Genomic DNA, 55,543 nt, shown 5'->3' with positions numbered 1-55,543 from the left:
GAACCCGGTCGAGGCGGTCGTCCGTTATCCGGTTGACCTGTGCTCCTGTCTCACGGCCGTCCCGGGTCTCCCCGTTTCGACCCTCCGACCGGAGCGCGTGAGAGATTTCTAATGGCCCCATCCATTGTGCCGCAATAGGTTTCGCGAAACTTTTTTCGTCCACCGGTTTCCCACACCGTTGTCCACACCCGGCCGTGCTCGCCACGGATGTTGTGCACACCCCTGTGCACAACATCCGTGGACAGATCGCTGTCACATCCCTGACAGATCCGCCGAGAGGGACGCCTGGCGAGGCGGGGCGGCGATGGTCACGGCCCGGGCCCCGGTGGCGGGTACGCTGAGGCCCATGTCGTTGTCTCTGTCGCCTGTGTCCCTGCCGAACCTGGTCGTCGTCGCCGAGGAGCACACTCGCGAGCTGCCGATGTCTCCCTATGCGTTCGGGGTCATCGCGTTCGTCTCGTTCCTCGCCCTCCTGGCCGTCCTGTGGGCCTTCCGCGGCACCGCCCAGAAGCACGCTCTCGGCCACGCCTCGCACGGCAGCGGCCAGCAGCACGACAGCCACGGCGCGCACACCGACCACCAGGGCAGCCACCACTGACCATGCGCCTCGGAGTGATGGGCGGGACGTTCGACCCGATCCATCACGGCCACCTGGTGGCCGCCTCCGAAGTCCAGACCCGGTTCGGGCTCGATGAGGTCGTCTTCGTACCCACGGGCCAGCCCTGGCAGAAGGACGAGCGCGAGGTCAGCGCGCCGGAGCACCGCTACCTCATGACGGTGGTGGCGACGGCCTCCAACCCCCGCTTCACGGTGAGCCGGGTCGACATCGACCGCCCCGGCCCCACCTACACGATCGACACCCTGCGCGACCTGCACCGCGAACGGCCCGATGCCGAGCTGTTCTTCATCACCGGCGCCGACGCGCTGGCCCAGATCCTGTCCTGGAAGGACGCCGACGAGCTGTTCGACCTCGCCCACTTCGTCGGTGTCACCCGGCCGGGCTACGTCCTGTCGGAGTCCGGCCTCCCCGCCGACCGGGTCACCTTGCAAGAGGTGCCCGCGATGGCGATCAGCTCCACCGACTGTCGAGCGCGCGTCGAGCGCGCCGAACCCGTCTGGTACCTCGTGCCCGACGGCGTCGTCCAGTACGTCAACAAATACCGCCTGTATGCCGCCGGCACACCCGCCGGCGCACCGGCACGAACGTAGGAGAGCAGTGCCCGCCACCGAACGATCCCTTGACCTGGCCATGACGGCCGCCAAAGCTGCCGACGACAAGCTGGCCACCACCGTGGCCGGCATCGACGTCAGCGAACAGCTCGCCCTGACCGACGTGTTCGTCATCGTCTCGGCGAGCACCGACCGACAGGTCGGCGCCATCGTCGACGAGGTCGAGGACCAGCTCCGCGAGAAGGGCGCCAAGCCGATCCGCCGCGAGGGCGAGCGGGACGGCCGCTGGGTGCTCCTGGACTTCGGCGACATCGTCGTCCACGTCCAGCACGACGAGGAGCGCGAGTTCTACGAGCTCGAGCGGCTCTGGAAGGACTGCCCCGAGATCGACCTCGGCGTGCCCAAGCGCCGGGACGCATGAGCGGCGAGGCCTCGGCCTCGACCGCCCCGACGACCTCTGGTCGGCGCCGCATCATCGTGCTGCGGCACGGCCAGACCGACGACAACGCGCGGGGCGTGTGGCAGGGACAGGTCGACAGCGACCTGTCCTCGCTCGGCCACCAACAGGCACGGGCAGCGGCCGGCGCGCTCGCGGCATACGCGCCCTCGGTGGTGGTGGCCTCCGACCTGAAACGGGCGGCGGAGACCGGCGCGGAGGTCGCGCAGGCGTGTGGCCTGCCGATCAGCTATGACGCGCGGTGGCGTGAGATCCACGTGGGTCAGTGGGCGGGGATGACCAGTGAACAGGTGAGCAGCGAGTTCCCGGAGGAGCGGCTGCGACACCTGCGTGGCGAGGACTTCGTGCGCGGGGTCGACGGGGAGTCGCTCTCGGATGTGGCGCAGCGGGTGCGCGCCGCGCTGGACGACCTGCTCGACGGGCTGCCGGCGGGGGAGACGGCCGTGGTGGCGACGCACGGGGTGACCGGCCGCGTGGTCATCGCCGAGCTGGTCGACCTCGATCGGCTGACCGCCTGGCGAGTCCTGGGCGGTTTCGGAAACTGTCACTGGGCCGAGGTCGTCGAGGCCGAGAACGGCTGGCGGATCCAGGCCTGGAACGCATCGGCCTGAGGTCTGCACGCCAGCGCCGTCCCGATTTGGAGATTGGGTGGGGGTACTGGGTAAACTTCCGCAGTCCCCCTCGGGGGATGTCCCACTCGGGAGACCGGGGCTGTGGCGCAGTTGGTAGCGCACTTCCATGGCATGGAAGGGGTCAGGGGTTCGAATCCCCTCAGCTCCACAATTACGGAACGGCGCCTGATCTGCGGAATCGCAGGTCAGGCGCCGTTTTCGTTTTGCCGCCGCCAGTCACGAGTGTGCGTTGCGTCAGAGCGCCTTCCTGATGCGGCGGGCGCGGTGCCGCAGCGACTGGGATCGAGCAGCCTCCCGGTGGCCAGCGGACTAGGTTGGTCCTGTCACGGCAGGTTTGGTAGCCATCGCGGACGATGCCCGCGGGCGTCTGCGGTCTGTGACCCCGGCCACCGGGTCAGGCGCCCGGCACCCCCGCGTGGCTCGGCAGAGGAGGCACGGATGCCGGTGAGACTCAACCACACGATCGTCTACTGCAGCGACCAGCGAGCCTCGGCCTCGTTCCTGTCCGAGGTCCTGGGGCTTGCGGCCCCGACGCGGTTTGGGCCGTTCTCCGTGGTCGAGGTGGCCAACGACGTCTCCTTGGACTTCCTCGAGGAAGGCCCGGTGCACCCCCAGCACTACGCGTTCCTGGTTGACGAGGACGAGTTCGACGAGATCCACCGACGAATCCTCGACCGAGGGATCGCGTACTGGGCCGACCCTGAACGGACCCGAGCACAGCAACTGAACACCAAAGACGGCGGCCGCGGACTGTACTGGTTGGACCCGGACGGTCATGTCCTGGAGATCCTCACCGTGCCCTACGGCGGCTGGCCGGTGCCGGCAGGCCCATAACTGCGTGCAGCCGGCTCGCTACCTCACGCGAACGTCACTTCTCCCTTCGGCGGGCGCCAGAGCCTCGCCAGCGGCCGGGCCAGGGGAGAGGTCCAAACGGCTGCTTGACCAACTGCTTGCGGCCCGTTGGCGGCGGTCGGTGGCGGGGGACTACCCGGCGGGGGTGACGCGGGTGAAGCGGAACCGCAGCTCGGGACGCTTGAGGTCTCCGTCATCGACGACGATGCACGATTCTCGCAGCGCGAACGTGCCGTCGAAGGTGACCGTCTCGCCGACGTCGAGGCCGGTGATGCTGCTGTACACCGGGTCGGCCGGCTCGATGGTCGTGGTTCCGCTCAGGTCGGTGAAGCGGCTGCTGGCGGTGCCTAGCTTGACGTGGTTGCCGATGTCCAGGGTCAGGGTGCGGTGGCCGATCGTGGTGCCGACCTCGGTGACCCTGCCGACCCAGCCGGTCACGTCGCCGGACGGGCCGAGCATGGTGCAGATCTCGTCGTCGCGCTCTGCTTCCAGGGCCTTGGCTCGCACCTCGTTGTCGGTGACCAGGCGCTGCGCTGTCGTCAGGGACCGCATCACGTTCTGCTGGCTGGTCGGCATCGAGCGGGTGCTTGGCCCGGCGTCCTTGGCGAGGCCGATCGCGAGGGCCGTGATGACGAGGGCGGCCGCGGTCACGGACAGTGCCCAGGCGACGATGGTTCCGGTGTGCGACGTGCGACCGGCGGGGCCACCCGCCCGGTAGGCCCCGGCGGTACCGGTAGGGGCAGGGGACTGGTGGCGGGTCCACGCGGTTCCGTCCCAGTAGCGCAGCATGCCGGGCTGGTCCGGGTCGGGGTACCAGCCGGCCGGGGTGGGGCCTTGGGCCATCGAACGTCTCCTGGGAACGGGCGCGGGGAAGCGTCGCGCCCACGCAGTGTCACTCACCGCTGTCATTGCGCATGGTCGAATCGGGACAAGACTCCGGTGGCCACGCTCCCCGCGTTGTCCTTCTTCGGTTTCTGGATGTGTGGGGGGATTCGGGAGGTCTGCCGGTGCGCTCGTAGGGTGGCTGCGCCCCACCGTTCGCACAGAGAGACGACATGGACGCTTCTGACCGCTTGGTCATGCCTGCCCGGGTGCCGAGCCCCGCCACCCGCACGGAGTCCACCAGGCCCGGCGCCAGGTGGCTGCTCGAGCACCGCGTGCAACCAGTGGGGCCCGAGTCGGGGGAGGAGCACGCGAAGCCGCACGCGTGGTGGAAGGTGATGACCCTGACCGGGGTCGACTACTTCTCCACCCTGGCGTACCTGCCCGGCATCGCGGCGCTGGCCGCCGGGGCGTTGTCACCGTTGGCGACGTTGCTCATCGTGCTGCTGACCCTGCTGGGGATGCTGCCGATGTACTCCCGCATCGCGCGCGAGAGCCCGCACGGGCAGGGGTCCGTGGCCATGCTGGAGGACCTGCTGCCGTTCTGGCGGGGCAAGGTGTTCGTGCTGGTCCTGCTCGGGTTCGTGGCCACGTCGTGGATCATCACCATCACCCTGTCCGCGGCCGACGCGTCGGTGCACGTGCTGGAGTCCCCGTTCTTCCCCGACGCCCTGCACGGGCACGCGGTGGCCATCACGGTGTTCCTGCTGCTGGTCCTCGGCGGGGTGTTCCTGCTCGGGTTCAGCGAAGCCGTCAGCGTCGCGATCCCGCTCGTGGCCGTGTTCCTGGCCCTGAACGCGGTCGTCGTCGTCAAGGGCCTGGTCGAGGTCTTCACCACTGACGGCGCGCTGTCCGCGTGGACGTCGGCACTGTCGGACGGGGGCGGTCTGGGGGGCGCCATCGGGCCTGCCGTCATCGCGTTCCCGCTGCTGGTGCTGGGTCTGTCCGGGTTCGAGACCGGGGTGTCGATGATGCCGCTGGTCGCCGCGGAGGGTGAGAACGCCAAGGAGAAGCTGGCCTCCCGGATCCGCAACACCCGCAAGCTGCTGGCCGGGGCGGCGCTCATCATGTCCGTGTACCTGCTGTCCACGAGCTTCGTCACCACCGTGCTCATCCCGGCGGAGGCGTTCAAGGAGGGCGGGGAGGCCAACGGCCGCGCCCTGGCCTTCCTTGCGCACGACATGTTCGGCGACGGGTTCGGCACCGTCTACGACATCAGCACGATCCTCATCCTGTGGTTCGCGGGTGCCTCCGCGATGGCCGGCCTGATCAACATCGTGCCCCGCTACCTGCCCGCCTACGGCATGGCCCCCGAGTGGGGCCGGGCCGTCCGCCCGGTCGTGCTGGTCTACACGGTGATCTGCATCATCATCACCATCGCGTTCGGCGCCGACGTCAACGCCCAGGCCGGCGCCTACGCCACCGGCATCCTCGCGATGATGGTCTCCGGGGCGGTCGCCGTGACCATCTCCGCATACCGGCACAGGCAGAAGGTCGCCGCCGCCGGGTTCGCCGTCCTGACCCTCATCCTGCTGTACGCCCTGGTGGAGAACATCCGCGAGAAGCCGGACGGCATCGCGATCTCGGGCTTGTTCATCCTCGGCATCGTCGTGGTCTCGCTCATCTCGCGCATCAGCCGGACCACGGAGCTGCGGGTCGAGCACATCGAGTTCGACGATGACGCCCGGCGCTTCATCGAGGAGTCGGTGGCGCACGACGGGCTGCTGAACATCATCGCCAACAAGCGCCAGGCCGGCGACGAGGCCGAGTACGTGGCCAAGGAGGCCGAACAGCGGTCCATGAACCCGGTCCCCGGCCGCTCGGACGTGCTGTTCCTCGAGGTCGACATCGACGACCCCTCCGACTTCAGCGACGTCCTGCGCGTTCGCGGCGTCGAGGTGGCTGGGTACCGCATCCTGCGGGTGGCCAGCCCCGCTGCACCGAACGCGATCGCCGCGGTCCTGCTCGCGCTTCGGGATGCGACCGGACTGCACCCGCACTGCCACTTCGAGTGGGCCGAGGGCTCTCCGGTGGCGCACCTGCTGCGCTACCTGCTCCTCGGCCGCGGCGACACCCCACCCGTCGTCCGCGAGATCATCCGCAAGGTCGAACCGGACCCGGCCCAGCGGCCCAGCATCCACGTCAGCTGACGCGCAGGGTTGCCTGAACCGGGTGTCCTTGATCTCTGGTCATCAGGGTGGTGTGGGGTCACGATGGGGTCATGGCAGCGCAGGCGGCAGTTGAGCGGGAGCAGGCAGAGCGCCCGTCCTGCTGGTGCTGCGGGAACGCGTTCGACGAGCACGACCTGACCCGGCTCGGGACGCACCCCGAGGTCGGGGTCTGCGCAGGCTGCGCCCACTGGCTGAACCGGCGTGCGCGCTCCGCCGCTGACAGCGGACACCGGACGCCCGGCGTCATGGTGCGACGCGCCCTCGGCGTGGTTCGCGGTCGGGTGATGCGGGCGGGTGCGCAGGACTGGCCGGTGGTCGGGTCGTTGCTGCGCCGCCTCGACCGGCACCTGCCCTGATGGGTCGACACTCAGGATGACCGCCCGGGAGGGTGCTGGGGTCGTGGACCGGGGTGCCATCGTGGCCGACCTGACCGCCTGCCGGGACGACCTGCACCAGCTGCTCGCGACTGCGGCCTCGACCCCGGCCCGGCTGCGGGCGCGGACCAACGGGACCAGGTGGAGCAATGAGCAGCTGCTGTTCCACATGGTGTTCGGGTTCCTCGTCGTGCGGCGGCTGCTGCCCTTGGTGCGCCTGATGTCGGTGCTGCCACCGTGGGTCGGGCGCGGGTTCGCCCGGCTGCTGGATGCAGGACGGGTGCCGTTCCACTGGGTCAACTACGCCGGTTCGTGCGGTGGGGCGCTCGTGTTCAACCACTCCCGGATGGGGTGGTTGTGCGACCGCATCATCGACAGCCTGGTCGCCAGCCTCGACCGGGAGCCGGAGCAGCGGCTGGGTCGGGGGATGCCGTTCCCGACCAGCTGGGACCCCTACTTCGAGACCACCATGTCGTTGGCCGACGTGTTCGCCTACCCGGTGCTGCACTACAGGCACCACCGCGCCCAGCTCACCCTGTCCACGACCTGAGAGGGCAGTGCGGCGCCGCCCCTGGACGTGGTCACTCAGGGGTTGAGCCGGGACCAGAGGGCGGCGGCCTGGGCTCGACTGTGCGCACCGACGCGCTCCCGTGCCGTCGCCACGCGTTTGCGGACCCCCCGTTCGGTGATGCCGAGGCGGTGGGCGATGCGCCGATCGGTCCAGCCCTGCGCGACCAGGGCCAGGACTTCGGCCTCCCGGTCGGTGAAGGTCATCGTCGGCGGCAGCATCGTCTGGAGCCGGCGGGCGGCGCTCTCGAGCTGGTGACGGAAGACCAGCGCGCCCGCCAAGGGCTGACGGACCAGGTCGAGGCGGCGCATGTCGTCGTCGCTGAAGTCGTGGCGGCTGCGATGGAGGCCGAGGAACACCAGCGTGGTCGGGGTCGCCAGCAGGGTGAGGGCAGCGGGGAAGCGCCCGCCGCAGAAGCCGTGCATCGCCTCGTACGCCTCGGAGTCCCAGAACGGCCCCATGGCCGTGAGGTCGCTGACCCGGTGCGTCTCTCGCTCCGGAATGCCCTGGCTGAACGACGGGTGCTGCGACACCGCAGCCTTGGCGCGCTCCAGGTAGGTCGCGTCCACTGGGTCGTGCCCTGCCACGTCGACCGAGACGCGGTCAGCCCCGTCCGCCCCCACCGTCCACGTCGTCAGACCCACTCCGGCGTCGGCCCGCAGCTGACGGTGCACGCCCTCTGCGACAAGGCCGCCGTACGGCTGGCCGATGACAGCCAGGTGGGCAGCTTCAACACTGAGCCGCACCAGCTCCTGATCCCCCACAGCCGCCCCCGCAATGACGCGCCAAAGTTCCGCTTTTGACACTACTCGCGCCCCTGCCGCCCGTGGAACCCTTCGTGGTGCGGCGACTCACGAGCAGTGGGGGGCCGGCTGGGTCGGGTGAGGTGGTCGCCGCCGGCAGGGCAACAGGGGATGCCTGGGCTGCGGCTACGACGGGAACGCCACCCCACGATGAACGACCGGGCGCGCTCGGCGTCCGGTCGTTCATCCCTCGTCGGCGGCGGTGGGCACAGGGAACGGGGCGCTGCGACGTAGCATGCGGACGTGGCGATCGCCTTCGAGTACGACAACAGCAGTGGGTCACGGTGAGGGCCGAGGGGGTGGACCTCGACGGCTACCTCACCAAGGTCGGGGTGCGGGTCGAGACGCCCGACCTGGCGGGGCTGCAGGCCCTGCACGAGGCGCACGTGCGCACCTTCACGTTCGACAACATCGACGTCCTGCTGGAGCAGCACCGCGGTGTGGAGCTGCCCGACGTCCAGGCCAAGTTCGTCGGACGTGGTCGAGGCGGCTACTGCTTCGAGCACGCCACCCTTTTCGGCGGAGTCCTCGCCGCCCTGGGCTACGACGTGCAGCGCCGCCTCGCACGGGTCGGCGACGTGACCGCGTCCGCCCGGACCCACTGCGTGCTCGTGATCCAGGTCGAGGGCACCTCCTGGCTCGCCGACCCGGGGTTCGGCCTGAGCCTGCTGCACCCGATCCGCCTCGAGGACGGCGCCCAGGACGACCACGGGGGCTGGGCCTACCGCCTCCAGCGTCGCGAGACGAGGGGAGGTGGCCCGACGTGGGAGCTGCAACGCCGGCGTGACGGTGCCTGGGAGCTCATGCACACCACCGACGAGCTGCCGGTCCAGCAGGTCGACCTCCGGGCGGGGCACCACTTCACCAGCACCTATCCGACGTCGCACTTCCGACATGGGCTCATCCTCACCAGGCACCTGTCCGACCGGCACGTGACCGTCACCCACGAGGCGATGACGGTCCGCCGACCCGGCCAGCCCACGGAGCACCACGACCTGGCCGAGGGCGAGCTGCGGACCCTGCTGCGCGACCTGTCCGTCGGGCTGACCGACGACGAGACAGCGCGGCTCCTGACCCGCGTGGCGGAACTGCGCGCATCCACGTAGCCGCCGCGGGTGGAAGGGCAGGTGGATGCAGGCGGTGGCGATGACTGGAATATACCCATGGGGGGTATGGTTGGCGACATCATGACGCACCCCCACCACACCCATGACGACACCCATGACCTGCCCGCCTCGCTGTGGCAGCAGGCCATCAGCGCCACGCTCCACTGCCTCACCGGCTGCGCCATCGGCGAGGTGCTGGGGATGGTGATCGGCTCCACGCTCGGCTGGAGCAACGTCGCCACCGTCGCCCTGTCGGTCGCCCTGGCGTTCGTCTTCGGCTACTCGCTGGCTCTGCGGCCCGTACTGGCGGCCGGACTGCCGCTCGCGACCGCCATCGGGGTCGCGTTCGCCTCTGACACCATCTCCATCTCGGTGATGGAGCTGGTCGACAACGCGTTCGTCCTCGCCATCCCCGGCGCGATGGAGGCCGGGCTCGCCAGCGCGCTGTTCTGGGGGACTCTGCTCGCCTCCCTGGTCATTGCCTTCGTCGTCACCGTGCCGGTGAACCGCTGGCTCATCGCCCGTGGGCGAGGTCACGCGGTGATGCACCAGTACCACCACTGAGCGTCTGCCACGCTGGGCCCATGCCCGGACTCGCGATGACCAGCCTGGCGGCCGTCGCGGTCGCGGCGCCCCTGGACTGGTGGTCCGTCGCGGTGCGTGGCCGCCGACGCGAGTGGGTCCTGAAGCCGCTCGTCCTGGCGTTGCTCATCGTGGCGGCGTGGTCGATGGGAGCCTCCGAGTCCACGGCGGGGTGGTGGCTCCTCGCGGCGCTCGGACTCAGCCTGGCCGGCGACGTCGCCCTCCTCTCCGAGAGCGACCCGCGATTCATCGTGGGGCTCGCCGGCTTCCTGGCAGCCCACCTGGCATTCGTGGTCGCCTTCGCGCACCTGGGTATGCCGCGTGCCGACCTCGGCCTCGTGGGCCTGGCCCTCGTCGTGGGCATGGTCGCGGTGGTGGGTCGCCGAGTGGTCCCGGCCGCGCGCGCCGAAGGGGGGACGGTGCTGGCAGGCGCCGTCGCGGCATACATGGGGGTCATCGGCGCAATGGTCGTCGCGGCCTGGGCGACGGGGCACCTGCTCGTGGCCCTGGGGGCCACGGTCTTCATGGTGAGCGACGCGGTCCTGGCGCTGGACCGGTTCGTCCGGGCCCGCCGGTTCGGGTCGCTGGCGGTGATGGTGACCTACCACCTCGGCCAGGTCCTCATCGTGCTCGGCGTCCTGCGATGACACAGTGGGCGGACCAGCATTCTCGAGCGAGAGGGAACCCGGGCCCGTGAGCACAGCGGATGCCGTCGTCATCGGGGCGGGACCGAACGGCCTGGTGGCCGCCATCGCGCTGGCTGACGCGGGGTGGGACGTCGTGCTCGTCGAAGCCAACGACGAGGTGGGTGGAGCGGTCCGCAGCGCGGAGGTGACGGCGCCCGGCTACGTCACCGACCTGTTCAGCGCGTTCTACCCGCTGGCGGCGGCGAGCCCGATCATCCGCGACCTGCACCTCGACGAGCACGGCCTGGTCTGGCGCCGCGCACCGCACGTGCTCGCCCATGCCCTCGACGACGGCACCGCAGCCCTCCTCTGCTCACGCGCCGAGGACACCGCCGCCGGCCTCGAGGCGGAGGCCGCCGGCGACGGGGAGGCCTGGCTGGAGCTCGTGCGCGGCTGGGACCGGATTCGCGATCCGTTGCTGGACGCCCTCTTCACGCCCTTTCCTCCGGTGGCCTCGGCCACCCGCATGCTGCGCAAGCTCGGCGTGGCCGACACGCTCGACTTCGCGCGCCTTGCAGTGACTCCCAGTCGTCGGCTCGGGCAGGAGAGGTTCTCAGGGCAGGGAGCCGGGTTGCTGCTCACCGGCAACGCCCTGCACAGCGACCTGGCTCCGGACGCCGCGGGGAGCGGGATGTTCGGCTGGCTGCTGTGCATGCTCGGCCAGGATGTCGGCTTTCCCGTGCCCCGGGGTGGGGCCGGCGAGCTCGCGCAGGCGCTGCGTCGTCGCGCCGAGAGCGGGGGAGTGCGCGTGCTGACCGGCACTCCGGTCAGCGCCGTGACCACCGCTGGTGGCCGCGCCACGGGTGTCCGGCTCGCCGACGGCACGCTCCTGCGGGCCGGCCGCGCGGTCCTCGCCGACGTGGCGGCCACCACTCTCTACCGTGACCTGCTGGCCGACCATCCGCTCCCGGCACGGCTCCAGCGAGACCTGGGCAGGTTCCAGTGGGACCACGCCACCGTCAAGGTGAACTGGGCGCTCGACCGGCCGGTGCCGTGGACGGCCGAGGCCGCAAGGGGTGCAGGCACCGTGCACCTCGGCGTCGACAACGACGGGTTCGTCGACTTCGCCGCAGACCTGACGGTGGGGCGCACGCCCGAGCGGCCGTTCCTCCTCTTCGGGCAGATGACCACCTCGGATGCCACGCGCTCCCCGGAGGGCACGGAGTCGGCCTGGGCCTACACCCACGTCCCGCAGGGCGCGGACTGGTCAGGTCAGCGCCTGGCCGACCACGTCGAGCGGATCGAGGCTGCGGTCGAGCGCGTGGCACCCGGGTTCCGCGAGAGCCAGGTGGCGCGACACGTGCAGGGGCCGGGCGACCTCCAGGCGCAGAACCAGAACCTGGTCGGCGGCGCCATCAACGCAGGGACCGCGGGACTGCACCAGCAGCTCGTGTTCCGTCCCACCCCGGGTCTGGGGCGCCCCGAGACGCCGGTGCCGGGGCTCTACCTCGCCGGCGCCTCCGCGCACCCCGGGGGCGGAGTCCACGGCGCCTGCGGCTGGAACGCGGCTCGTGCAGCCCTGGGGGCGAATGCGCGCCTGACCGGTGGGCTGCGCCGCGCCCTCAGCCGGACCGCGTGGGACCGGCTGCTCAGGTCGTAGCGACCCGCTGACGACGACAGTCAGGCTCGGCTCTCGGGTGGCAGGCCCTCGGGTGGCAGGCCCTCGCGGTGGCTCGCGTTGATCTGCGCCGCCAGCGCGGCGATCTTGGTGTTGGTGCGGGTGGAGGCGGCGCGCAGAAGGTGGAAGGCCTCCTCGTCGCTCACCGAGTGGGCGGCCATGAGCAGTCCGACGGCCTTCCCGATCTCGCGGTTGCTCTCGAGGCCGTGCCGGAGGTTCTCGGCGGTGGCTCTGTTCTCGGTGGCCGCGAGGGCGACGGAGGTGAAGGCGGCGAGCACGGCGCCCACGTCGGCGGCCTCGTCGGTCAACGCCCCGGGGGTGTCCGAGAACACGTTGAACGCAGCCCGGGCACCGAGGCCTTCCAGCAGCTGGTAGCCCACCATTCCCCGGACCGGGGTGCGGGCCAGCGTCAGCTCGGCGAGTCGAGGCCACTTGGTCGCGTTGGTGATGTCGGCATCGTGCTGGACCGAGTCCTCCAGGATGCTGTCGAGGCAGGGGCCCTCGCCCGCCTCGGACTCGAGCCGGTCCATCAGACTCGCGACGTCGTCCGTGGAGGCCTGGGTCTGGAGCTGCTGGTTCCTGTCGAGCGTCGAGATGCAGGCGTGGTCGGCTCCGGGGATGACGTCGACGGCAGCCCGGCAGATCGCGTCGAGGATGTCACTCGACCCGGTTCCTGCGTAGACGAGCTTGGCGAGGGAGGCAAACGCCTCGGTCGCCTCGCGTGGAATGGGCGTCGGCATGACGCCAGTATCACCCGCTGTTGGATCACAGGGCCACGTCGTCCGTCACGAGGTACTCGATCGGTTTGCACACCCCACCGTTGGACTTCTCGGCGGAGCACGCGGTCAGGCCGAGGTGGAGGTCCATCTCCGCCCGGACGGAGAACCGGTCGCCCGCGACCGAGGTCGGGGGGTCGATGTGCAGCTCCCCGCCGGGCTCGGGCCACACGTTCATGAAGATGTTGAGGGTCGTCCCGATCTGGTCGGGCTGGATCCCGAAGGGGGCGAGGCCGGAGCTGAGGTTCTCCAGGCAGCTGGGGTGGTAGGCCCCGTCGAACTCGGGATACAGCAGGTCGAAGGTGTCCTGGCTGCAGGGGGTCAGCAGGAAGTCATGGCGCCCGCAGGTGTCCTCGACGATCGTCATCATCGGGGTGCTGCGGTTGCTGTAGAGCACATGACGGGTCGTGAGGTAGATCGTGTTGGCGTAGTCGATGGTGCGACCGCTCGAGAGCTTCTCGTCGTGGTCGTGGGCGCTGAAGCAGAACAGGTCGCTCACCTGTCCGCCCTCAGGGTCGATGACGGTCAGCACCTGCCCTGCCAGGAGGAGGAACCCCGTCCCGGTCTGCGGTGGCAGGGTGGTGCTCACGGCGTCTCCTCGTCGTCGTCGAAATTGGCCGGCGCCACCCAGGTCGGGGGTACTGCCCGACCGGAGTACTGCCGGGCCTCAGAGCTGCGTCCATGGTCGGCGACCATCGGATTCAGGGTCCCCTGCAGCTCCCGGTCGCGGCGTCTGATGGTGTCACGCATGCGGTCGAAGCGGTCCGACCCCCGGAGCTCCTCGAACTGCTCGTGCAGATTGAAGACCAGAGTGGGCAGGGGAGTTCGGCGGGCGATCCGGGAGGACTGAGGGTGCAGGCCGACGACGAAGAACGCGGTCCCACCGACACTGAAGGCAAAGTGCGGGTTGTCCGGGTCGTCAGACACACGTGGGTCCCAGGGCTGGTGGTCGGCCTCGTGCAGCAGCTCCAGCTGCTCCCACAGCAGCTTCTCGAACTCGGCTTCGCCCGCGACCTCGGTCGCGCGGAAGACGGCGACCAGAGAGGCAAAGCCGGCCGCCCGATCCGTCTCCCGACCGAAGGTCGTCAGGGCGCTGAGCAGGCGTCGGGTGCTGACGCTCGTGCCCAGCTCCTCGAGCACGACGACGGTGGCTCGGTCGCGGTTGAACACCGATCGAGCCCCCAAGCAGGGGTAGTCCGGGTGGAGCACCATTGCCTCCAGCCCCTCCGTGATCTCGTCGGAGGGGCTGGTGGCGTCGTGGGCGCCGGCCAGGTCGTCCAGGAGCGCAGGCAGCTCCCGTTCGTCATCGAGGGGTTGGGCCACGCTCAGGAGACGACCGCGTCGACGGCCTTCTTGAGGGCGCTCGGCTGGGCAGGGGAGCGGGGTGCACGCTTCTTCGCTTCGAGAAGTTTGTCGCCGAGCTCGCGAAGCTGCGTCCGGCTGAGGCCCTCACGCACCTTGGGGAACCAGTCCTGCTCCTCTTCCTCCATGTGGTGGCGGACGTTCTCCATCAGCACAGTCGTCTTGGCCTCGAATCGCTCGTCGCCAGGCTTCAGCGCGGCGAGCTCCATCACGAGGACGTCGGCCACGTGGTGCTCCTCGTAGGACTCCAGGATGTCGTCCTCGAGGTCGGGCAGCATCCGGCGCACCTCTGGGTACATGACCTCGTTCTCGATGTACGTGTGAACGGTGAGGAGCTCGATGACCTTCTTCACGATCGTGCCCTTGCGGGGCTTCGTGGTGCTCGGCTTCTCGAACTCGCGGAAGAGGGCGCGGACCTCTTTGTGGTCCGCGCGGAGGATGACGATGGCGTCGTTGGACACTGGTGCTCCTGACGATGGGAAGCCCGGCGTAGGTCGATCACGTCCCGGCCCAGTGACTCTACCCACGGGCTGACCTGCGCAAACCTTGGTGCGGGCCTCGGGCACGGACGCTCGCGCCATGAACTCGATTGATTCCACGGGACAGGTTTGAACCCTGTCGCAACGGGCACAGCAGACGATGACGGAGGTGGTCACCCATGACCCACAGTTCACACCTACAGCCCGACGGGACGATCTTTCCACCCGTGACGCCGGACCCGCCGAACCCACCCGGGTACGAAGAGCCGGTGCTCCTCGACAGCGACGCACTCCTTGACGACGAAGAGCTCAACGACAGCGAGGTGGGCAGCGACACGGAGGCGGCCGGACCGGCCGGCGCAGGGGGGACCCCCAAGGAACCGCCGGACTGATCCAGGGGTCGCGGGGTGTCAGGCCTGCGGGTGTGTCAGGCGCGGGTGTCAGGCTCGCGCGTGCTGCTCGGCCCCGCGCTCGAGCACCAGGAGGTCGGCGAGCGACGCAGCCACGCCGATGAGCGCCAGCCCCATCACGCCCTTGGCGAGCAGCCCGACCTCGGCGTACCCGCGACCGAAACCCGAGGACGTGAAGTACGTCAGGAAGAGCGCCATCCCGCTGGTCGCCATGATGATCCCCGGGACGCGCGGGTGGACGCCGCAGCGAGCGATCGACACTCCGAGCAGGAAGAGGCCCAGGCACACCGATGCGGGCGAGGAGACCAGGCCCTCGAGGACGGCGGCCACGCCGGCCCACCCGATCCACGCGCCGGGCGCCAGCCCCTGGGCCAGCTGGTAGCCGAGCACCGCGGTGCCGAGCAGCAGGACCGTCGAGATGTCCAGGAGGGGGCCGACCAGCGGCGGCAGGGACACCTCACGCGCGCGCACGAACCAGTAGGCGAAGAACAGGAGCCCGCCGACCAGCCCCATGTACGGCGTCGTCCGCCGCACCAGCGCCACCACCCGGTCCGTCGTCCGCATGGCCCAAACGTACGACCCCCACCTCGTCCTGTCATCGTCAGATCTACGTAGCCGAAGGTGACGACTGCGCCCGCCGCCGACCGGGAGGGGACCTGCCCGCGCCGGAGCACGCTGCGGTAGCCTTTCCCCATGGCACGGTCGCTGCTTCTTCCTGAGCCGCGTYGACGGTCCGGACCACCCGGTCCACGTCACCGCGGCCAACCCCTCCTGCGTGAGGGGTTCTTCTGTGTAATGGCTCAGTTGTGTAATGGCTCAGTTGTTTGAGGGCCCAGTTGTTTGAGGGCCCAGTGGTGCAGGGCCCAGCGACCAGCAGACGTGAGGATGAGATGAGCGAGACGCCGTACCGCTACACCGCCGACCTGGCCCAGACGATCGAGCTGGCCTGGCAGGACCGCTGGCAGGAGGAGGGCACCTTCCACGCGCCCAACCCCGCAGGTCCCTGGGCCGAGCCCGACAAGGTCGCCGGTCGCGAGAAGCTGCTCGTCCTCGACATGTTCCCCTACCCCAGCGGCGCGGGCCTGCACGTCGGGCACCCCTTGGGCTACATCGCGACCGACGTCTTCGCGCGCTACCACCGGATGACCGGCAAGAACGTCCTGCACTGCCTGGGCTACGACGCGTTCGGCCTGCCCGCGGAGCAGTTCGCCGTGCAGACCGGTCAGCACCCACGCAAGACGACCGAGGAGAACATGGTCGTCATGAAGCGCCAGCTGCGCCGGCTGGGGCTCGGCCACGACGACCGCCGCACCATCGCGACGATCGACCCCGGCTACTACAAGTGGACGCAGTGGATCTTCACCCAGATCTACAACTCCTGGTACGACCCCGAAGCCGTGCGCCCCGACGGTGGGAAGGGTCGCGCCCGGCCGATCTCCGAGCTCGTCGCCGAGTTCGAGCAGGAGGGTGGCAGCCGTTGGGCCATGAACCACGAGGGCCACTCGTGGGCCGAGATGGACGAGGCCGAGCGGGCCGCGATCCTCGACATGTTCCGCCTCGCCTACACCTCCGAGGCGCCGGTCAACTGGGCTCCCGGCCTGGGAACCGTGCTGTCCAACGAGGAGGTCACCAACGACGGGCGCTCCGAGCGCGGCAACTACCCCGTCTTCAAGACAAACCTGCGCCAGTGGATGATGCGGATCACGGCGTATGCCGACCGGCTGGCTGACGACCTCGACCGCGTCGACTGGCCGGACAAGGTCAAGGCCATGCAGCGCAACTGGATCGGTCGCAGCCAAGGTGCGCGGGTCGCCTTCCCGGTCGTCGGCCAGGACGCGTCGATCGAGGTCTTCACGACCCGACCGGACACGTTGTTCGGTGCCACCTTCATGGTGTTGGCACCGGAGCACCCTCTGGTCGACTCCGTGGTGCCGCAGGGCGACTGGGCGCCAGACACCAGTCCGGTGTGGACCGGAGGCGAGGCGTCGCCGTCAGCTGCCGTCGCGGCATACCGGCTGGCGGCGTCGCGCAAGAGCGACGTGGAGCGCCAGACCGAGGGGAAGGACAAGACCGGCGTCTTCACCGGTGCATTCGCGACGAATCCCGTGACCGGACAACGGATTCCGGTGTTCATCGCCGACTACGTCCTGATGGGCTACGGCACCGGCGCGATCATGGCAGTGCCCGGCCAGGACCAGCGCGACTGGGACTTCGCCGGGCAGTTCGGGCTGCCCCGGGTGCGCACCGTGCAGCCGTCGGAGGGCCACCCGGAGGACGAGCCGTTCACGGGTGAGGGGCCTGCGATCAACTCCTCCAACGACGAGGTGTCGCTGGACGGCATGGGTGTCGCCGAAGCCAAGAGCACGATCATCGAGTGGTTGGCGCACAAGGGTTTCGGCCAGCCCACGGTCAACTACAAGCTGCGCGACTGGCTGTTCAGCCGGCAGCGCTACTGGGGTGAGCCGTTCCCGATCGTGTTCGACGAGGATGGTGTCAGCCACGCCGTGCCGGACTCCATGCTGCCGGTGGAGCTGCCGGACGTCCCGGACTACTCGCCCAAGACGTTCGAGCCCGAGGACGCCAGCAGCCAGCCCGAACCGCCTCTCGGCAGGGTCGAGGACTGGGTCAACGTCGAGCTGGACCTGGGTGACGGCCGCGGCCTGCGCAAGTTCCGGCGGGAGACCAACACGATGCCCAACTGGGCTGGATCCTGTTGGTACTACTTGCGATACCTCGATCCCGCGAACGACGAGGCCTTCGTCGACCCCGAGAACGAGGCCTACTGGATGGGCCCGAGGGAGACCGCCGTCGTGGGTTCGCCCGAGGGGGTTGTCGACCCGGGCGGGGTGGACCTCTACATCGGTGGCGTCGAGCACGCCGTGCTCCACCTGCTCTATGCGCGCTTCTGGCACAAGGTGCTCCACGACCTGGGTCACGTGAGCAGTGACGAGCCGTTCCGCAAGTACTTCTCGCAGGGTTACATCCAGGCGCCTGCCTACCGCGACGACCGAGGCCAGCCCGTCGAGGCGTCCGAGGTCGTCGAGGTGCCTGACCACGCGAGTGGCGAGACGTCCTACACGTGGCAGGGCCAACCCGTCACGCGGGAGTTCGGCAAGATCGGCAAGTCGCTCAAGAACGTCGTCAGCCCCGACGTGATGTTCGAGCAGTACGGCGCCGACACCCTGCGGGTCTACGAGATGTCGATGGGTCCGCTGGAGCTCAGCAAGCCGTGGGAGACGCGCGCCGTCGTCGGCGCTCAGCGGTTCCTGCAGCGCTTGTGGCGCAACGTGATCGACGAGGAGACCGGCGCCGTGCGGGTGGCCGACGTGCCGCTGGACGACGCGACGGCCAGGGCCCTGCACCGGACGATCGACGCGGTGTCCAAGGACTTCCCGACACTGGGGTTCAACACGGCCATCGCGCGGCTCATCGAGCTGAACAACGCGCTGACCAAGCTGGACGCGGTGCCACGCGAGGCGGCCGAGAAGCTGGTCGTCATGGTGGCGCCGCTCGCCCCGCACATCGCGGAGGAGCTGTGGCAGCGCCTGGGGCACGCCGAGTCGATCACCTTCGAGCCGTTCCCGGTGGCCGACCCGGCCCTGCTCGTCGAGGACACCGTCACCTGCGTGGTGCAGATCAAGGGCAAGGTCCGCGACCGCCTCGACGTGCCCGCCGACATCAGTGAGGACGCCCTGCGCGAGCAGGTGCTGGCCCTGCCGAAGGTCCTCGCCGCGACCGAGGCCGGCATCCGCACGGTGATCGTGCGAGCCCCCAAGCTCGTCAACGTCGTCCCGATGTGAGCTTGCGCCGCACCGGTGGCCCGCACCGATAGCCTGCGCACGTGAGCATCGCGATCGTCACCGACTCCACGGCATACCTGCCCGGGGCGGAGCTCGCCGCGCACTCGATCCAGGTGGTGCCGCTGCACGTCATCGTCGGCGGCACCGAGTTCAGCGAGGGCGTGGACATCACGACCGCGGAGGTGGCGGCGGCTCTGCGCGCCTTCAAGCCCGTGTCCACGTCGCGGCCGTCTCCGCAGTCCTTCCTCGACGCCTACGAGAAGGCTGCCGCCGGCGGGGCAGACGGGATCGTCTCGGTGCACATCTCGGCCGACATGTCCTCGACGATCGAGTCCGCGCACCTCGCCGCACAGCAGTCGCCGGTGCCCGTGACGGTGGTGGACTCGCGGTCGCTCGGCATGGCGATGGGGTATGCCGTGCTGTCGGCGGCGGAGCTCGCCGAGCGGGGCGGGTCGTTGGAAGACGTTGCAGCACAGGCGCGTTCGCGAGCCGAAGCATCGACCGTGGTGTTCTACGTCGACACGCTCGAGCACCTGCGACGGGGTGGCCGGATCGGTTCGGCCTCCGCGTTCCTGGGCTCGGCGCTGGCGATCAAGCCGATCCTCGGGCTCGTCGACGGAAGCATCCGGCCGCTGGAGAAGGTGCGCACCTCGTCGCGCGCCCTCGCTCGCCTCGAGGAGCTTGCCGTGTCGGCCGCGGCATCCGCCGAGCAGGCCGGGTTGCTCGTCGACATCGCGGTGCACCACCTCGACTCCCAGAGCCGGGCGGACGACCTCGCCGGACGCCTGCGTCAGCGGGTGGCCGACGTCGCGGCTGCAGCCGACGGGGGAGAGGCCGGCCAGGGCGCGGTCCAGGTCGTCGAGCTGGGCGCCGTCGTCGGCGCCCACGTCGGCCCCGGCACCATCGCCGTCGCCGTGTCGCCCCGGCCGAGCCCATGACCGCAGTGGCGGACGTGTCGACGGGGGAGTTGCTGGAGGTCGTGGCGGCCTCCGTGGCCGCGTTCGTCGTCGGGGCCGTGAACCCTGCGACGATCCTGGCCAGGATCCTCGGCAAGGACCTGCGCCACACAGGTTCGGGCAACCCCGGGGCAACCAACGCCGGACGTGTCCTGGGGACCCGGTGGGGGGTGGTCGTCGGCGTCCTCGACGTGCTCAAGGGTCTGCTGCCGGTCCTGGTCGCCCAACACTTCCTCGGGCCGGTCACCGGGCTGTGGGTCGGCCTCGCCGTCGTGCTGGGCCACATCTGGTCGCCGTTCCTCCGCGGCCAGGGAGGCAAGGGTGTGGCCACCTCGCTGGGGGCGATCCTTGCGGTGCAGCCGTGGTTCGGGGTGGGGATGCTCGTCGTCTTCGGCCTGCTGGTCTGGCGGATGCGTTGGGTGGCGGGGGCCTCCGTGTCGGCCTGCCTGCTGCTGCTGGCGCTGGGCGTGCTGACCTGGCTCCGGTGGGTGCCGGTGGGCACGCGGGCGACCGGAGCCTGGTGCGTGGTCCTCGCACTGCTCGTCATCTACCGGCACCGGCGCAACATCGAGTTGTGGATCTCGGCGCGACGGGACGCTTCGTCCACAGGCTGAGCCGATTCGGGACGCTGTCCACAGGGCCGCCGCGATGTCGTGTCGCGCACGTGGTCGCCTTCCTAGCGTGCCCGTATGCCGTCTCGTCGCCGACCGTCGGAAACCTCAGCCCGCGCACGGGCCCTGTTGGAGGCCGCAGACCGTACGCGTGAGCGTTCTCTGCCTGCTGGGTCGCCACGGTCGCACGGGTCGCCGGGGTCGCCACGGTCGGAGGTCGTTCCGTGGCTGCCCGACCGCACCTGGATCGAGACGGGCTCAGTGGCCCAGCCAGCGAGCCGCCCGTCGCGACCTCCGGCCGCTGTGCGGGGTGGTCGCCACCGCCGTCCGGTACCACCCGGTCCGCGCTTCCTGACCATCCCTGCGTCCCTGCGGGGCGCCCGGCTCAGCGGGCCGCGTGCGGCGGCAGCAGGTCTCCTGCTGGTGGTGCTCGTGGCCGCGGTGGGCTTCGGAGCCAGGGTGGCCTGGGCCAGGGCGGCGAGCACGCCACAGGTGGTGGCGCCGTCGCAGTCGGGTTCGGCGCTCGGGAACAGGAGCCAGACGAGCAGTGTGTTCGCCTCGTCGAGCACGGCCTCCGGAGGTGGTGGACCGCCGGCCGGCACGGTGACGGTGCACGTGGTCGGCCAGGTGGAGCGCCCGGGTGTGTTCACCCTGCCCGCGGGGTCGCGGGTCTCGGACGTCGTGGCCAAGGCGGGTGCCCGCAAGGGGGCAGATCTGGCCGCCATCAACCTGGCGCRCCCGTTGGTCGACGGCGAACAGCTGCGCGTGCCCAAGCCGGGCGAGGTCGTGGCCGCAGGGGCAGCGGGCGCGAGGGCTGGGGCAGCAGGCGCTGGCGTCGGCCCGGGCGCGGGCTCGGTGGCGGGCTCCGTGGCGGGCTCGGCTGGTGGCGTCGGCAGCGCGGGCGCGGGCGGTGTCCCCGGAGCAGTCGGGCGGGTCAACCTCAACTCCGCGACGGCTGCGCAGCTCGAGGAGCTGCCGGGCGTCGGCCCGGTCCTGGCCGGGCGGATCATCGACTGGCGCACCGAACACGGGCGCTTCGCCTCGGTCGACGAACTCGGGGAGGTCAGCGGGATCGGGGAGAAGATCTTCGCCGCCCTGCAACCCAAGGTGACGGTGTGAGCGGGCCCCCCGGACAGGTTCGGCGCGGCGGCGACCAGCCGCGGTGGCTGGACCTGCGCATGCTGGACCTGCGCCTGCTCGTCCCGGCGCTGGCGGCGTGGGCAGTCAGCGCCGCCACGCTCGGCGTCCGGCCCCCGGTCCTGGTCGTCTCTGCAGTGGGCTGCGCGGGCGTCGCCGCAGTCCTGGTCTGGGGGCTGCCCTGGCCTCGTTCCCAGGGGCGCAACCGGCAGTGGGTGCTTCGGGCGACCCGCCCCGCGGCGCCGCTGGCCGCCCTGGTCCTGGGTGCGGTGGCCTTGGTGCTCACAGCGACAGCCGCCCACGTGTCCTCGCGTGAGGCTGGGCCGGTGCGGGCCCTGGCCGCCGAACGCGCCACCGTCACCGTGTCCGGTCTCGTGACCAGGGATCCCGTGGTCGTGGGTGGCCGCCGACCGGACGGCGCGAGCGTCCGGTTCACGCTCCGCGTCGACGAGGTCACCGGACGGGGGCGGGTTGCGCGGGTGTCGACGCCGGTGCTCGTCGTGGCCGATGAGCGCTGGGAGGCCGTTCGCTGGCACGAGCGGGTGCGGGTCCAGGGCACCCTGGTCGGGGCCGAACCCGGAGACGACGTGGTGGCCGTCCTGCGACCTCGCGGCACCCCTCGTTCGCTGGCCGCCCCGGGCCCGGTCGCCAGGGCGGCCGAACACCTCCGGTCTGGGCTGCGTGACGCGGCAGCCCCCTTGCCGGCTGATGCGCGCGGTCTGCTGCCGGCGCTGGTCATCGGGGACACCAGCCGGACGCCGCAGGACCTGACCGACGCCATGCTGGCGACCGGCATGACCCATCTGTCCGCGGTGTCAGGAAGCAACGTCGCGATCGTCCTGGCGTTCGCGCTCGGAGGCGCCTCGCTGGCCGGTGTGCGCCGTCGCTGGCGGCCGCTCGTGGCGGTTCTCGTGCTGGCCGGCTTCGTCGTGCTTGCCCGCCCCGAGCCCAGCGTCGTGCGCGCCGCGACGATGGGGACCATCGGGTTGATCGGGCTCAGCCGCTCGAGGCGCGCAGCCGGCATACCCGTCCTGTCGGCCGCGGTGGTCGTCCTGCTCGTCGTCGACCCCTGGCTCAGCCGGTCCTACGGTTTCGCCCTCTCGTCGCTCGCGACGCTGGGCCTGCTGCTGTTCACCCGCAGCTGGGGAGAGGCGATCGGGCGCCGACTTCCGGGCCGCATCCGAGGGTGGGGGCCTGCGATGGCCATTCCCGTTGCGGCACAAGCGATGTGCGCACCGGTGGTCGTGCTGCTCCAAGGCTCGGTGTCACTCGTCGGGGTGCTGGCCAACCTCCTTGCCGCTCCGCTGGTCGCACCCGCGACCGTGACGGGAGTGGCCGCCGCGGCCGTGGCCCCGATCTGGCTGTTCGGGGCGAGGCTCCTGTGCTGGGTCGGGGCCGTGCCCGCCCTGGGGATCGCGTGGGTCGCCCGCACCTGCGCCACCATTCCGGGTGGGACGCTGCCATGGCTGGTTGGTGCGCCAGGGGCGGTCCTGCTCACCGTCGTGACCGGCTTCGTGCTCCTCAGCGGCAGGTGGTGGGCCCACCGCGCCCGGCTGCACCCAATCGTCGCCGCAAGTGCGTGCCTGCTCGTCCTCGCGGCAGCGGCCCCGACCTCCGCGGTCACGTGGCCTCCTCCGGGCTGGCGCTTCGTGGCCTGTGACGTCGGGCAGGGGGACGGTCTGGTCCTCGCCACGACACCCGGTCACGCGGTGCTGGTGGACGCCGGGCCGGACCCCGTCGCGATCAACAGCTGCCTGCGCCGACTGGATGTCTCGGTGCTGGATTCCGTTGTCCTGAGCCACTTTCACGCCGACCACGTCGACGGGCTCCCCGGTGCGTTGGCGGGCCGCGAGGTGCGCGAGATCCTCGCGAGTCCGGTTCGCGAACCGCCCTACCAGTGGACGGAAGTGAAGGAATGGGCCGCGGCGCGCGGCATACCCATCCGTGACCTGTCTGTCGGTGACCGCCTGACCTGGCCCGGAGTCACTGCGGACGTGTGGTGGCCGGCGCGACGGATCGCGTCGGGGTCGGTGCCCAACAACGCCAGCGTGGTGATGGCGGTGCGGTCCGGCCCTGTCGACCTGTTGCTGCTCGGCGACGTCGAGCGCGAGGCGGCCCACGCGGTGCTCCTCGAGCTGCGGCGCAGCTCGTCCAGGTCGGCCCAGGCGTCACGCTTCGACGTCGTGAAGGTGGCCCACCACGGCTCCGGAAACCTCGACGAGGGCCTCCTTGAGTCGGTCCGCGCGCCCCTGGCTGTGATCAGTGTGGGCAAGGACAACGACTACGGCCACCCGTCACCCAAGGCACTGGAGGTGTTGCGCAGCAACGGGTATGCCGTCTTCCGCACCGACCAGCGCGGCGACGTCGCGGTCGTCGCCCGGGGCGACGACGTGGCCGTCACCTGGCGCCGACGATGAGCGCTCCCGGCAGAGTCGGTGGGTGGGTGGGTCGGTGTCGCTGGGCCGGTCAGGTGCTGGCGAGGACGCGGGGCTTGGCCTTCGCGGCTTCGACGAGGGCGTCGATGGTGGCCTGGACCGCCGGGACCCGCTGCAGGTCCGCCGTGGTGACCACGCTGATGGACCGCCGCGAGGCCGGGTTGATCGGCAAGGTGACCACGTCGTGGTGGTGGGCGGTGCGCAGGATGAGGTCGGGGATGAGCGCCACGCCCAGACCTTCGGCGACCAGCCCGAGCACGGCCACGTAGTCCTCGGTCTCGAACCCGACGTGGGGGGAGAACCCGGCCGTCGCGCACATCTGCAGGAGGTGGCCTCGGCAGCGCGGGCACCCGGCGATCCAGTTCTCCTGCGCCAGGGCCGACAGGTCCACCATGTCGAGCGTCGCGAGCGGGTGTTCGCGGGGGAGGGCGAGGCGAACCTCGTCGTCCAGGAGCTTGTGGGTGACGAACAGGTCCATGTCCTCCTCGCCGCGGCCCAGGTCGGTGCCCTCGTAGGCGAAGGCGACCGCGAGGTCGCACTCGCCGGCCTTGAGCGCAGCGAGCGACTCGGGTGGTTCGGCCTCGGTGAAGGTGACCTGGACGTCGGGGATGCGCTTCTTCACGAGGGCGAGCGCACGCGGGACGAGGGTGGCCGAGCTGGAGGGGAATGCCATCAGGCGGACGCGTCCGGCGCGCAGACCCGCGATGGCGGCGACCTCCTCCTCGGCGGCATCGAGGGCGGACAGCACGCCGACGGCGTGGCGCGCGAGCACCTGGCCGGCCTCGGTGAGGCGCACGTTGCGGCCGACCCGCTCGACCAGCACGGTGCCGGTGCGCTGCTCGAGGCGGCGCACCATCTGCGAGATCGCGGGTTGGGAGTAGCCGAGGGACAGCGCAGCCCCGGTGAAGCTGCCCTCGTCGGCGATGGCCTTCATGACACGGAGACCTGCGGCGTCGATCATGCATGAAGCATAACCGTTCGTTATCCAGATCGTTAGTTGTTGACGCCCGCGTGATGGGTTGCGACCCGGTCCCTGACGAGCGGGTGTCGCCGGCCTCTGCTTTCATCGGGTCCACGATGAAGCCCGATCCGACGAGCACGACCCACGCCACGGAGCGCGCCGCCACCGAGGGTGACGCGCCGGGAGCCAGCGACGCGGCATACCCACAGGAGTCCCCGTCGCCGCACCGGAGCGGTGTGGCGCTGTGCCTGTCGGGAGGTGGTTACCGCGCGGCCTTGTTCCACCTCGGGGCGGTTCGCCGGCTCAACGAGCTCGGGGTGTTGTCGCAGCTCTCCACCGTCAGTGGGGTCTCCGGCGGCTCGATCGTGGCCAACCTGCTCGCCGACCCGGAGCTAGAGTTCCCGGCGGCGGGCGGCGTCGTGGAGGGGTTCGAGGAGTGCGTGGCCGCGCCTCTCCAGCGGCTCACGTCCCGCAACGTCCGCACCCCGGCGCTGCTGTCGAAGGCGAGGCCGTGGAAGTGGTTCGCCCCCGACGCGGCCATCCGGGCGCTGGCCGACGAGTTCGCCGACACCGTCCCGTGGTGGTCGAAACCTTTGCGCGACAACGACACTCGTGGCCCGGGAGTCGTGACTGGCGCAACCGAGATCGGCTACGGCGTCGACTGGGTCTTCGAGGGCCCGACCGCGCATCGTCCCCACGGGCGCGTGGGGGACTACCGCCTGGGGTATGCCGCGCCGCCGGCAGGGCTGCGGATCGCCGACATCGTGGCGGCCTCCTGCGCATTCCCGCCGTTCTTCGCGCCGATGGTGCTGGACGGGGTGGCGATGCACCTCACCGGGGGACACCGGGGCCTCGAGTCGGAGGAGGAGCGCGCCTCGATCATGCGGCGCATCCGGCTGACCGATGGCGGGGTCTACGACAACCTCGGGCTCGAGCCGGTCTGGAAACGGCACGCCACGGTCCTGGTCAGTGATGGCGGTGGCGTCTTTCGTGCGCGCACCGAGCGCACGGTCCTCGGCCGCACGCTGCGCATCCTCGGCATCGCCACCAACGGCGGTCAGTCGGTCCGCAGTCGGTGGCTCCAGGCCAGCTATGCGCGAGGCGTCCTCCGCGGCACGTCGTGGGCGCTCGACACGGTCGTCGACGGCTCCTACCCCCGCGAGGCCACCGAGCTGGTCAACGCCATCCGCACCGACCTCGATGCCTTCAGCCGCGAGGAGCAGCAGATCCTCGAACGCCACGGCTACCTCGTGGCCGACGCCCAGGTCCGGGCGCACTCCCCAGAGCTCGTCACCCGCGACAGCCCGGCCGTGCCACCGCACGACGAGGTGGCCGATCCGCGGGTGGTGAGTGTGGCCCTGGTCGACTCGGCGAAGCGCCGACTCCTCGGCAGGTCCTGACCCGACGTACCCTTGCCGCGTGACGCAGACCGCCCCCGCGACCGACCAGCTCGCCGTGATCGCGGGCCTGCTGGAGCGCGGAAACGTGCTCATCCTGACCGGCGCCGGCATCTCCACCGACTCGGGCATCCCCGACTACCGAGGTCCTGACGGCTCCCGTCGCGTGACGCCCATGCAGTACGCCGAGTTCCTGGGTTCCTCCGAGGCGAGGCAGCGCTACTGGGCGCGCAGCTACGTGGGGTGGCAGCGGTTCAACCGGGCCCAGCCCAACTCCGGCCACGAGGCCGTGGCGAGGCTCCAGGGTCGCGGGCTGGTCGGCCCGGTCATCACCCAGAACGTCGACGGTCTGCACCAGCGCGCGGGGGCGACCGACGTCGAGGAGCTGCACGGGTCGCTGGCGCGGGTCGTCTGCCTGACCTGTGGCGACCGCACCTCCCGCTGGGATCTCGACGACCGCATGCGCGAGAGCAACCCCACCTACACGGTGACCAGCGACGAGATCCGTCCGGACGGTGACATCGTGCTGAACGACCTCGACGTCGCCGCCTTCCGCACTCCGCTGTGTCTCGTCTGCGGCCACGACACACTCAAGCCGGACGTCGTGTTCTTCGGTGAGTCCGTGCCGAAACCGTTGGTGGAGAAGTGTTTTCGCCTCACTGAGGAGGCCAGCGCGCTGGTGGTCCTGGGCTCGAGCCTGAAGGTCATGAGCGGCTACCGCTTCGTTCGCCGCGCCGCCGCGCTCGGCATCCCGGTCGCGATCATCACCCGCGGACCGACCCGCGGCGATGGCGAGGCCAGCGTGCAGGTCGACGCGCCGCTCGCCCCGACCCTCGAGGAACTGCTCAGCCGCCTGGCCGCCTGACCACCGCCCACCCTCGGCCTTCCGCCGGCCCGACTTCTGGCCACTGGTGGCGCATCCGACGCGCTGACGACGCAAGACACCCAGCATGGGTGGCCAGAAGTGCGGGGTGGGCGCGAGAAGTGGGGCTTCAGCCGGTCGGCCGCCTGGCCACCAGCACGACGTCGATCGCGTCACCGTCGTCCGTCGGGCGCACGTACTCCTCGCACCGCTCGATCTGCAGGTCCCCGGCCGCGGCGCGCAGCTGCTCGGGGGTGTGCAGCAGCGCCGGGTCGGACGGGCCGCCGACCCCTTCGGTCAGGTTGCGCAGCCCGTGCCCGACGACCACCAGCGCACCGCCCGGCGCCAACCAGGTCCGGGTGCGGGACACCACGTCCGAGGGCAGGTGCAGGTATGACACGAGGACGAGGTCGTAGTGCACCTGGGGCGCCGGGTGCCAGGAGCGGGCGTCCGCCACCACCCAGTCCACCCGGATCCCGCGGCTGGAAGCCTCCTTCTCGCCCTTGGCCAGACCCACGGCAGAGAAGTCGACCGCCGTGACCCGCCAGCCCTTCGCGGCAAGCCACACGGCGTGACGGCCCTCGCCGGCGCCGAGGTCGAGGGCGCGGCCGGGTGGCCAGCCACCCACGATCCGTTCCACCTCGGCGTTGGGCGTCGCGCTCCAGACGTGCGCCTGGGCGGCATACCGCTCGTCCCACAGGGCCTGGCGATCGGTGTGCCCACCGCGGTCGGGGTCGGGCAGCTTCGCGTCGCCGGCCGAGCCGGGAGCGCCGTGGCTGTGACCGTGCTCGTGGTTCATCCCCCTAGCATCGCCGATATGAGCAGCATTGCCCCGGACAGCGGCCGCGCAATCGTCGTCCGCGACGCGACGCAGGCAGACCTTCCCGCCATGGCCGCCATCTACGACGACCAGGTCCGCACCTCGGTGGCGACCTTCGACACCGAACCCCGCGGCGCGGCATACCTCGGGGAGAAGCTGGCGGCCGCCGGCGCGGGCAACGTCGGCAATGTCGTCCTCGTCGCCTGTGCGGACGAGCAGCTGCTCGGGTACGCGTTCTCCGGCGCCTTCCGCCCGCGGCCGGCCTACGACGGCACCAAGGAGGTGTCGGTCTACCTCGCGGAGGGCGCCCGCGGTCGCGGCCTCGGCCGGACCCTGTATGCCGCGCTGCTGGCGCGGCTGGACGCCGCACCTGATGTGCACACCCAGGTGGCGGTGATCGCCCTGCCCAACGACGCGAGCGTCGCGCTGCACGTGGCGTGCGGTTTCGAGCGGGTGGGCGTGCTGCGCGAGGTCGGGCACAAGTTCGGTCGTTATGTCGACACTGCCTGGTACCAACGGATGACTCCGCAAAAGTAGGGCTGGCGCGTCGCCCCGTCTCTTGGCACCCTCGAAGGAGCATCTTTCGCACGCTGTGGAGGTTGGGAGATGGGCGCCACCGGAGCCGGGCCGTTCGAGAACGACGACGCGCTCGACCTGCTCGACGAGCTCGAGGAGTCCGAGCACGAGGTACGACGCAAGAGGGTCGAGTCGGCCCTCGACCAGGTGGTTCGTGCGCGGGGGTACATCGAGGCGCCCACCATGTCGCAGGCAGTGGCGGCCGCGGTGCTCGTGGCTGCGTGTGACGACTTCGAATCCGTCGTGGGAGAACGCAATGTGCCCTGGTGGGTCGACGAGGAACCCATCGAGGTGGACGAACAGCTCGAGGAGCTCGCCACCCGGGCGCTGCACCGGGCCCTGCAGTCCGACGACAACGAGCTCTGGGAGCTGTGGGCCGACGGTGACGGCGGCGAACGCTTCGCCACGAGGATCACGCACTACCTCGACGCGCTGGGTGACTGACTGGTTACTGCCTGGGTGACTGACTGGGGGACTGACCCGTCGCCCGGCAGACCCCGAGCACCGCGTCGATCTGGTCCAGGTTCAGCTGCGAACAGGCGTGGCTCGCGGCGTCGATCAGGTCCGCGAGCAGTTCGATCTCGGATCCGAGCACCTGGTCGGTGAGATCGGGGTCGGGATGGGCCTCCATGTGTAGAGAACGGTTGGAAGAGTCGCCTGTTACGGGGCGCAGAGCAGGCAAGCCTGGGGGGCCTTCTTGAGTCCGTTCGGGTGATGGGCCATCAGCCGAACGGACGAGGCGCGAGCCGCGCTGAGCCCACAGCGGTCCGGACACACGTGTGCCGCGGAGCGCGCGAGGCGCTCCGCGGCACACGTCGCCGGGACTGAGGGTCGAGCTCAGATCCGGCGAAGCACCGCCGTGACCTTGCCGAGAATCGTGGCGTGGTCTCCGTCGATGGGGTCGAAGGCGGCGTTGTGCGGCATCAGCCACACCTTGCCGTCCTTGCGCTTGAAGGTCTTGACGGTGGCCTCGTTGTCGAGCATCGCCGCGACGATGTCGCCGTTGTCGGCCGTGGGCTGCTGGCGCACGACGACCCAGTCGCCGTCGCAGATCGCGGCCTCGATCATCGAGTCACCGACGACCTGGAGGAGGAAGAGCTGCCCCTCGCCGACGATCTGGCGGGGGAGCGGGAAGACGTCCTCCACGGTCTCCTCGGCCAGGATCGGCACGCCGGCGGCGATGCGCCCTAGCACGGGCACGTAGGTCGCGGCAGGGCGCTGGTCGCCCGACCCGGTCTCGTCGTAGGTCGCGGTCTCGTCCTCGGCCGAGGCGCCGCCGCGGTAGCCGCGCATGTCGGCGGGGGAGTCGGGCGAGACGACCTCGATCGCGCGCGGCCGGTTGGGGTCGCGGCGCAGGAAGCCCTTGCGCTCGAGGGTGGACAGCTGGTGGGCGACCGAGCTGGGGGAGGTGAGCCCCACGGCCTCGCCGATCTCGCGCAGGCTCGGCGGGTACCCGCGCCGGTCGACCGAGTTGCGGATCACCTCGAGCACCCGTCGCTGCCGGACGGTGAGCCCGTCGCCGCGATCGCGGTCGGGCAGTTCCTTGACGTTGTCGTCGCTCATGCCGCTTCCTCACTTGAGCAGTTTCGGGTGCAGGTGCAGGTCAGGTGCCGTATGCCGGGTGCTCTCCGAGGCGTTGTCAGTGCCCTCTGATGTGCTTGCGGCATGAACACAGCGTATGGCCTTCGAACGCCTGTGCCAAACATGTGTTCGACGCGTGTCTTGATTGATTCGAACATGCGTGCTAGAAATCAGTCAAGCAGTTCTTCGCACATCCGTTCGAGGAGCGCCGCACAGAACGCCACAGCAACACCAACAGCAACAACAGCGCACGCCACGATGGAGGACCTGATGAGTGCAGCAGTCGCTTGGGACGTCGCCCCCGCACCGGTGCGGGTCCCCGTTCGCCCGGCTCGCCCCCGCCTGGTCTCGGTGCCCACCGGCGCAGAGGTCGTGGTGGCTCCGGCCGCCCCGTTGCGCCTGACCCGCGCCGCTCGGCTGGCGATCACGCTCACCGTGGTCATCGCAGCCGTGGCCCTGGCGATCGCCGTGTTCTCCGGCGGCGCGTCCGCCACCGTGATCGACCACTCCACCACGGTGCAGTCCGGTCAGACGCTGTCGCAGATCGCGGTCGAGCAGCTCCCGCAGCTGTCGATGGCCGAGGCGGTCGTCCACATCCAGGTCGCCAACGACCTCACCGACAGCAACGTCCACGCCGGTCAGACGCTCCTCATCCCCGCCGTCGGCTGAAGCCCCGACGGCCGCGTGGCCTACGCGTTTTGCGCTATGCGGTGACCGTTGGCTCTACGCGCTAACCCCGATGCGGGGCGGCTGTCGCGTGTAAGACGGTGGTCGGCATGCACACCACTACACGGATGGCGGCCGCTGTGGCCGCAGCTGCCGGGGCAGCGGCCTTCTCGGTCCTCCCGGCCACCGCCGCGGCGGGAACACCCACGTCGTTCACCGTCGACACCCAGTTCGTGGACGGGCCCAGCGACATCACCGCCGCCACCGGCCCTCTCTCGTCCTGCACCGAGGTCAGGGACCTCGAGAACTTCGGCGACCTGCGGACCCACAACCAGCTCGTCTTCAGCGGGGTCAAGGAGCTCACCTGCGGCACTGCGACGGTGACCATCGGCTACACCGCCTTCATCTCCATCCCCGCGTTCCAGAACGAGAACGTGCTCCCAGCCGGCGGCGGCTTCAGGACCTTCGGGGACTGGTGGGTCATCGACTCCACGCTGGCGGGTGTGAGCTCCGGCGGCGGCAAGCTGGCGGGCGACTCCCGCACCTGCACGCGGGATGCCGGCTCAGAGGGCTGCATCACCGACACCTTCCGGGGCTTCGTCTCCTAGACGCAGACGCAGCCCGGCGCGGGGGAACCGGCGCGGGGGCACCGGCGCGGGGGAGGGTGGCGCTCAGCGGTCGGCCCGCTTCGGCCGGCGTGCGGGGTGGCCCAGCTCGCCGCCCCACAGGTGCGGGGTGCCCTCGTTCTCGACCAGGGACAGGTCGCGCCCGAGGAACCCAGCCAGCCGCTGGGCCGCGACCCTCACCTGCGTGCGCCCTCGCTTCGAGACGGCCGGAGCGAGGTGCACCTCGACCTGGACCGCATCGGGTCGCACCGTCCGCTTCCAGAGCCCGACATTGGTGCCGTCGAGCACCACGCTCGCCCAGAACGGGTCGGTGTGCTCGGCATAGGGGTGGTCGGGCAGTGCGGAGAAGTTCACCTGCGGATAGGTCAGGACCGCCTCGTCATACGTCGGGAAGAGGTATGCCGCGGGCGCGGCAGGGGAGCGCCGGCGCACCTGAGTGGGGTCGAACCAGTGCGGGATGCCGGAGATCTCCACCTCCTCCAGGTGGTCCCCGAGCTGCGCGAGGGCGGCCTTGGTGTCGCTGACCGTCAGGGTGGCCCACCGGGTGAAGTCCTTGACCGACGCAGGTCCGTGGCCGCTGAAGAACCGCCGGACCAGCTCGACCACGGCCTCGTCGCGGCTGCGCTCGGGTGTCGGCGCGATGACCTCGTCGACGAGGGCGTAGGAGTGGTGGACACCCTTCATGGGCCCCGAGCAGACCAGGCCGCGCATCTCGGCGACGATGAGCAGGTGGCCGAGCTGTTCGCCGGGCTTGATGGGGGAGCCGCGCTCGACGAAGGCCTCACCGAGCTCGGGTCGAGTCAGGAAGTGCTTGTCCTGCAACAGTTTTGCCAGCAGCTCGAACCCGTCGCCGAGACGCCTGGTGTCGTCGAGGCCGAGCTGACGGTGCCGCGCTCCCATGCTCGACAGCACCCGCGGTGAGGTGAGGGCGAGGATCCAGCGCAGGTCCTCCGGAGCGACGAAGTGCCACGTCGGCCTCAGGATGTGGGTGCGCACGAAGGCGCCGGCGTCGAACTCACGCTGCACCGCGGCATACCGGTCCTTGCGGGAGCGCATCGCGAGCGAGAAGAAGGCGTGGTCGCGCTCCTGGCTCTGCACGCAGGTGAGCAGCCGCACGGCGTCGGCGGCGCGGGGGAGCGGCGCCGAGCTGAGCCGCTGGGTGGCCAGCCGCTGGGCGAGGACGGTGGCGTGATCCATGGCGTCATCCTCTCGAATACCGATGACAGCCTCTCGAATACCGCCGCCAGCCTCTCGAATACCGCCGACAGGTGCGCGACCATGGAGGGGTGGAGCAGAGCACGACCGTCGACATCGCCGCCTCGCCGGAGCGGGTCTGGGACGTGCTCACGGACGTCGAGCACTGGTCGGACTGGACGGAGTCGGTGCGCTGGGTGCGCCGCCTCGAGGACGGACCCCTGCGGACGGGCTCGACGGCCAAGATCAGCCAGCCCAAGGTCCCGACCGTGGACTGGGTGGTGACCGAGTTCGACCCGGGGCGGGAGTTCACGTGGGTGTCGGCCGGACCGGGGGCGCTCACCACGGCGAGGCACTCGGTGGAGGCGCTCCCCGGGGGCGGCAGCCGGGTCCGGCTCTCGGTGGACCAGAGCGGGATCGTGGGCTCGCTGGTCGGCCGGCTCTACCGCGGGCTCACCGAGCGATACCTCGCGATGGAGTCGGCGGGGCTCAAGGCGCAGTGCGAGGCCCGGCTCGCCTGAGGGGCCGATGAGTTCACGCGACGAGGCGATGGCCAACTTCGGTGCGGTGGTCGGCGGGCGCGGGCTGAGCGGGAGTCCGCCAAGGGAGTGACACGGGTGCTGTTGGCCCACGTCAGGCAGCTTGACGTGGCGTCAAGGTGCCTGACGCGCTGAGAACCACGGTGCGCGGGCTGGGTAGCCGGCCCCGCTCAGGTGCTGACGCCCCGCAGCTGGACGTCTGCGGCATACCCGCCTAGCTGTGCGGTGAGCTTGGCCGTCGCGGTGCCGGGACCGACCGGCGTCCAGGTCACGGTCACGGAGACCGCGTCGCCGGGGGCGATGGCGCCCTCGGTCTCGAGCTGGGCCACGAACCCGGCCGTCGACGGCTCCACCACAAGGGAGCCCGCCGCGATGCCGAGGGCGTCCTTGCTGCCGTTGAACAGGTGCACGGTGCTGCCCACCGGGTTGGTGCCCGTCGTGGTCAGCTCGAGGGTGCGCGGCACGAAGGCCACGATGTCCTTGGTCGTGGCCGCGCCCGGACCGAGGATGACGTCGGCCACACGTTCGATGAGGTGCCGGAAGGTCTCCTCCCGGAAGCCGATGACGAACGCGATCACGGCCAGGATGGCGATGCCCGGGCCGTCGTAGGCCACCGGGACCGCGGCTGCCGACCCGTCGGTGGCGGGCGTGGTGGGGGAGGCGGTCACGCTCTTGATGAGCAGCACCACGATCAACACGCCGATGGTGCCGCACACGCCCCCGAGCAGCGGACGGGCCAGGTGCCACAGGTAGTAGTCGGGGTCCCAGTTGTGGGCGTGCTTGACGATCCCGACCAGGCTGATCGTCGCCCCGCCCAGCGCCCCCGCCCACGGCACCCACAAGGGCACCACGGACTGGAACGAGAACGACCAGTACAGCCGGCTCGGCTCCGGGTTCTTGGAGTAGATCAGCACTGCTATGAGCAGCGCCGACATCGAGATCACGTTGACGGCGAAGAAGATGCCGGGCCGGCGCCGCCAGTCGTCCTGGGGAATCGTGGCCATGCTCCGACGATCCTCCGTGCCTTTGCGGACGACATCGTCCGTTTGCATGAAGGTGCCGCGTATGGCGCGTGGCTCGGTCGAGCGCGTGGGCCAGGCGAGGGCGGGGCTCGGTGGAGCGCGCTGCTCAGCTGAGGGTGCGGCGCATGATCAAGCGAGGCAGCTTGCTGGCGACCGCGTCGGTGGTTCCGACGACCGCGAACCCGGCCTTCTCGAACATGCCGCGCGTCCCGACGAACGCCATGGTGAGGTCCATCCGCTCGTCGCCTGGATCGACCGGGTGGGCCTCGACGGCGGGCGCGCCGTTCGCCGCGGCATACGCCACTGCACCCTCGATGAGGTGCTCGGTCACGCCGCGCCGGCGAAAGCCCGAACGCACCACGACGCAGACGATGCTCCACACGGGCAGGTCGTCGACGGGACGCATGAGGGCGGACTTGGCGAGGCGGGTGATCTCCGAGCGCGGGCCGATGTTGCACCAGCCGACCGGCTCGCCGTCGAGGTAGGTGACGACTCCCGGCGGGTGCTCGCGCTCGCACAGGCTCCGCATGGCGCGCTCGCGGGCGCCCGTCCCCGTGCCGCCGAGCTCCTCGATCTCCTTGGCCTGGAGGCGGTGGGACAGGCACCAGCAGTGGGTGGCGCGCCGGTTCTTGTTGACGACGTCGGCGAAGTCCTCGAACCGGTCGGGCGTCACCGGATGCGTCTGCCACTCCTCGGCCATGGAACCCACTCAACCACCACCCTCGGACATCCTGATCGCCCGCACACCACATGTGGGGGCGCGGATTCGGGACACACCCCACATCTGGGCGCCTCTGACGTCACATCAGTCACACCAGCACCAGTTTCGGCGTGTCGCGCCGCGCCGCCACAAGCCTCTGACCTGCGGCGATGCACACTTCGACACAAGTTTCGGGGAACGGCTTGCGTCCTAGGTCACAGGGGGGCACACTATCCCTACATCTAGTGGTTACACCGCTGTAGTTCGTCCACATGTAGTGCACAGGCTGGGGCGGGTTGTCCACACGTTGTCCCCAGCGAGTCCCCAGTTCCGTCCACAGGGCGGGGCCGGATCCGCACCACAATCCGCACCAGAATCCGCACCAGCCGTTCCATTCAGCCACACCGGGAGGAGACCGCCATGCACTGCCCGTTCTGCAGGCACACCGACTCCCGCGTGATGGACTCGCGCACCACCGACGACGGCAGCTCGATCCGCCGGCGTCGCCAGTGCCCCGAGTGCGGTCGTCGCTTCACCACCATCGAGACGGCGAGCCTGACGGTCACCAAGCGCTCCGGCGCCAACGAGCCGTTCAGCCGCAGCAAGGTCCTCGTCGGCGTCCGCAAGGCCTGTCAGGGCCGCCCGGTCACCGAGGACGACCTCGCGATCCTGGCCCAGCGTGTCGAGGAGTGCATCCGCCAGCAGGGGCAGGCCGAGGTCGAGGCCCACGAGGTGGGCCTGGCGATCCTCGGACCGCTGCGCGAGCTCGACGAGGTCGCCTACCTGCGGTTCGCCAGCGTCTACCAGGCGTTCGACAGCCTCGAGGACTTCGAGGGTGCGATCACCCTGCTGCGCGCAGAGCGCGACGCGACCGGCACCGAACCGGAGCCGCGGTCGCGACCACAGACCCAGGCGGGTATGCCGCCGGGCTAGGCCCGCGGCATACCCGCCTTTCCCGCACGGCCAGGCACGACGAGAAACCAGACGCGAAGCACGGCCACAGGCGACGCACCACCGAGCAGATTCACCACTGAGCATCGCGGCACTGTCAGTGCCGCACGAGACAATCAACTGAAAGCATTACCAGGGGCTAGGGAGGCCACGAGAATGACTGAAACCGCAAACACACGCGCAGGCGCTCGCAAGAGCGCGGGCAAGGGTGTGAAGGTTGAGCGGATCTACACCACCCCTGGTGTGCACCCGTACGACGAGGTGACGTGGGAGAAGCGCGACGTCGTCCAGCAGAACTGGAAGACCGGCGAGACGATCTTCGAGCAGCGCGGGGTCGAGTTCCCCGACTTCTGGTCGGTCAACGCCTCCACGATCGTCACCACCAAGTACTTCCGCGGCGCGCTCGGCACCGACAAGCGTGAGACGGGGCTCAAGCAGCTCATCGACCGCGTCGTGCTGACCTACGTCAAGGCGGGCAAGGACCACGGCTACTTCTCCTCCGCCGAGGACGCCGAGATCTTCGAGCACGAGCTGACCTACGCGCTGCTGCACCAGGTGTTCAGCTTCAACTCCCCGGTGTGGTTCAACGTCGGCACCGCGAGCCCGCAGCAGGTCTCCGCCTGCTTCATCCTCGCCGTTGACGACTCGATGGACTCGATCCTCAACTGGTACAAGGAAGAGGGCTTCATCTTCAAGGGCGGCTCCGGCGCCGGCCTCAACCTGTCGCGGATCCGTTCGTCCAAGGAGCTGCTGAGCTCGGGTGGCACGGCTTCCGGCCCGGTCTCCTTCATGCGTGGCGCCGACGCGTCCGCGGGGACGATCAAGTCCGGTGGCGCGACCCGTCGTGCGGCCAAGATGGTCGTGCTCGACGTCGACCACCCCGACATCATGGAGTTCGTCCAGACCAAGGCGCGCGAGGAGGACAAGATCCGCGCGCTGCGTGACGCCGGCTTCGACATGGACCTCGGCGGCAAGGACATCGTGAGTGTCCAGTACCAGAACGCCAACAACTCGGTCCGCGTCAGCGACGAGTTCATGAAGGCGGTCGAGGACGGCACCGAGTTCGGGCTGCGCGCCCGTGGCACCGGCGAGGTCATCGAGACCGTCGACGCCCGTGACCTGTTCCGCAAGATGGCCGAGGCCGCGTGGGAGTGCGCCGACCCGGGCATCCAGTACGACGACGTCATCAACGACTGGCACACCAACCCCGAGACCGGCCGGATCACCGCGTCCAACCCGTGCTCGGAGTACATGTCGCTCGACAACTCCTCGTGCAACCTGGCTTCGCTCAACCTGCTCAAGTTCCTCAAGGACGACGACACGTTCGACGCCAAGAAGTTCCAGCAGGTCGCCGAGCTCGTCATCACGGCGATGGACATCTCGATCTGCTTCGCGGACTTCCCGACCGAGGCGATCGGCGACACCACGCGTGACTACCGCCAGCTGGGCATCGGCTACGCCAACCTCGGCGCGCTGCTGATGGCGACCGGCCACGGCTACGACTCCGAGGGTGGGCGTTCGCTGGCTGCGGCCATCACCTCGCTGCTCACCGGTGCCGCCTACAAGCGCTCCGCCGAGATGGCGGGCGTCGTCGGTGCGTATGCCGGGTACGCCCGGAACGCGGACGCGCACAAGCGCGTGATGCGCAAGCACCAGAGCGCCAACGACGCGATCCGTCCGCTCGACACGATGGACACCGCGATCCACCGCGCTGCGAGCAAGGCGTGGGACGACGTGGTCAAGGTCGGCGAGAAGAACGGCTACCGCAACGCCCAGGCGTCGGTGCTCGCCCCGACCGGCACCATCGGCTTCATGATGGACTGCGACACCACCGGCATCGAGCCCGACTTCTCGCTGGTGAAGTTCAAGAAGCTCGTCGGTGGCGGGTCGATGCAGATCGTCAACCTGACCATCCCGCGTGCGCTCAAGAAGCTGGGCTACACCGGCGAGACCATCGAGGCGATCGTCGAGTACATCGCCGACAAGGGGCACGTCATCGACGCTCCCGGCCTCAAGACCGAGCACTACGAGATCTTCGACACCGCCATGGGTGCGCGCTCGATCGAGGCCATGGGCCACGTGCGGATGATGGCGGCCGTCCAGCCGTTCCTGTCCGGCGCGATCTCCAAGACGGTCAACCTGCCTGAGAACGCCACGGTCGAGGAGATCGAGGACGTCCACATGCAGGGCTGGAAGCTCGGCCTCAAGGCGATCGCGGTCTACCGCGACAACTGCAAGGTCGGCCAGCCGCTGTCCGATGGTGGCTCGACCGCCAAGGACGCTGCCGCTGACAAGGTGACGGCTGCGGCCGAGGCCAAGATCGAGCGGGTCGTCGAGTACCGCCCCGTGCGCAAGCGTCTGCCCAAGCGCCGGACCTCGCAGACCACGTCGTTCGCCGTGGGTGGCGCCGAGGGTTACCTCACGGCCGGCACCTACGAGTCGGGCGACCTGGGCGAGATCTTCCTCAAGTTCGGCAAGCAGGGCTCGACCCTGGCCGGCGTGATGGACGCGTTCTCGATCGCTGTGTCGATCGGCCTGCAGTACGGCGTGCCGCTGGAGACCTTCGTCGAGAAGTTCACCAACCTGCGGTTCGAGCCTGCTGGTCTGACGGACGACCCCGACGTGCGGATGGCGCAGTCGATCATGGACTACGTGTTCCGCCGCCTGGCGCTGGACCACATGGACTTCGACACCCGTTCGTTCATGGGCATCCACACGGCCTCCGAGCGCGCTCGCCAGCTCGAGACCGGGTCCTACCAGGACATCGAGGCCGACGAGTCGGACGAGGAGCTCGAGGACGAGCTGGAGAACTTCAGCCAGTCCGCTCCGGTCACCAAGCCGGCCGTCGCCGCCGCATCCTCGACCCCCACGGTCGAGGGCAAGGCACTCGACGCCGACACAGTGAAGTCCGGTGCCGGTGCAGCCTCAGCCCGTGAGGTCTCGGTCGACGTCCACTCGTCCGCCGAGCTCCTGGAGAAGTTCCAGGGCATCTCCGCCGACGCCCCGATGTGCATGACCTGCGGCACCAAGATGCGCCCCGCCGGCTCCTGCTACGTCTGCGAAGGCTGCGGAAGCACCAGCGGCTGCAGCTGACCTAGCCAACGAACAACGGTGGGCCTGGAGCGATCTCGCTCCGGGCCCACCGTCGTCCGTCCGGTTGATGCTGACCGATTCGCCGCCACAATCTTTGGGTAGTCGTGGAGACTGCCTGAGTGCGGACGGACGGGGGAGTGACGAGCAAGCGCCGTCAAAGGGAACTCGCAGGCAACGCGCGCTCGGGCTTGTTTGCTCGCAGCAAAGCGCGGACCCAACAGCGGGCCTTCCTCCGGGCAAACTGGCGATTGTTCAGTGCGTTTGGCGTTTTTGGAACCGCTGTCTGCGTCGCGGCTGCCTGGAGCATGCCCAACGACTTCATCTCGGGCGTCGTCATTGGCGGGGGAGTCGTTGCCCTTCCTGGGGCGCTCTGGATCCTGACTACGCAGATGACCGGCACCATGCCGGTGATGATGGGGGCCGAGGCCGAACAGTGGACGGCCGACGCACTGCGAAGGCTCACGCGTCGGGGATGGCGCTTGGTGAACCATGTGGCCTTGAAGCGGGAGGACATTGATCATGTCCTGCTCGGCCCGGGTGGTGCGTACGCAGTCGAGACAAAGTGGAGCAGCTCCTGGGCGTCGGCGTACGGCCGCGATCGGATTGCAGATGGCATCGCCCAGGCTCGCGAGAATGCCCGGGACCTCTCACGGTGGCATGAATTCAAGTCGCTCGGAATCGCGTCCGAGCCCCTCTTGGTCCTCTGGGGTGCGGGGCTGTCTGGTTGGGCGCCCGCGGACCGTGTCCGCCTCATCGATGGCGTCACAGTCATAACGGGCCCGGCCCTTGCTGACTGGACAGCGTCCCTGACATCGACCGCCCTGGCAGCTGATCAGGTCGCCAGGGGTTGGTCCGCTCTGGAGGACCACGTCGGTCGGCGAGATCCACTAGAGCGCGAGAGGTATCCCGTGCCGATGTCCGCCGCAGAGTGGGCTGCACGGCTTGGCCTCATTGTCGGACTGGTAGCGCTTGGTCTCACAGCCTTCGGGCAACTCATCTCTTGGACCCAGTCCGCCGCGACGACGGCCATCATCACTGGGCTTGCTCTTGCCCCAGTTGTGCCACTCCTTCGCTCACCGAGGTGGAGATGGGCAGCATGGAGCTGGGCCATCGGCATCGGCTTGCCCACCATCGCCTTGCTCGCTGCTGAGGCCGTCACACACGGCGGCTAATTGCCGCGGCACACAACTAGTGCGGCGGTATGACGTGGGCTCGCCCCACCTTGGCGCAGGCCACGCCACCTAGGGATGTGAGACTGCGGGGATGGGAAAGCGGGAGTTGTTCGGGCGCGAGGGCGCAGTTCCCCGTGGCGCGCAAGTCTGGGTGGGAGGGCATCTTGAATCGGCCGAGGCGCTAGGTCAGGCCTTTCTTGCGGCCGCCGACACGCTCGCGGACGCGTGGCGTAACAGCGACTCCGCGGGAGTCGACAACCTGGCGCTACCGATCATTCAGGCGTACCGACACTCCATTGAACTCATGCTGAAAGCGGGCTGTGAGAAGACTGCGCAAGTCATCGCTTTCGGCCAGGTGCTTGGGTACGGCCAGGACACTCGGTCGGCGGACCTCGAGGGCCTGCTTGGAACTACGCACTCGATTGCCCGGCTAGTCACGTTGCTTAACACGTTGCTCAGCGGCCTCGCCGATTCGGGTGCAGGAAGGATGCCAAGCGAGACGGCAGAGGTCTTGCAGTACCTGCATGACCTAGACGCCAAGGGGATGGCCTTCAGATATGCCAGCACGCGGGTGGGCAGTGGGAACTCGGCGACTTGGGAACCTGTTCGTCCCACGCCCACCCTGCTTGACCTCGATAACGCCATCACCCAACTCCGCGCAGCTGCAGCAATGCTGGATGGCGGTCTGATGACCTACTTGGACGCGTACGAGCAGTGGCTTCAGGAGATGTGGTCCGAGTACCAGTCCAACCTCGAGTCATATGGGGACTATCAGGCGTAGGTGCGGCAAACGGCTGGACCCGCTGGGCACCAAAGAGTGCGTCTCGCTTGACCTGGTACCCACGCCGACGCGGCCGTTAGACGCACTCCGAACGATTCAGACGGCAGCGACACGGATGTCCCACTTCAGGGTCCTGAGGGGTCAGCCTTCCTCAGTCTCTCTCGTCGACGGAGGCGCACAGCGCTAGTGAGACAAAGTCCCTGGCCGACAAGGGCGACATCGTCAACACGGAGCAAGCAGACGTCCACTACAAGCACGCCGCCGACCTCATCGAGGCCGGGTTTCTCCTGGACGACCTGCCGCGACGCGCCGAAACTTGTGCTCACTTTCCCACCAGTTTCCCCCACTGCTAACAACTATTCCACACATTGTCCACAGGACGACCCGCCGTTATGCACAAACGATCCCCAAGCCCTGGCATCGACGGAATGCGCGAATCGTTATGTGTCGCAGCGTAACTCGCCGGACGGGGCAACGTTATCCCCAGTCTTCCTGCATAGCGATGAAGCCCAGTCTTGTGTCCCGTTGCACCCGCGGGTCTGTCACTTGAACGTGGGAGAATATCTACAGATACCCATGCACGTCCGTGAGTGAACTTTTCTTGGGAGGAGGTGGCTAGTGGACTGGTCTACGAAGCTGGCAATTGTGAGCGCGTCTCTGGCGCTCATCCCGCTCCTCTTCTTCGTAGTCGCCATCGGTTACTCGATGTGGCTACACAAGAGGAACACCCCGGATCCGGAGAAGCACATCGCGCTGCTCATCAGGGCCTCGTTGCCGAGGGTCCGCCATGCCAAGCGTTCTCCTCATCGAGAACGTGCGCGCTCTGGCGAATATCCGCGGCAGCAACTGCCTCCGGCAGCCTGACAACGTGAGGGTCGGTGGATCGCGGTGATGATCCACTTGCCGCTCTGGAGCGGATGTCCGTCTTTGCGCCTTGGAGGTTCGCCTCGGGATGGCCAGCGACGTTGAGGTCGACGACGTAGGTCCGCGCAGCGGGATGCGCTGCCACGGCCAGACGGCGTGCAGCTCATCAGGAACACGGCGGTTTACTCGAACGCAGAAGGTCACTCCCGGCGGCTTGGGTTGCATCGGAGCCGGACAAGGACGTGATTCGGTTGCATTGACCTTCCCCCTGGCCATCCCGATCCAGTGCCACGAGCGTACGGACTTCCCTGACAAAGCCCGCTAGGCGGCGGTAAGACGCAGTTGTTCGAGCAATACCCCAGGCGCGTGGGACATCCCCGCCGGGGAGCCGTTCAGCTCTCTACTTCGGCTACGTCGATCTGAGAGCCCTCAACGCCTCGGCGCCCTCGTGAAGCCGGTCGGCGTGATCCCTGATCAATGCCACATCTGACCACTGGTTGGTTCGGCGCTTGATGATGCGGTTCGCGTCTTCGGCATCGAAGCCCATCACCATCAGCCAACGCAGGTCAAAGAGCAACATGGCGATCTCGGTCCCGACGACCAGCGCACTGCTGCTCTTCCGCAGCACCGAGCCTGTGCGACCGTGCGTCACCGCGTTGCGGAGAAGTTCCACATCTTGCGCCCAACCACGTTCAGCAAGCTCGGTCACTGAGCCTCCCAACTCGGCGTCGGCTCGACGCAACCTCGTAGACAGCGAAGGGACATGAGCCTGCTCCGCCCCACGACGCGCCGCCCTTCGACGCTGGGAATTGATCCCTGCTTCAGCTGTGGCGGCGTTGATGACGGCGACGGCCGCTTCTTGCCACGGCGCAGGGGTGTCCTCATGAAGGCCGGTATCGAGAGCCTCGACGGCTTGGACTGCGTTCAGGAAGAGGGTCTCTCTCGATCCCGCCATCTCCGCACTCGCGTCCGAGTACCGCTCTAAGGCATAGCGATGGTGGTCAGCGGATTCGAAGAAGCCAGCGAGCTGCCCGTCGTTGAAGTCCGAGAGGAGATGGCGGCATATAAGGGAAGACAATCGCGAAGTGCTCTGCGCCGCACCGCTGCGAAAGCGCACCCGGGCTCTGCGGTAGGGCCTCCGCTGCGCGCTCTCGGATTCGTCGAACTGCCATCCCGTGTTGGCGACGGAAAGGTGCACGATTGGGGCAGTCGCTCCGGTCGCAGTGGTGACCAGTAGTTGCAGCGGTCGCAGCCATCGATAGTCGAGGTCATCGAGCGTCAGGGGCTCGTCAAGGTCAAGTTCGAACCGGCATCCCGAGGTGAACGTCCACGTTCCGTACTTCTCTGACCAGGTCCCGTCGTCAACGAGTGACAGGGAGGCACCCGGGCACTGGATCTTCCTCCTCTGTTCGCCGAGGTGCTCCACACGGGGCGGCTTCGCGAAGTCGGCCTCGTCGAGATCGTGCCACGTCGTCCAGTCCGCCCATTCAGCCAGACCCCGAATCGAAAACACGGCCCGGTCGTACTGAAGTTCTTCCTCGCTTAGCCCGAACCCCTCGAGGGCTACTCCGGCCGCAAGTTCCGTTCGCATCACGTCGCCAACCATGGGCATCGTTCCTGCGATAGGTCGCGAATCACACAACGTGACCATCATGCCCATGACATTGCCGTGGAGCAGCGGCACCGGAGCAGAGCGCCACGGCCTAATTGCGGCCTTCATTTGCCCGTGCAGGGTCGCGTGGGCCGCCCCGTTCTCGTCTATCCAATAGAGACCAGGAACCCCCTCGTCGTGCTGGTCTGGCAGCCACCACTTAGCCGGCCGTGGCTCATCCCTCGTGCCTGTCGACATGTCCCCCCCAATCGCCAAAGAACTGCTCAGGACCCGATGATGACTGGATACCGCGCTGATGGGGGCCGGGAACGGCGACCAAACGCGAATGTTTTCCAGCCGAGGTCACTACCAGTAGATGGCAACCACCTCGGCCTCGAGGAGGTTCGCAGTAGCGGCCTTCTGGTTCCTCTCGGGTTCTGCCGTGGCAGCCAACGCGTTGAGGAATGTTAGTCGAGCGACCGTCTGGTGCATCTCACGCAGGGTCCGCACCAGCTGACGGTCGATCCGGCTCGGCTCGGTCGTGCCGGTTGTCTCGCTGGGCGATGGGGAAGCCTGCACTATCTGCACGACTTCTTCGAAGGCTCCCCGAACGATCCCGGCGTCTTCTAGTTCCTCGGGTGTGGTTACGGCTTCCGCAGCCCTTGTGGCAGCCTCCAGCAACTCTCCCTCTGAGATGTTCTTGGACGCTAGTCTCGCGAGGTCACGGCCGAACGGCACCAGCCCGTTATCACGGAACACCTCGGAAACCGGCAACGCTACGACCCGGTCGTCAATACTTCGGGCATGGTCGAACAGGTAGGGGAGCTCTCGAATCTGATCGCCAACCTCAGGCAGAAAGCGATCGAATACGTCGGCAAGCTTTACCGGTGACCATGATGTTTGGATCCCGGGCCGGGAGAGCCGTGCGTAGATCGAGTACGCCGAGCCGGCAAAAAGGACGCGGCGGACGTCTTTCCAGTACAGCGGCAACTCCGTCACCCCAGCGAGATGCACCTCGTTCGCTTCGCGGTCAAGCGCGCTGCCGGCCGCGATCATCGACTCGTCGACAAGCCATGAAATGTTGTCGACGGTTACTAGGCGGTGACTTGTTACCCGAGCTTGTATGGGCACCAAGTCGACGAGCAGGCGAGACAGCAGTTCGTGCACCTGCCGGACCTCTCCCACAACGCTCTCGTTCATTCCGAACATCTCGGCGCGCTCCCCAACAAGGTCGATCATGGACGAGACAACTGCCGTGAACTCGTAGCTCCGCTCTGGGCTGAGTTCGACCTGGACTTCGATGACGTCCCCACGAAGAAGATCCTGGGTGCGGGCGGCGCGGTGTTGTCTTTCGAGTTTGGGAAGGTGGTTCGCCAATGCCTTTGCAGTGTGAACTGCTGCTGGCCTGGGACGGTGGGGCTGGTCTTCGACTGAAACCCTCAGGTCCGTGTCGTCGATCCTGAGGCTGCGGAAGGTCCCCTGGACAACGGCACGGCGCACGACCTCCTGCGACGCGGTCTGAGACGACGTCGACCGTGTTGACATGCCTCCTCCAGGCGATGCCGGCGTCGACGGGAGCGAGAGTGAAGTGCCCGCCTCTGACGACCTACCGGCACTCCAAGTGTCCTTGAATGACTCTGGCACCGAGCCGTGCCGAGCAGCTATCAGGCTGAGAACGCTGGTCTCGTCGAGGTAGACAAACTCACGACGCCTTTGTTTCCACTCTTGGGTCCGACGTCGCCGCCGCCAGAGACGCCGAACTGCGAGGAAGGGCGCTACAGAGATGGCGCGAAGGGTCATTTGCGTCCCCCTTGTCGCTGCGAGACGTCTCGGTTGCGAGTGGCGCGCACAAGCCCGGCAGAGACGTCTTCGAGACAGAGTTCATCTCGTTCGTCGACAACCGCCAAAACACCAGCCTCCGTCCAGATCATTGCCAGTTCAGCCGCGCTCCAACCCTCCGTGGCTTCGACTAGGACTCGCCAGTCGGCAAACTCGGCACCGTGCACTCCGCGGGCCGATGCTTTCAGAATCTTCAGCCGGTCTTCAGGGCTGGGGTGGCCGTCGAACTCGAGCTTGAACGTGAGGCGTCCGGGTCGAAGCAGTGCGGTGTCCAGTGCGCCCGGCAGGTTGGTTGAGGCGATCACAAGGACGCCCTGGCTGGCCTCGAACCCATCAAGGGCGGTCAAAAACTGACCCACGAAGCGGCTGGCGTATTCAGGGACATCATCTCCTCGACTGGCCACGATGCTGTCTAGTTCGTCGAAGAAGATGATGGCTGGAGCGTGCTCCTCGGCATGCCGGAACAGAGAACGCAAACGCTGCTCGCTCTCACCCACCCATTTGTTGATGATTTCCGGCCCATCGACCAGGTAAAAGCGAGTGCCCAGTTCCTTGCTCAGGACGCGGGCTAAGTGCGTCTTGCCCGTCCCAGATGGACCACTGAACAGAATGCCTTTGACAGGATTAACGCCAATCCTCTGTAAACGTTGCTGAGGGTCGAGCGCGACGCGGGCAAGCTCCAGCGCACGCTCGACCAGGGCCCGCGATCCACCGAAGTCGGCGAGCGTGACATCACCGGGGTCGATGACAAAGCCTGCGGGGTCTAGTTCCTCATCCGCTCGACCGAACCGGTCGATGGGCTTGCTACTGAGGACGGGTCCCGGTCTTCCGTCCACATCGACAACCACCGTCTGACCTCTAACGAAAGGGCTGATCGCCCGCTGAGCGAACGTCTGGTGGCGGCCGTTTACTTCGAGCACAGCCGTCGTTCCGTCTTCACTGATCAGACTCACAGTTGCAACGTCTCCGCCGCGCGTCAGCCAGTCCTCGTCGGACATCAATACGATTGGGTTGTCACCGTCGACGTCGTTGGGAACGTATAGAATCTGGCCCTCTTCAACGTCATCGACCAGCGAGCGGCGAAACCATCCGGAGGCGCCGTCGCGACGGTCGAACCAGACTTGATCTGCCTCCTCATCAACGCGCCGCACTCGCAGAATCGACCCATAGCTCAGGTCCACATCATTGCCCGTGACGCTCACGCCGAGAAGGCTAGCTGCGGATTCCGACAACCGCCGGGAAGCCGGGCAGTAACGGTCCACGTCGAGGCCTGAGCCTTCGACCTTGGCCAGCCGAGAGTGCCCGTGTCCTTCTTGGCGAGCTGACGCGGCGAAAGACACGGCTTCCGCCGTGTGTTCGCAGACTCGTCAGCGATGACTCCGGCTTCCACTGAACCCTTGATTCCTCCTTCATGCTGCTCCAGTTGACTCTGCAGTTGGCTGCCAACTGGGGCTGCCGATCCTGCCGAAGTCCTGGTGGCGATGCGCTCCACCAAACTGTGTCCGTGTGACGTTGTTCCGCCTGAACGACCCCATCGCATCTCCCGAACCTTTACCTTTGCCCGGCGAATGGACGGCACGGCCACGAACACGGGGTCCTCAGGGAGCCCAGCGGAAGAGCCCCCAAGAGGGCCATCGGCAGATACCGTTGAGCCATGCTTAGCGGGGCCGAGTTGCGGGCGGTGACGTGCAGAGGGTGCGGAATCGAATTCCGAAGCCATAGACGGAGTGTCGTTTACTGCTGCGATATCTGCGGTCTGATGAGTGCTGCCCTGCGGAGCAGCGAACCATATTGCTTCTCGTGCAGTTCCAGGATTCAGGCCCTTCACTCGGACTCCAGGACAGCGCTCACCCCAGAGCAGTACTGGGAGGTGCACAGTCACTTCGAGCCGACGCATCGAGTTTGCCTGCGCGCAGCGCTGGATCGCGAGGTAGGAGAGGCACGGCAGGGCTGTCGATGCAAGGCCTGCCGGCGGGACCGTGGGGAGCTCCTCGACCTGAACCACGCACCGTCACGAACCAGTCGCAACGTCAAGAAGCGTTCTGCGTCCTCGACGTACCTTCGCAACCGGATCCTCATCCTCGAGAGGGACGCCTGGGTCTGCCAGATCTGCCGACTGCCCCTAGATAGGGACGCGTCTGTCGTGGATGACCTCTATCCCCAGGTGGACCACATCCTGCCCGTCTCTCTCGGCGGCAACGACGAGCTGAGCAACCTGAGGGCAGCACATCGATGGTGCAATTGGGTGCTCGGAGACAGCATGGCGGACCGGAGCGTTAGGGCGGCCGCACACGCGCGTTTCGCCACGCGCTTTCCCGCTCATGTCATAGAGAATCTGGATCCCCGCTAGCTTGCTGATGGTCCCGTGGGTGTACCACCTCGCCGACTCTGCCAACATCGGTCAGCGGAACAACAACTTGCTCTCGCTGCCGCGCTTCTAGCTGGAGACCCGCAGGCGGCGGAAAGACGCACCCACCAGCGCTCCCGTGCGGCCGCGTTCGGATCTGTCCGTCTCGCTCGGCGTCCCGGAACGGGCTCGTCTGTTCGGCCGAACATGGAGCTTCGACCCCCCAATCGTTGATGCTGCGTGGAGTTGCGTGCCACTGTCTCATCGAAGTCATCCAGAACGATGAGGGGAAAGTTCTTGGCTGCAAGATTCGTCAAACCATCGATTCGGTCCGCGATCCTGACACTCACTTCTGCGGTCATGTTGTGCGGCGCAACGACGGCATGTGCATCGCCGGGCGATATCCGGAGCGCCACGGATCTCGCGAGTTACATGGAGGATCGAGCAGGTCTCTCCTGTGTCGACAAAGCAGGCACTGACATATCCGGGGCGCAAGTGGTGATCTGCTTCAGCCAACTGCATGCCTCCCAGGTACGCCTTGAGTACTTCGACGACGCGGAGATCGGCGATGCGGCTGAGGAGCTGCTCGCGGGGCGCTGGACCACCCGGCGCGGCGACAGGTGGATCGTTGCAACCGACGGGTCCGTCGAAGGCCAGTCCATTTTGGATCGGACGCCTTGATCAGGCATCTCATCCGACGCGCCGATGAACGCCCGAACCGTCCAGTGGCAAGGCCGGGTGGGTGGTGTGTTTCAGGAGTTGCCTGACCGAGCTTGGCCAAGGCCAGCCTGTTCGATTCGCGGTGTCGCGCGGACAGGCCCACTGATCGGCGGTTGAGGCTGGGGTGAGCACTCGCGACATCGGCCCCGCGCGTCGGGCTAGGAGTCCGGAAAGCGGGAGGCGATCACGCCGGAAACTAGACCTCGCTCGCCCCGTGTTCTGTCGGATGCGGCCTACTTCGCCACGCTTTTCCCTAGGCTCAACCTCATGTTCTGGCTCACGTTGGCATTGGTCATCGTCACGGCCCTCTATGCGTGGTTGACGTGGCGCATCGCCTCTTCCTCAGCTGCGGCCGCGAATGCGTCCAAGGAGGCGGCAGAGCACGCGGCTCGGGCAGCGAATGCGGCCATGGCCAACCTAGAGATCGACTTCGAAGTAGCGCCGCGCTACCGCTTCGTCACCTCGGAGAGGACCCACGAACAGATGCCCGAGCGGCAGATGCTCAACCTAGGTGTCTCCGTGCGCAATAGAGGCGCCAACGTCTGGATTCACGGGGTCGAACTGGAGCAGTACTACCGGGCCACGAAGGGAGGGATTGAACGCCGGTTGGAGGCCGAGGGTCCTGGCGAGGAGCTGCTGTGGGCAACGACGAAGGCTCCTCCGCAGCTCTTGTACCGGGGCGACGATCGACACTTTTGGTCGCCATCGACTTGGGTTCCCCGGCGATACGTCGCAGGTCTCCTTGTGGCAGTCAACTACTCGATCGACGGCACCGAGCTGCGAGTGAGGCGCGTGAGCTGGGCGGGGGAGCTGGACGACGACTTCGAGTTCCTCGGTGAGGAGTCCAAACGCCAGGAGCGCAAGGTCGACCAGTCGTCCCAGTTCAGCACCCTTACCCCGCCGGGGACTCCTCGAAAATGGACCTGATGCGGCGAAGTGATCCGAACCTGACCCAGACTCACCGATGCGTGGTTATCGATGTGATCCGCCGATTAGATGCGCTTATTGGGAGAGCCATGAGGGCCATCGCGACGGTGGGGGCATTGATGGGTACAGCTGCATGCGGGGCGGCGATACCAACCCCGCCTCGATGAGTGCGGACCAGTAATACCGAGCAATGAGTATCGGGAAGTTCGCGGGCATGTCTCACGAGCAGTTAGACAAAGTCGCGCAAGGACTGTGCGTCGACCTGAAGGGCATGAAGCCAGAAGAGCGCGAATTTGCGGTCCTTGTCATTAAGGACAGCACCGACCTGAGTTGGAAGCGTTTCAGGCCGGCACCGCTATGGCATCTCGATGGTGCCCAGAGTTCGTCGACGTGTTCGACCACTGACTCGACGGAGTGCCGCTGCTGCCGAGCGGGCGGGTCTATGAACGGCCTGGAGCCAGTTCGCGGGCCGCTTCGCGGCGGTAAGACGCAGTGAAGCTCTCCAATTCGGTCCAGCATGCCGCGAACTCCCGCTCCCACCAGTCGCGCATGGGTCCGCAGCGAAGTGGCCGCTGCCCAACATGCGCCCAATGGGCGCCCAGTGACTGTCGGTCGCCGAGATTAGTTTGGACACGTCAAAAGACGCTGAACCGAAGGGTAAGCACATGCGCACGATCGCTCCCCCGCAGACCACAGCATGGGCGCCGTGGTTGGACGGCGCGCCTGACTGGCTCATCGACCGCGACAAACGGGCGGGCGGCTGGCTGATTTCCCAGGGCGAGCGGATTGGCGCTCGGATTGTTGTGCAGGGGACTTCGAACGCGCGCGGATACACAGAAGAGGCTGGCGTTGTAGGGCAACTCGCGCGACGGGGAGTCGTTGCCACATATCGCTCCCCCGTGGGCCCGGGCGCTACCTTCGCTCCACAGGCAGATGTTCGTCTACTGGCTACGGCCATGCGGACGGCAGCGGGACGATGCTTGGTCGCGACCGAACTTCCCACCTTTCCGTTGGAGGGTTGGGCTATGGCGACTGGCGCCCTGAACCTGGCCACCATGCAGCCGACTTCCGATAGCCGCACGCCGGAGCAGCGCGAGATGCTTCAGGCATTTGCGCCGCTCCTCTACAACGGGTGGTCGCACCCAGAGGTTGGACGGCGCGCGTCTGCCCACTATCTTCCAAAACTCGCCGCCTCGGGGATGACTTACGCCGTCTTCGTTGGTTCGATGATCGCCCTAGATCCAGCCCACCTAGACAGTGCGCAAAACGTAGAGGCAATGGGCAAGAGCTTGCCGCCGGAGTGGGCTGCGCAGCGAGCCAAGCTGAACCAATTCTGGAGCTGACTCCACCCATTTGGCCTCGCCACCCGCTAGCTGCGCCCGCTTCGGCAGCGCAGGAGGGCAGATGAATGGGCCCCGTCAGGCGGCGGAATGTTGCACTGCCATATCCGCCGGCACCCTCGCCCAACCATTGGTCGTCGCGCGACGCTCGTGCGTGCGTGCGATCGACTGCGAGCGTTACAGCATCGGCGAATGCGCGCATCCAAGATCAATCGGACTGCGCTCGAGAAGAAGCCTCGTCGTCTTCTCGATAGTCGACCCAGACTGTTACGTCCTGAATGCTGCGCAGCTTGTCGCGAACGATCGTGCCCTGCTTCTCCACGCGATATGGGTAGTTGTCGTTGCCAGTTTCCACCAAGTCGTATCCCATCGCTGAAACACGCGTGTACTGAAGGCGCTCGAACTCATCAGGAGACATAGTCATGTCAGCAAGTTACTTGTCGTCACAAGGAAACCGTGCGCTAGCGGGCCACGTGCGCTAGACGAAATCCCCGTCAGCATGCCGCAATCCCTCTAGACGAGCACACGGATCGTCCGGATGCTCCGGCCCTGGGACGCCGCATCGCGGCGGAAGGACGCGGGTCACCGGACTCGCCGTTGGCGCAACCCCGGGACGGACGGCGCCGGCCTTGGGGCCAATAACAGCGCGGCGTTAGGGCGTTTCGACCCCGCCGGCTTCGAGCCGCCGTGTCCTGGTCAATCGTGCGATCCGTTCTTCGGAAGAAACGCGCTCCACCAGATCTACAAGCCCTACGTCGCCCCCGGTGAACCTCGCCAGCTCAGCCTCGAATAGTTCAGCCGCGCGATCGCGCGCCTCCCACCACGTGTCATCGTCCTCGGCCACCTTCTCCGTCTGGTCATCGAGCGGCGATTCAAACCCATAGATGAGGGCTGTAGCGAGCGTGCGAGCGTGGCCACTCATAGCGCCGGTCGAGGCGTTGGCGAAGAAGTCCAGTCCACCCAACCGCACGAGCGCCAAGCCCAGCACGAGAATGCAGGACCGCGATTGAGTGGAAGCCCGGAAGAGCGACGGTTCCCAGTCGCCCCTACAAGGAGTGCTCCGCTCCATGAACATCTCTTCGTCGTATGCCTCTTCGTCTACGGGGCCGTTGGCAATATCCCTTAGGACCTCATTCAGACCACGTATATCCGCGTGCGCGGGTCTAGCGTCACCCGGCTATGCCGGCAACGCAGACTTCAAACCAATAGTGGAGCGGCGACCCCACGCGAGCCTCCACCACCGATACGCCATTGCCCCACCCTCCGCAGATGAGGGCCCCGATACCATGCCTCGCATGCAGCGTGGAAAGTGTAAGAAGGCCGAGCCTAGACAGATAGACGTCAAGCCAGAAATCAATCCCGCTGATCCGCGCGACGCTGGCTCGATCTGCAATCAATGAGGCTCGGGCCGCTAGGGCCCATCCCTCAAATACAGACAACTTTTCAGGACTGAGCCGGACCCAGTCCCGGAGATATGGAAATGACTGCAACTCAATGCACAATTTTGCTGCGCGGGCAGCTTCCACGGGCGTGGCCCCAGCGCGTAGCCGCTCAAGAAGATACTCTTGGACGACTTCCGAGACGGCGCCGAACTGAGTACCAGATCCGGCGAGCATCGTCTCAAGAGGAACGGTCACTTGCGCGTATGCCAGGTCTGGAGACGTCGCATCTTCCGCTCGGTCCTCGGCCGAGGAGAATTCGAACACCCCTACTTCACTATCCTCCAGCAATGGAAATATATCGTGTAACGGGACGAGGTCGACAACGACACCGGCCACCAAGCGGATGGAGTCTCGTCGGACATCCGCTTTGGCCCTTACCGAGGGCAGTACCTCTGCCAGGAATGATGCAAGATTCCACTTGGCTCGACCCGTAAGTCCACGCAACTCAACTGCGAGAACATGCAGGATGTCTTCTCCATTGCCCTTGGATTTCTTGGAAAATAGTTCGACCGCCAATTGACAATGTACGAGCCCGGCCCGTTCGCCCACATATGGAGAGATTTGGCGCCATAGGTCTGTTCCGAAATCAGAAATATATGATGCCTGTTGCGCTGCGAAGTACTCGAGCATCGTCCGGTGCGAAAACCGCAAATGGTGTTCCCCGTCACGCATCCCGGCATCCACCAAGAGCCAGCGCCTTCCGCGCCAAACGGCGATGACTTCCGTTGCGAACCTGTCGGCGGCGGCGCGGCTTGAACCTCGTTCGGAGGCGAAGAACTCGCACAACTTGTCACGGAGCCAGCCCTCAGATACTTCGTCTAAGCCTTCGTAGAAAATGTCATGTGCAATCGCCATCACAGCCCCCTCGGCCGTGTCCGCGTTTTCCATCGGGACGGTCAAGCCTCGCCGCGCGTCCCATCTTGAGAAGAGCATCTCGGCACACACCCGGTAGAGCTCTGCACGGTTCCCGGGGATGGTCCTACCCGACTGATACAACAGGCAAAGCAATCCCAGCATCAGTGGGTTAGTTCTGAGGCTCTCAGTTCTGTCCGTCTCATGCATAAATCCCGTGACCAAGGCGACTTCGTCGGTATCGTCAGATTCAATCCTCGAGGTAGGAAAGAACTTTTCCGCGAAGTCCGAGATCTGTTCCACGTCGAACGGCAAGACGTCAACCTGCGCGAAGCGCGTGTGATTCAACGGCGCCTCTGCGTAGCCGATGCTTCTGGAGGACACGATATGCGAGGCGCCCGGAAAGCGCTCTGCCAACATCTCGATGTCATCTCGCACGCCTGCGCGATCATGGACCTGTAGAACCTCGTCTAGACCGTCATAGAAAACCGTTGCCTTCCCGCTGGCTAGTAGGTAGCGAATTCCAGAGTCATCTATTTGAACCGCGAAGTGTGCAGTAATCCGTTCCGCCAGGTACTCAAGGATGCCAAGGCTCTTCCGGAGGTCCTTGGCCTTGCTGTAGCCAGCAAGCGAGACCACGAGGGGCACTGGGCCGCGAACGTCGGCCAAGAACGCGGCTGCGAGTCGCCTGACCGTGGCTCCGAGGATCGTGGATTTGCCGCCACCCGGCTGACCCAAGACGATCAACCTGGAAGATTGGGCCAAGGCGTTCGAAAGATCGTATTCGCGGGACTCTTCGCCCGGCGCCAGCAGATGGACGCGCGTCTTCGGGTGAACGTAGAGAGAATCGAAGGGAAGGCGACGCTCCTCGTGGAGGCTTGGGACACTGAGGAACTGATACTTCGCTTCGAGCGCGCCTGCGTATTCGCTCAGCAACCCAAGAAGTCTCGTCGGATCGAATTGTGCGAGCGCCGCAGTGGCGTCCGAAGCGTTCGCTGCATCACGCGCCAGAGAACGGTACTCACGCACCGCAACGGCGCTTAGGTGCGAGGCGCTCTCGCGATCAATCGACGCAAGGCGTCGGAACGACGTGTCAGCGGCGCGTCGAAGGCCATCGACCAAAGGATCGGCAAATCGTGGCGCGTCGATCGAGCGCGTAAAGGGAGAGAGGTTGAGGAGCGACTGCGCGTGCCCAATCATCAAAGAAGAAGAACCCAGATCCCGTCTTGCTAGGGTTTCAACCGCGACGAACCGAGCCAATGTCAAACCTTCAGGTCCCTCGAAGAACTTCTCAAGCGCGTCCAGCTCAGCGTCCTCTACATCGAGCGCGAGGAGTCTGCGAAAAATGCCTTGCTTCTGCTCCTCGGAAAGATCCAAGGGCGCTAGCGGGGCAAGGAGGCGCGGGTCCTTGCTACGCATCTTGGCCAGAGCCACGTTGCTTGCCACTCCGCCAAGCCCGTTAGCGGCCACGCTAAGAAGGAATTCCCACACGCGCCCATGCTGCCCTACCGCTGCGGAATGAAGGGGCCAAACCTCCATTTCGATGGCGCGTTCTGTGGGCACGCCTTTGCACCGCGCCACCGAACCATTCCTCGGGGGTGCCGCGAAGCCCGGTCCGAATGCAATCTCGACCACGCGCCGTTCGAGCCTTGTCTCAAGCTCGGCACGAGCCCCGACCGGAGCAACGGCGATCTCAGAGCGGCAGTGGTGCACGGCCGAACGACCGCCGGAACGGCTCGTCCCCAATTAGCCACCTCGGTGCATTGAGCCCATTGTGAAGGGCGCTGGCCGGCTCCGCTGATGGGGACCTCGAGCACGCCCTATCTGGGCGGTAGGCAGCGGCTACGTGGGGGCTGATCTGGACAAATTGGCCCTGCTGACGGTCGGTTCTGGGAATGCAAACTTGGCGTAGGCCCTGAAACGTGAGGTCGCGAATCAAGCGATGACGCTGGCGACCGAGAAGTCGGCAGCGGGCATGGGTGTGCGGAGGCGCCAAGTGATGCCTATTGGCCGTTCGCCGCGGTGTTCGACGTAGTCAGCCTCGCCTAGGAAGAGGTAGGGAGCACCGGGGCCGAACTCTGTCACCTTGGTGGGCCGCGTGAGCAGTAAGACGTGACTGCCGTCCCAACGGTGGTTCAGGTAGCGCTGGCCAGTCTTGGACGCGACGGTGGTGCCCGACTGCGACTCCCAGTGGAACAGCTCGGGACTCAGGGCGTAGTCCTGGTACATCGTCGTTGGGGAGTAGTCGGCTTCAGATTTGTGAAGCGTCACAAGAAACGCGTCGGCGTTGGCGGCGGGCGCGAACAGGACGCCCTCGCGGAAACTGTTCGGCTTGCGACCGTCGATTGAAACGTAGTCGAGCGCGGCGACGAGTTCCTCTCGGGTGTACCGAGCATGAACGCGCAGCGGGCGGAGGCCGAGTTCCCCTCCCGGACGCAGGCTTATGCGCTCGGCGTTGGCGAGGCCGAGCGCAATGACCTCGCGCAGGTCGCCTCGTACCGCGGGTTCCGAACTCAAAGCCGCCAGCCCTGCGGAGTACGACTCGAAGCCGCCACCGTCGGGCCACAGCGAGAAGAACAGCATCCGCCCAAAGCCTTGGAGAGTCACGTCGGCGCTGTCGTACTGCGGAGCGTCGTCTGCCAGCCACCGAAGGTAGGCGGCAGCGCGGTCCGGGTCGTCGACGTGCGCAAATGCTCGAACACGTTTGAGGAGTGCCACTTCCAGGTTGCCACCCTCGGCGACCGAAAGCCCGGCCTCGCGCCGCAGCCGCGCCCATGACCTGTCACCGCGCAGCACGTCGGACAGCTCAACGC

Annotated in this window: 54 protein-coding genes and 1 tRNA gene; 34 read left to right on the top strand and 21 right to left on the bottom strand. The window is 67.7% G+C overall.

Annotated features, from left to right (window positions below):
- Nucleotides 1-346: 346 nt before the first annotated feature.
- The 6 genes from AC1DVZ_RS15525 to AC1DVZ_RS15500 all read left to right on the top strand — a co-directional run bounded on the left by AC1DVZ_RS15525 (nucleotide 347) and on the right by AC1DVZ_RS15500 (nucleotide 3,093).
- Nucleotides 347-598: a hypothetical protein gene (locus tag AC1DVZ_RS15525; RefSeq protein ID WP_477619107.1), complete on the top strand. Its 252-nt coding sequence runs from the start codon at nucleotides 347-349 to the stop codon at nucleotides 596-598.
- A 2-nt stretch (nucleotides 599-600) separates the two neighbouring features.
- On the top strand, nucleotides 601-1,209 hold the full coding sequence (gene nadD, locus AC1DVZ_RS15520; RefSeq protein WP_477619106.1) for a nicotinate-nucleotide adenylyltransferase: 609 nt from the start codon (nucleotides 601-603) through the stop codon (nucleotides 1,207-1,209).
- A 7-nt stretch (nucleotides 1,210-1,216) separates the two neighbouring features.
- Nucleotides 1,217-1,591 (top strand): ribosome silencing factor, encoded by a 375-nt coding sequence (gene rsfS / locus AC1DVZ_RS15515; RefSeq protein ID WP_082592622.1) that lies wholly within the window; start codon nucleotides 1,217-1,219, stop codon nucleotides 1,589-1,591.
- The gene (locus tag AC1DVZ_RS15510) at nucleotides 1,588-2,238 is read left to right on the top strand and encodes a histidine phosphatase family protein (RefSeq protein WP_477619105.1); all 651 of its coding nucleotides are present in this window, start codon (nucleotides 1,588-1,590) and stop codon (nucleotides 2,236-2,238) included. The genes rsfS and AC1DVZ_RS15510 overlap by 4 nt, the downstream gene beginning before the upstream one ends.
- 96 nt (nucleotides 2,239-2,334) lie before the next feature.
- Nucleotides 2,335-2,407 (top strand) — tRNA-Ala (locus AC1DVZ_RS15505).
- Nucleotides 2,408-2,697: 290 nt separating this feature from the next.
- Nucleotides 2,698-3,093, top strand: coding sequence for a VOC family protein (locus tag AC1DVZ_RS15500; RefSeq protein WP_477619104.1), 396 nt, complete (start codon nucleotides 2,698-2,700; stop codon nucleotides 3,091-3,093).
- 150 nt (nucleotides 3,094-3,243) lie between these two features.
- Here AC1DVZ_RS15500 and AC1DVZ_RS15495 read toward each other — a convergent pair whose 3' ends face one another.
- On the bottom strand, nucleotides 3,244-3,954 hold the full coding sequence (locus AC1DVZ_RS15495; protein WP_477619103.1) for a DUF2510 domain-containing protein: 711 nt from the start codon (nucleotides 3,952-3,954) through the stop codon (nucleotides 3,244-3,246).
- Nucleotides 3,955-4,166: 212 nt separating this feature from the next.
- Between AC1DVZ_RS15495 and AC1DVZ_RS15490 the strand changes: the two genes are divergently transcribed.
- From AC1DVZ_RS15490 to AC1DVZ_RS15480, 3 genes are all read left to right on the top strand, one after another.
- Nucleotides 4,167-6,143, top strand: a complete 1,977-nt coding sequence (locus tag AC1DVZ_RS15490; protein WP_477619102.1) for an APC family permease — start codon at nucleotides 4,167-4,169, stop codon at nucleotides 6,141-6,143.
- 71 nt (nucleotides 6,144-6,214) lie between these two features.
- Entirely contained in the window at nucleotides 6,215-6,520 is a 306-nt protein-coding gene (locus tag AC1DVZ_RS15485) for a hypothetical protein (protein ID WP_477619101.1), read from the top strand.
- 16 nt (nucleotides 6,521-6,536) lie between these two features.
- Nucleotides 6,537-7,088: a DinB family protein gene (locus AC1DVZ_RS15480; protein ID WP_477619100.1), complete on the top strand. Its 552-nt coding sequence runs from the start codon at nucleotides 6,537-6,539 to the stop codon at nucleotides 7,086-7,088.
- A gap of 35 nt (nucleotides 7,089-7,123) precedes the next feature.
- On the opposite strand, the gene AC1DVZ_RS15475 is transcribed toward AC1DVZ_RS15480, so the two are convergent.
- Complete coding sequence (locus tag AC1DVZ_RS15475) at nucleotides 7,124-7,870, bottom strand: helix-turn-helix domain-containing protein (protein ID WP_477619099.1); 747 nt, start codon at nucleotides 7,868-7,870, stop codon at nucleotides 7,124-7,126.
- 323 nt (nucleotides 7,871-8,193) lie between these two features.
- Between AC1DVZ_RS15475 and AC1DVZ_RS15470 the strand changes: the two genes are divergently transcribed.
- The 4 genes from AC1DVZ_RS15470 to AC1DVZ_RS15455 all read left to right on the top strand — a co-directional run bounded on the left by AC1DVZ_RS15470 (nucleotide 8,194) and on the right by AC1DVZ_RS15455 (nucleotide 11,883).
- Nucleotides 8,194-9,015, top strand: coding sequence for an arylamine N-acetyltransferase family protein (locus AC1DVZ_RS15470; protein ID WP_477619098.1), 822 nt, complete (start codon nucleotides 8,194-8,196; stop codon nucleotides 9,013-9,015).
- A gap of 81 nt (nucleotides 9,016-9,096) precedes the next feature.
- Nucleotides 9,097-9,579, top strand: a complete 483-nt coding sequence (locus AC1DVZ_RS15465; RefSeq protein ID WP_477619097.1) for a DUF4396 domain-containing protein — start codon at nucleotides 9,097-9,099, stop codon at nucleotides 9,577-9,579.
- A 20-nt stretch (nucleotides 9,580-9,599) separates the two neighbouring features.
- Complete coding sequence (locus tag AC1DVZ_RS15460; RefSeq protein WP_477619096.1) at nucleotides 9,600-10,244, top strand: lysoplasmalogenase; 645 nt, start codon at nucleotides 9,600-9,602, stop codon at nucleotides 10,242-10,244.
- A gap of 46 nt (nucleotides 10,245-10,290) precedes the next feature.
- Nucleotides 10,291-11,883, top strand: a complete 1,593-nt coding sequence (locus AC1DVZ_RS15455) for a phytoene desaturase family protein (RefSeq protein ID WP_477619095.1) — start codon at nucleotides 10,291-10,293, stop codon at nucleotides 11,881-11,883.
- 20 nt (nucleotides 11,884-11,903) lie between these two features.
- Here the strand turns inward: AC1DVZ_RS15455 and AC1DVZ_RS15450 are convergent, their stop codons facing one another.
- From AC1DVZ_RS15450 to AC1DVZ_RS15435, 4 genes are read right to left on the bottom strand one after another with little or no spacing between them, the layout of a single operon-like run.
- The gene (locus AC1DVZ_RS15450) at nucleotides 11,904-12,641 is read right to left on the bottom strand and encodes a GAF and ANTAR domain-containing protein (RefSeq protein ID WP_477619094.1); all 738 of its coding nucleotides are present in this window, start codon (nucleotides 12,639-12,641) and stop codon (nucleotides 11,904-11,906) included.
- Nucleotides 12,642-12,666: 25 nt separating this feature from the next.
- The gene (locus tag AC1DVZ_RS15445) at nucleotides 12,667-13,266 is read right to left on the bottom strand and encodes a DUF1989 domain-containing protein (RefSeq protein ID WP_477619093.1); all 600 of its coding nucleotides are present in this window, start codon (nucleotides 13,264-13,266) and stop codon (nucleotides 12,667-12,669) included.
- Nucleotides 13,263-14,000, bottom strand: a complete 738-nt coding sequence (gntA, locus tag AC1DVZ_RS15440) for a guanitoxin biosynthesis heme-dependent pre-guanitoxin N-hydroxylase GntA (protein ID WP_477619092.1) — start codon at nucleotides 13,998-14,000, stop codon at nucleotides 13,263-13,265. The genes AC1DVZ_RS15445 and gntA overlap by 4 nt, the downstream gene beginning before the upstream one ends.
- Nucleotides 14,001-14,002: 2 nt before the next feature.
- Nucleotides 14,003-14,500, bottom strand: coding sequence for a hemerythrin domain-containing protein (locus tag AC1DVZ_RS15435; protein ID WP_477619091.1), 498 nt, complete (start codon nucleotides 14,498-14,500; stop codon nucleotides 14,003-14,005).
- A gap of 197 nt (nucleotides 14,501-14,697) precedes the next feature.
- On the opposite strand from AC1DVZ_RS15435, the gene AC1DVZ_RS15430 reads away from it, so the two are divergent.
- Nucleotides 14,698-14,910: a hypothetical protein gene (locus tag AC1DVZ_RS15430; protein WP_477619090.1), complete on the top strand. Its 213-nt coding sequence runs from the start codon at nucleotides 14,698-14,700 to the stop codon at nucleotides 14,908-14,910.
- Nucleotides 14,911-14,958: 48 nt separating this feature from the next.
- Here AC1DVZ_RS15430 and AC1DVZ_RS15425 read toward each other — a convergent pair whose 3' ends face one another.
- Complete coding sequence (locus AC1DVZ_RS15425; RefSeq protein WP_477619089.1) at nucleotides 14,959-15,492, bottom strand: hypothetical protein; 534 nt, start codon at nucleotides 15,490-15,492, stop codon at nucleotides 14,959-14,961.
- A gap of 326 nt (nucleotides 15,493-15,818) precedes the next feature.
- Between AC1DVZ_RS15425 and leuS the strand changes: the two genes are divergently transcribed.
- The 5 genes from leuS to AC1DVZ_RS15400 all read left to right on the top strand — a co-directional run bounded on the left by leuS (nucleotide 15,819) and on the right by AC1DVZ_RS15400 (nucleotide 23,849).
- Nucleotides 15,819-18,728, top strand: coding sequence for a leucine--tRNA ligase (gene leuS, locus AC1DVZ_RS15420; RefSeq protein WP_477619088.1), 2,910 nt, complete (start codon nucleotides 15,819-15,821; stop codon nucleotides 18,726-18,728).
- Nucleotides 18,729-18,769: 41 nt separating this feature from the next.
- Complete coding sequence (locus AC1DVZ_RS15415; protein ID WP_477619087.1) at nucleotides 18,770-19,666, top strand: DegV family protein; 897 nt, start codon at nucleotides 18,770-18,772, stop codon at nucleotides 19,664-19,666.
- Entirely contained in the window at nucleotides 19,663-20,298 is a 636-nt protein-coding gene (locus AC1DVZ_RS15410; protein WP_477619086.1) for a glycerol-3-phosphate acyltransferase, read from the top strand. Before AC1DVZ_RS15415 ends, AC1DVZ_RS15410 begins: the two co-directional genes overlap by 4 nt.
- A gap of 258 nt (nucleotides 20,299-20,556) precedes the next feature.
- Nucleotides 20,557-21,414 carry a ComEA family DNA-binding protein gene (locus AC1DVZ_RS15405; protein WP_477619085.1) on the top strand — a complete coding sequence of 286 codons (858 nt, stop codon included), beginning with the start codon at nucleotides 20,557-20,559 and terminating at the stop codon, nucleotides 21,412-21,414.
- Nucleotides 21,411-23,849, top strand: coding sequence for a ComEC/Rec2 family competence protein (locus AC1DVZ_RS15400; RefSeq protein ID WP_477619084.1), 2,439 nt, complete (start codon nucleotides 21,411-21,413; stop codon nucleotides 23,847-23,849). The genes AC1DVZ_RS15405 and AC1DVZ_RS15400 overlap by 4 nt, the downstream gene beginning before the upstream one ends.
- A gap of 49 nt (nucleotides 23,850-23,898) precedes the next feature.
- On the opposite strand, the gene AC1DVZ_RS15395 is transcribed toward AC1DVZ_RS15400, so the two are convergent.
- Nucleotides 23,899-24,828: a LysR family transcriptional regulator gene (locus tag AC1DVZ_RS15395; RefSeq protein ID WP_477619083.1), complete on the bottom strand. Its 930-nt coding sequence runs from the start codon at nucleotides 24,826-24,828 to the stop codon at nucleotides 23,899-23,901.
- Nucleotides 24,829-24,944: 116 nt separating this feature from the next.
- On the opposite strand from AC1DVZ_RS15395, the gene AC1DVZ_RS15390 reads away from it, so the two are divergent.
- Complete coding sequence (locus AC1DVZ_RS15390) at nucleotides 24,945-26,228, top strand: patatin-like phospholipase family protein (RefSeq protein WP_477619082.1); 1,284 nt, start codon at nucleotides 24,945-24,947, stop codon at nucleotides 26,226-26,228.
- Between the two features lie 19 nt (nucleotides 26,229-26,247).
- Complete coding sequence (locus AC1DVZ_RS15385; RefSeq protein ID WP_477619081.1) at nucleotides 26,248-27,090, top strand: NAD-dependent protein deacetylase; 843 nt, start codon at nucleotides 26,248-26,250, stop codon at nucleotides 27,088-27,090.
- Between the two features lie 127 nt (nucleotides 27,091-27,217).
- On the opposite strand, the gene AC1DVZ_RS15380 is transcribed toward AC1DVZ_RS15385, so the two are convergent.
- Nucleotides 27,218-27,886: a class I SAM-dependent methyltransferase gene (locus AC1DVZ_RS15380; protein ID WP_477619080.1), complete on the bottom strand. Its 669-nt coding sequence runs from the start codon at nucleotides 27,884-27,886 to the stop codon at nucleotides 27,218-27,220.
- A gap of 18 nt (nucleotides 27,887-27,904) precedes the next feature.
- Here AC1DVZ_RS15380 and AC1DVZ_RS15375 point away from each other — a divergent pair, with 18 nt between their 5' ends.
- Nucleotides 27,905-28,444 (top strand): N-acetyltransferase family protein, encoded by a 540-nt coding sequence (locus AC1DVZ_RS15375; protein WP_477619079.1) that lies wholly within the window; start codon nucleotides 27,905-27,907, stop codon nucleotides 28,442-28,444.
- Between the two features lie 69 nt (nucleotides 28,445-28,513).
- Nucleotides 28,514-28,927, top strand: coding sequence for a DUF4259 domain-containing protein (locus AC1DVZ_RS15370; RefSeq protein WP_477619078.1), 414 nt, complete (start codon nucleotides 28,514-28,516; stop codon nucleotides 28,925-28,927).
- 4 nt (nucleotides 28,928-28,931) lie between these two features.
- Here AC1DVZ_RS15370 and AC1DVZ_RS15365 read toward each other — a convergent pair whose 3' ends face one another.
- Nucleotides 28,932-29,114 (bottom strand): hypothetical protein, encoded by a 183-nt coding sequence (locus tag AC1DVZ_RS15365; protein WP_477619077.1) that lies wholly within the window; start codon nucleotides 29,112-29,114, stop codon nucleotides 28,932-28,934.
- 206 nt (nucleotides 29,115-29,320) lie between these two features.
- The gene (gene lexA / locus AC1DVZ_RS15360) at nucleotides 29,321-30,046 is read right to left on the bottom strand and encodes a transcriptional repressor LexA (protein ID WP_477619076.1); all 726 of its coding nucleotides are present in this window, start codon (nucleotides 30,044-30,046) and stop codon (nucleotides 29,321-29,323) included.
- Between the two features lie 288 nt (nucleotides 30,047-30,334).
- Here lexA and AC1DVZ_RS15355 point away from each other — a divergent pair, with 288 nt between their 5' ends.
- Both AC1DVZ_RS15355 and AC1DVZ_RS15350 read left to right on the top strand, forming a co-directional pair.
- The gene (locus tag AC1DVZ_RS15355; RefSeq protein ID WP_477619075.1) at nucleotides 30,335-30,733 is read left to right on the top strand and encodes a LysM peptidoglycan-binding domain-containing protein; all 399 of its coding nucleotides are present in this window, start codon (nucleotides 30,335-30,337) and stop codon (nucleotides 30,731-30,733) included.
- Between the two features lie 107 nt (nucleotides 30,734-30,840).
- Nucleotides 30,841-31,338, top strand: a complete 498-nt coding sequence (locus AC1DVZ_RS15350) for a hypothetical protein (protein ID WP_477619074.1) — start codon at nucleotides 30,841-30,843, stop codon at nucleotides 31,336-31,338.
- Nucleotides 31,339-31,401: 63 nt separating this feature from the next.
- On the opposite strand, the gene AC1DVZ_RS15345 is transcribed toward AC1DVZ_RS15350, so the two are convergent.
- On the bottom strand, nucleotides 31,402-32,553 hold the full coding sequence (locus tag AC1DVZ_RS15345) for a winged helix DNA-binding domain-containing protein (protein WP_477619073.1): 1,152 nt from the start codon (nucleotides 32,551-32,553) through the stop codon (nucleotides 31,402-31,404).
- Between the two features lie 89 nt (nucleotides 32,554-32,642).
- Between AC1DVZ_RS15345 and AC1DVZ_RS15340 the strand changes: the two genes are divergently transcribed.
- Nucleotides 32,643-33,071 carry an SRPBCC family protein gene (locus AC1DVZ_RS15340; protein ID WP_477619072.1) on the top strand — a complete coding sequence of 143 codons (429 nt, stop codon included), beginning with the start codon at nucleotides 32,643-32,645 and terminating at the stop codon, nucleotides 33,069-33,071.
- A 188-nt stretch (nucleotides 33,072-33,259) separates the two neighbouring features.
- Here the strand turns inward: AC1DVZ_RS15340 and AC1DVZ_RS15335 are convergent, their stop codons facing one another.
- Complete coding sequence (locus tag AC1DVZ_RS15335; RefSeq protein ID WP_477619071.1) at nucleotides 33,260-34,093, bottom strand: hypothetical protein; 834 nt, start codon at nucleotides 34,091-34,093, stop codon at nucleotides 33,260-33,262.
- Between the two features lie 124 nt (nucleotides 34,094-34,217).
- The gene (locus AC1DVZ_RS15330) at nucleotides 34,218-34,811 is read right to left on the bottom strand and encodes a GNAT family N-acetyltransferase (protein WP_477619070.1); all 594 of its coding nucleotides are present in this window, start codon (nucleotides 34,809-34,811) and stop codon (nucleotides 34,218-34,220) included.
- Between the two features lie 420 nt (nucleotides 34,812-35,231).
- On the opposite strand from AC1DVZ_RS15330, the gene nrdR reads away from it, so the two are divergent.
- The 4 genes from nrdR to AC1DVZ_RS15310 all read left to right on the top strand — a co-directional run bounded on the left by nrdR (nucleotide 35,232) and on the right by AC1DVZ_RS15310 (nucleotide 40,808).
- Nucleotides 35,232-35,744 carry a transcriptional regulator NrdR gene (nrdR, locus tag AC1DVZ_RS15325; protein ID WP_477615318.1) on the top strand — a complete coding sequence of 171 codons (513 nt, stop codon included), beginning with the start codon at nucleotides 35,232-35,234 and terminating at the stop codon, nucleotides 35,742-35,744.
- A gap of 174 nt (nucleotides 35,745-35,918) precedes the next feature.
- Nucleotides 35,919-38,855: a vitamin B12-dependent ribonucleotide reductase gene (locus AC1DVZ_RS15320; RefSeq protein ID WP_477619069.1), complete on the top strand. Its 2,937-nt coding sequence runs from the start codon at nucleotides 35,919-35,921 to the stop codon at nucleotides 38,853-38,855.
- A 305-nt stretch (nucleotides 38,856-39,160) separates the two neighbouring features.
- A complete protein-coding gene (locus AC1DVZ_RS15315) occupies nucleotides 39,161-40,027 on the top strand; it encodes an NERD domain-containing protein (protein ID WP_477619068.1) in 867 nt (288 codons plus the stop codon).
- 91 nt (nucleotides 40,028-40,118) lie between these two features.
- Nucleotides 40,119-40,808: a hypothetical protein gene (locus AC1DVZ_RS15310; RefSeq protein ID WP_477619067.1), complete on the top strand. Its 690-nt coding sequence runs from the start codon at nucleotides 40,119-40,121 to the stop codon at nucleotides 40,806-40,808.
- Between the two features lie 1,273 nt (nucleotides 40,809-42,081).
- Here AC1DVZ_RS15310 and AC1DVZ_RS15305 read toward each other — a convergent pair.
- The 3 genes from AC1DVZ_RS15305 to AC1DVZ_RS15295 form a co-directional block, all read right to left on the bottom strand.
- A complete protein-coding gene (locus AC1DVZ_RS15305; RefSeq protein WP_477619066.1) occupies nucleotides 42,082-43,521 on the bottom strand; it encodes an ApeA N-terminal domain 1-containing protein in 1,440 nt (479 codons plus the stop codon).
- Between the two features lie 108 nt (nucleotides 43,522-43,629).
- Nucleotides 43,630-45,063, bottom strand: a complete 1,434-nt coding sequence (locus AC1DVZ_RS15300) for a DUF6414 family protein (protein WP_477619065.1) — start codon at nucleotides 45,061-45,063, stop codon at nucleotides 43,630-43,632.
- Entirely contained in the window at nucleotides 45,060-46,304 is a 1,245-nt protein-coding gene (locus tag AC1DVZ_RS15295; RefSeq protein WP_477619064.1) for an ATP-binding protein, read from the bottom strand. The genes AC1DVZ_RS15300 and AC1DVZ_RS15295 overlap by 4 nt, the downstream gene beginning before the upstream one ends.
- Nucleotides 46,305-46,756: 452 nt before the next feature.
- On the opposite strand from AC1DVZ_RS15295, the gene AC1DVZ_RS15290 reads away from it, so the two are divergent.
- The 4 genes from AC1DVZ_RS15290 to AC1DVZ_RS15275 all read left to right on the top strand — a co-directional run bounded on the left by AC1DVZ_RS15290 (nucleotide 46,757) and on the right by AC1DVZ_RS15275 (nucleotide 50,439).
- On the top strand, nucleotides 46,757-47,452 hold the full coding sequence (locus AC1DVZ_RS15290) for an HNH endonuclease (RefSeq protein WP_477619063.1): 696 nt from the start codon (nucleotides 46,757-46,759) through the stop codon (nucleotides 47,450-47,452).
- A gap of 294 nt (nucleotides 47,453-47,746) precedes the next feature.
- Nucleotides 47,747-48,130, top strand: a complete 384-nt coding sequence (locus AC1DVZ_RS15285; RefSeq protein WP_477619062.1) for a hypothetical protein — start codon at nucleotides 47,747-47,749, stop codon at nucleotides 48,128-48,130.
- Between the two features lie 306 nt (nucleotides 48,131-48,436).
- On the top strand, nucleotides 48,437-49,096 hold the full coding sequence (locus AC1DVZ_RS15280; protein WP_477619061.1) for a hypothetical protein: 660 nt from the start codon (nucleotides 48,437-48,439) through the stop codon (nucleotides 49,094-49,096).
- 1,025 nt (nucleotides 49,097-50,121) lie between these two features.
- A complete protein-coding gene (locus AC1DVZ_RS15275) occupies nucleotides 50,122-50,439 on the top strand; it encodes a hypothetical protein (protein WP_477619060.1) in 318 nt (105 codons plus the stop codon).
- 205 nt (nucleotides 50,440-50,644) lie between these two features.
- Here the strand turns inward: AC1DVZ_RS15275 and AC1DVZ_RS15270 are convergent, their stop codons facing one another.
- The 4 genes from AC1DVZ_RS15270 to AC1DVZ_RS15255 form a co-directional block, all read right to left on the bottom strand.
- Nucleotides 50,645-50,860 carry a hypothetical protein gene (locus tag AC1DVZ_RS15270; protein ID WP_477619059.1) on the bottom strand — a complete coding sequence of 72 codons (216 nt, stop codon included), beginning with the start codon at nucleotides 50,858-50,860 and terminating at the stop codon, nucleotides 50,645-50,647.
- A 228-nt stretch (nucleotides 50,861-51,088) separates the two neighbouring features.
- A complete protein-coding gene (locus AC1DVZ_RS15265; RefSeq protein WP_477619058.1) occupies nucleotides 51,089-51,511 on the bottom strand; it encodes a hypothetical protein in 423 nt (140 codons plus the stop codon).
- A gap of 94 nt (nucleotides 51,512-51,605) precedes the next feature.
- Entirely contained in the window at nucleotides 51,606-54,164 is a 2,559-nt protein-coding gene (locus AC1DVZ_RS15260; RefSeq protein WP_477619057.1) for an NACHT domain-containing protein, read from the bottom strand.
- 501 nt (nucleotides 54,165-54,665) lie between these two features.
- A partial coding sequence (locus tag AC1DVZ_RS15255; protein ID WP_477619056.1) for a DUF3427 domain-containing protein occupies nucleotides 54,666-55,543 on the bottom strand: 878 nt, incomplete at its 5' end.

The sequence above is a fragment of the Pedococcus sp. P2_E5 genome (genome assembly GCF_056403895.1).
This window is presented reverse-complemented; position numbering and strand designations above follow the sequence as displayed.

Excerpts from the sequence above, each read along its gene's own strand:
- AC1DVZ_RS15525 (WP_477619107.1), top strand. The coding sequence starts at position 347 with ATGTCGTTGTCTCTGTCGCCTGTGTCCCTGCCGAACCTGGTCGTCGTC.
- nadD (WP_477619106.1), top strand. The coding sequence starts at position 601 with ATGCGCCTCGGAGTGATGGGCGGGACGTTCGACCCGATCCATCACGGC.
- AC1DVZ_RS15510 (WP_477619105.1), top strand. The coding sequence starts at position 1,588 with ATGAGCGGCGAGGCCTCGGCCTCGACCGCCCCGACGACCTCTGGTCGG.
- AC1DVZ_RS15500 (WP_477619104.1), top strand. The coding sequence starts at position 2,698 with ATGCCGGTGAGACTCAACCACACGATCGTCTACTGCAGCGACCAGCGA.
- AC1DVZ_RS15495 (WP_477619103.1), bottom strand. The coding sequence starts at position 3,954 with ATGGCCCAAGGCCCCACCCCGGCCGGCTGGTACCCCGACCCGGACCAG.
- AC1DVZ_RS15490 (WP_477619102.1), top strand. The coding sequence starts at position 4,167 with ATGGACGCTTCTGACCGCTTGGTCATGCCTGCCCGGGTGCCGAGCCCC.
- AC1DVZ_RS15485 (WP_477619101.1), top strand. The coding sequence starts at position 6,215 with ATGGCAGCGCAGGCGGCAGTTGAGCGGGAGCAGGCAGAGCGCCCGTCC.
- AC1DVZ_RS15480 (WP_477619100.1), top strand. The coding sequence starts at position 6,537 with ATGACCGCCCGGGAGGGTGCTGGGGTCGTGGACCGGGGTGCCATCGTG.
- AC1DVZ_RS15465 (WP_477619097.1), top strand. The coding sequence starts at position 9,097 with ATGACGCACCCCCACCACACCCATGACGACACCCATGACCTGCCCGCC.
- AC1DVZ_RS15460 (WP_477619096.1), top strand. The coding sequence starts at position 9,600 with ATGCCCGGACTCGCGATGACCAGCCTGGCGGCCGTCGCGGTCGCGGCG.
- AC1DVZ_RS15450 (WP_477619094.1), bottom strand. The coding sequence starts at position 12,641 with ATGCCGACGCCCATTCCACGCGAGGCGACCGAGGCGTTTGCCTCCCTC.
- AC1DVZ_RS15430 (WP_477619090.1), top strand. The coding sequence starts at position 14,698 with ATGACCCACAGTTCACACCTACAGCCCGACGGGACGATCTTTCCACCC.
- AC1DVZ_RS15425 (WP_477619089.1), bottom strand. The coding sequence starts at position 15,492 with ATGCGGACGACGGACCGGGTGGTGGCGCTGGTGCGGCGGACGACGCCG.
- leuS (WP_477619088.1), top strand. The coding sequence starts at position 15,819 with ATGAGCGAGACGCCGTACCGCTACACCGCCGACCTGGCCCAGACGATC.
- AC1DVZ_RS15410 (WP_477619086.1), top strand. The coding sequence starts at position 19,663 with ATGACCGCAGTGGCGGACGTGTCGACGGGGGAGTTGCTGGAGGTCGTG.
- AC1DVZ_RS15395 (WP_477619083.1), bottom strand. The coding sequence starts at position 24,828 with ATGATCGACGCCGCAGGTCTCCGTGTCATGAAGGCCATCGCCGACGAG.
- AC1DVZ_RS15390 (WP_477619082.1), top strand. The coding sequence starts at position 24,945 with ATGAAGCCCGATCCGACGAGCACGACCCACGCCACGGAGCGCGCCGCC.
- AC1DVZ_RS15380 (WP_477619080.1), bottom strand. The coding sequence starts at position 27,886 with ATGAACCACGAGCACGGTCACAGCCACGGCGCTCCCGGCTCGGCCGGC.
- AC1DVZ_RS15375 (WP_477619079.1), top strand. The coding sequence starts at position 27,905 with ATGAGCAGCATTGCCCCGGACAGCGGCCGCGCAATCGTCGTCCGCGAC.
- AC1DVZ_RS15370 (WP_477619078.1), top strand. The coding sequence starts at position 28,514 with ATGGGCGCCACCGGAGCCGGGCCGTTCGAGAACGACGACGCGCTCGAC.
- AC1DVZ_RS15365 (WP_477619077.1), bottom strand. The coding sequence starts at position 29,114 with ATGGAGGCCCATCCCGACCCCGATCTCACCGACCAGGTGCTCGGATCC.
- lexA (WP_477619076.1), bottom strand. The coding sequence starts at position 30,046 with ATGAGCGACGACAACGTCAAGGAACTGCCCGACCGCGATCGCGGCGAC.
- AC1DVZ_RS15355 (WP_477619075.1), top strand. The coding sequence starts at position 30,335 with ATGAGTGCAGCAGTCGCTTGGGACGTCGCCCCCGCACCGGTGCGGGTC.
- AC1DVZ_RS15350 (WP_477619074.1), top strand. The coding sequence starts at position 30,841 with ATGCACACCACTACACGGATGGCGGCCGCTGTGGCCGCAGCTGCCGGG.
- AC1DVZ_RS15345 (WP_477619073.1), bottom strand. The coding sequence starts at position 32,553 with ATGGATCACGCCACCGTCCTCGCCCAGCGGCTGGCCACCCAGCGGCTC.
- AC1DVZ_RS15335 (WP_477619071.1), bottom strand. The coding sequence starts at position 34,093 with ATGGCCACGATTCCCCAGGACGACTGGCGGCGCCGGCCCGGCATCTTC.
- AC1DVZ_RS15330 (WP_477619070.1), bottom strand. The coding sequence starts at position 34,811 with ATGGCCGAGGAGTGGCAGACGCATCCGGTGACGCCCGACCGGTTCGAG.
- nrdR (WP_477615318.1), top strand. The coding sequence starts at position 35,232 with ATGCACTGCCCGTTCTGCAGGCACACCGACTCCCGCGTGATGGACTCG.
- AC1DVZ_RS15320 (WP_477619069.1), top strand. The coding sequence starts at position 35,919 with ATGACTGAAACCGCAAACACACGCGCAGGCGCTCGCAAGAGCGCGGGC.
- AC1DVZ_RS15315 (WP_477619068.1), top strand. The coding sequence starts at position 39,161 with ATGCCCAACGACTTCATCTCGGGCGTCGTCATTGGCGGGGGAGTCGTT.
- AC1DVZ_RS15310 (WP_477619067.1), top strand. The coding sequence starts at position 40,119 with ATGGGAAAGCGGGAGTTGTTCGGGCGCGAGGGCGCAGTTCCCCGTGGC.
- AC1DVZ_RS15305 (WP_477619066.1), bottom strand. The coding sequence starts at position 43,521 with ATGTCGACAGGCACGAGGGATGAGCCACGGCCGGCTAAGTGGTGGCTG.
- AC1DVZ_RS15300 (WP_477619065.1), bottom strand. The coding sequence starts at position 45,063 with ATGACCCTTCGCGCCATCTCTGTAGCGCCCTTCCTCGCAGTTCGGCGT.
- AC1DVZ_RS15290 (WP_477619063.1), top strand. The coding sequence starts at position 46,757 with ATGCTTAGCGGGGCCGAGTTGCGGGCGGTGACGTGCAGAGGGTGCGGA.
- AC1DVZ_RS15280 (WP_477619061.1), top strand. The coding sequence starts at position 48,437 with ATGTTCTGGCTCACGTTGGCATTGGTCATCGTCACGGCCCTCTATGCG.
- AC1DVZ_RS15275 (WP_477619060.1), top strand. The coding sequence starts at position 50,122 with ATGGCGACTGGCGCCCTGAACCTGGCCACCATGCAGCCGACTTCCGAT.
- AC1DVZ_RS15270 (WP_477619059.1), bottom strand. The coding sequence starts at position 50,860 with ATGACTATGTCTCCTGATGAGTTCGAGCGCCTTCAGTACACGCGTGTT.
- AC1DVZ_RS15265 (WP_477619058.1), bottom strand. The coding sequence starts at position 51,511 with ATGTTCATGGAGCGGAGCACTCCTTGTAGGGGCGACTGGGAACCGTCG.